The 56,002-nt window shown below is 70.6% G+C and carries 54 protein-coding genes; 32 read left to right on the forward strand and 22 right to left on the reverse strand.

The features are described from left to right. Positions 1-72 precede the first annotated feature (72 nt). Positions 73-2,145, reverse strand: a complete 2,073-nt coding sequence (locus tag ACFPZ3_RS31975) for a WD40 repeat domain-containing serine/threonine protein kinase (protein WP_379518012.1) — start codon at positions 2,143-2,145, stop codon at positions 73-75. Positions 2,146-2,239: 94 nt separating this feature from the next. Here ACFPZ3_RS31975 and ACFPZ3_RS31980 point away from each other — a divergent pair, with 94 nt between their 5' ends. Continuing rightward, the gene (locus ACFPZ3_RS31980) at positions 2,240-3,133 is read left to right on the forward strand and encodes a lytic transglycosylase domain-containing protein (protein ID WP_379518013.1); all 894 of its coding nucleotides are present in this window, start codon (positions 2,240-2,242) and stop codon (positions 3,131-3,133) included. 54 nt (positions 3,134-3,187) lie between these two features. On the opposite strand, the gene ACFPZ3_RS31985 is transcribed toward ACFPZ3_RS31980, so the two are convergent. The 7 genes from ACFPZ3_RS31985 to yczE form a co-directional block, all read right to left on the reverse strand. Continuing rightward, positions 3,188-3,403, reverse strand: coding sequence for a hypothetical protein (locus ACFPZ3_RS31985; protein ID WP_379518014.1), 216 nt, complete (start codon positions 3,401-3,403; stop codon positions 3,188-3,190). Positions 3,404-3,564: 161 nt separating this feature from the next. Continuing rightward, positions 3,565-4,656, reverse strand: a complete 1,092-nt coding sequence (gene rhaS, locus ACFPZ3_RS31990; RefSeq protein WP_379518015.1) for a rhamnose ABC transporter substrate-binding protein — start codon at positions 4,654-4,656, stop codon at positions 3,565-3,567. A gap of 39 nt (positions 4,657-4,695) precedes the next feature. Further along, positions 4,696-5,673, reverse strand: coding sequence for an ABC transporter permease (locus ACFPZ3_RS31995; protein WP_379518016.1), 978 nt, complete (start codon positions 5,671-5,673; stop codon positions 4,696-4,698). Next, a complete protein-coding gene (locus ACFPZ3_RS32000; protein ID WP_379518017.1) occupies positions 5,663-6,703 on the reverse strand; it encodes an ABC transporter permease in 1,041 nt (346 codons plus the stop codon). Before ACFPZ3_RS32000 ends, ACFPZ3_RS31995 begins: the two co-directional genes overlap by 11 nt. Continuing rightward, positions 6,700-8,208: a sugar ABC transporter ATP-binding protein gene (locus ACFPZ3_RS32005; protein ID WP_379518018.1), complete on the reverse strand. Its 1,509-nt coding sequence runs from the start codon at positions 8,206-8,208 to the stop codon at positions 6,700-6,702. The genes ACFPZ3_RS32000 and ACFPZ3_RS32005 overlap by 4 nt, the downstream gene beginning before the upstream one ends. 164 nt (positions 8,209-8,372) lie before the next feature. Next, entirely contained in the window at positions 8,373-10,127 is a 1,755-nt protein-coding gene (locus tag ACFPZ3_RS32010) for a glycoside hydrolase family 15 protein (RefSeq protein WP_379518019.1), read from the reverse strand. 78 nt (positions 10,128-10,205) lie between these two features. After that, positions 10,206-10,808, reverse strand: coding sequence for a membrane protein YczE (gene yczE, locus ACFPZ3_RS32015; RefSeq protein ID WP_379518020.1), 603 nt, complete (start codon positions 10,806-10,808; stop codon positions 10,206-10,208). Positions 10,809-10,870: 62 nt separating this feature from the next. On the opposite strand from yczE, the gene yczR reads away from it, so the two are divergent. Then, positions 10,871-12,301, forward strand: a complete 1,431-nt coding sequence (gene yczR / locus ACFPZ3_RS32020) for a MocR-like transcription factor YczR (RefSeq protein WP_379518021.1) — start codon at positions 10,871-10,873, stop codon at positions 12,299-12,301. Positions 12,302-12,306: 5 nt separating this feature from the next. On the opposite strand, the gene ACFPZ3_RS32025 is transcribed toward yczR, so the two are convergent. Together ACFPZ3_RS32025 and ACFPZ3_RS32030 are read right to left on the reverse strand one after the other, a co-directional pair. Beyond that, entirely contained in the window at positions 12,307-12,927 is a 621-nt protein-coding gene (locus ACFPZ3_RS32025; RefSeq protein WP_379518022.1) for a trimeric intracellular cation channel family protein, read from the reverse strand. Between the two features lie 10 nt (positions 12,928-12,937). After that, a complete protein-coding gene (locus ACFPZ3_RS32030; RefSeq protein WP_379518023.1) occupies positions 12,938-14,410 on the reverse strand; it encodes a peptide MFS transporter in 1,473 nt (490 codons plus the stop codon). Between the two features lie 152 nt (positions 14,411-14,562). Between ACFPZ3_RS32030 and ACFPZ3_RS32035 the strand changes: the two genes are divergently transcribed. The 3 genes from ACFPZ3_RS32035 (at position 14,563) to ACFPZ3_RS32045 (ending at position 18,403) form a co-directional block, all read left to right on the forward strand. Beyond that, entirely contained in the window at positions 14,563-16,398 is a 1,836-nt protein-coding gene (locus tag ACFPZ3_RS32035; protein ID WP_379518024.1) for an AMP-dependent synthetase/ligase, read from the forward strand. 96 nt (positions 16,399-16,494) lie between these two features. After that, entirely contained in the window at positions 16,495-17,751 is a 1,257-nt protein-coding gene (locus ACFPZ3_RS32040; protein WP_379518025.1) for a hypothetical protein, read from the forward strand. Between the two features lie 154 nt (positions 17,752-17,905). Then, complete coding sequence (locus ACFPZ3_RS32045; RefSeq protein WP_379518026.1) at positions 17,906-18,403, forward strand: hypothetical protein; 498 nt, start codon at positions 17,906-17,908, stop codon at positions 18,401-18,403. Positions 18,404-18,471: 68 nt separating this feature from the next. Here ACFPZ3_RS32045 and ACFPZ3_RS32050 read toward each other — a convergent pair whose 3' ends face one another. Further along, a complete protein-coding gene (locus ACFPZ3_RS32050) occupies positions 18,472-19,110 on the reverse strand; it encodes an NAD(P)-dependent oxidoreductase (RefSeq protein ID WP_379518027.1) in 639 nt (212 codons plus the stop codon). A gap of 105 nt (positions 19,111-19,215) precedes the next feature. Here ACFPZ3_RS32050 and ACFPZ3_RS32055 point away from each other — a divergent pair, with 105 nt between their 5' ends. The 3 genes from ACFPZ3_RS32055 to ACFPZ3_RS32065 all read left to right on the forward strand — a co-directional run bounded on the left by ACFPZ3_RS32055 (position 19,216) and on the right by ACFPZ3_RS32065 (position 21,575). Continuing rightward, positions 19,216-19,584, forward strand: a complete 369-nt coding sequence (locus ACFPZ3_RS32055; protein ID WP_379518028.1) for a winged helix-turn-helix transcriptional regulator — start codon at positions 19,216-19,218, stop codon at positions 19,582-19,584. A gap of 149 nt (positions 19,585-19,733) precedes the next feature. Further along, positions 19,734-20,723 carry a GTP 3',8-cyclase MoaA gene (moaA, locus tag ACFPZ3_RS32060; RefSeq protein ID WP_379518029.1) on the forward strand — a complete coding sequence of 330 codons (990 nt, stop codon included), beginning with the start codon at positions 19,734-19,736 and terminating at the stop codon, positions 20,721-20,723. Between the two features lie 15 nt (positions 20,724-20,738). Beyond that, a complete protein-coding gene (locus ACFPZ3_RS32065; RefSeq protein WP_379518030.1) occupies positions 20,739-21,575 on the forward strand; it encodes an NTP transferase domain-containing protein in 837 nt (278 codons plus the stop codon). 304 nt (positions 21,576-21,879) lie between these two features. On the opposite strand, the gene ACFPZ3_RS32070 is transcribed toward ACFPZ3_RS32065, so the two are convergent. Beyond that, the gene (locus ACFPZ3_RS32070; RefSeq protein ID WP_379518031.1) at positions 21,880-22,194 is read right to left on the reverse strand and encodes a DUF3099 domain-containing protein; all 315 of its coding nucleotides are present in this window, start codon (positions 22,192-22,194) and stop codon (positions 21,880-21,882) included. 99 nt (positions 22,195-22,293) lie between these two features. On the opposite strand from ACFPZ3_RS32070, the gene ACFPZ3_RS32075 reads away from it, so the two are divergent. Further along, on the forward strand, positions 22,294-22,506 hold the full coding sequence (locus tag ACFPZ3_RS32075; protein WP_379518032.1) for a dodecin: 213 nt from the start codon (positions 22,294-22,296) through the stop codon (positions 22,504-22,506). Positions 22,507-23,003: 497 nt separating this feature from the next. Then, positions 23,004-23,561, forward strand: coding sequence for an arsenate reductase/protein-tyrosine-phosphatase family protein (locus tag ACFPZ3_RS32080; RefSeq protein ID WP_379518033.1), 558 nt, complete (start codon positions 23,004-23,006; stop codon positions 23,559-23,561). 119 nt (positions 23,562-23,680) lie between these two features. On the opposite strand, the gene ACFPZ3_RS32085 is transcribed toward ACFPZ3_RS32080, so the two are convergent. Both ACFPZ3_RS32085 and ACFPZ3_RS32090 read right to left on the reverse strand, forming a co-directional pair. Further along, positions 23,681-25,036, reverse strand: coding sequence for a metallopeptidase TldD-related protein (locus ACFPZ3_RS32085; protein WP_379518126.1), 1,356 nt, complete (start codon positions 25,034-25,036; stop codon positions 23,681-23,683). A 14-nt stretch (positions 25,037-25,050) separates the two neighbouring features. Continuing rightward, on the reverse strand, positions 25,051-26,544 hold the full coding sequence (locus ACFPZ3_RS32090; protein WP_379518034.1) for a TldD/PmbA family protein: 1,494 nt from the start codon (positions 26,542-26,544) through the stop codon (positions 25,051-25,053). A gap of 77 nt (positions 26,545-26,621) precedes the next feature. On the opposite strand from ACFPZ3_RS32090, the gene ACFPZ3_RS32095 reads away from it, so the two are divergent. Both ACFPZ3_RS32095 and fabI read left to right on the forward strand, forming a co-directional pair. Continuing rightward, positions 26,622-27,317: a beta-ketoacyl-ACP reductase gene (locus ACFPZ3_RS32095; RefSeq protein WP_379518035.1), complete on the forward strand. Its 696-nt coding sequence runs from the start codon at positions 26,622-26,624 to the stop codon at positions 27,315-27,317. 1 nt (position 27,318) lies between these two features. After that, positions 27,319-28,083, forward strand: a complete 765-nt coding sequence (gene fabI, locus ACFPZ3_RS32100; protein WP_379518036.1) for an enoyl-ACP reductase FabI — start codon at positions 27,319-27,321, stop codon at positions 28,081-28,083. A 356-nt stretch (positions 28,084-28,439) separates the two neighbouring features. Here fabI and ACFPZ3_RS32105 read toward each other — a convergent pair whose 3' ends face one another. Beyond that, on the reverse strand, positions 28,440-29,249 hold the full coding sequence (locus ACFPZ3_RS32105; RefSeq protein ID WP_379518037.1) for a hypothetical protein: 810 nt from the start codon (positions 29,247-29,249) through the stop codon (positions 28,440-28,442). A gap of 202 nt (positions 29,250-29,451) precedes the next feature. Continuing rightward, a complete protein-coding gene (locus ACFPZ3_RS32110; RefSeq protein WP_379518038.1) occupies positions 29,452-30,399 on the reverse strand; it encodes an aldo/keto reductase in 948 nt (315 codons plus the stop codon). A gap of 64 nt (positions 30,400-30,463) precedes the next feature. Between ACFPZ3_RS32110 and ACFPZ3_RS32115 the strand changes: the two genes are divergently transcribed. From ACFPZ3_RS32115 to ACFPZ3_RS32150, 8 genes are all read left to right on the forward strand, one after another. Then, positions 30,464-31,150 carry an MSMEG_4193 family putative phosphomutase gene (locus ACFPZ3_RS32115; RefSeq protein ID WP_379518039.1) on the forward strand — a complete coding sequence of 229 codons (687 nt, stop codon included), beginning with the start codon at positions 30,464-30,466 and terminating at the stop codon, positions 31,148-31,150. 9 nt (positions 31,151-31,159) lie between these two features. After that, the gene (locus ACFPZ3_RS32120) at positions 31,160-31,708 is read left to right on the forward strand and encodes a DUF3090 domain-containing protein (protein ID WP_379518040.1); all 549 of its coding nucleotides are present in this window, start codon (positions 31,160-31,162) and stop codon (positions 31,706-31,708) included. After that, positions 31,705-32,472 (forward strand): SCO1664 family protein, encoded by a 768-nt coding sequence (locus ACFPZ3_RS32125; RefSeq protein ID WP_379518041.1) that lies wholly within the window; start codon positions 31,705-31,707, stop codon positions 32,470-32,472. Before ACFPZ3_RS32120 ends, ACFPZ3_RS32125 begins: the two co-directional genes overlap by 4 nt. Positions 32,473-32,504: 32 nt before the next feature. Continuing rightward, entirely contained in the window at positions 32,505-33,155 is a 651-nt protein-coding gene (locus ACFPZ3_RS32130; RefSeq protein WP_379518042.1) for an NRDE family protein, read from the forward strand. Between the two features lie 10 nt (positions 33,156-33,165). Further along, positions 33,166-34,389, forward strand: a complete 1,224-nt coding sequence (gene mshC / locus ACFPZ3_RS32135) for a cysteine--1-D-myo-inosityl 2-amino-2-deoxy-alpha-D-glucopyranoside ligase (RefSeq protein ID WP_379518043.1) — start codon at positions 33,166-33,168, stop codon at positions 34,387-34,389. A 129-nt stretch (positions 34,390-34,518) separates the two neighbouring features. Beyond that, positions 34,519-35,163 carry a TetR/AcrR family transcriptional regulator gene (locus tag ACFPZ3_RS32140; RefSeq protein ID WP_379518044.1) on the forward strand — a complete coding sequence of 215 codons (645 nt, stop codon included), beginning with the start codon at positions 34,519-34,521 and terminating at the stop codon, positions 35,161-35,163. A gap of 5 nt (positions 35,164-35,168) precedes the next feature. Beyond that, positions 35,169-35,981, forward strand: coding sequence for a class I SAM-dependent methyltransferase (locus tag ACFPZ3_RS32145; protein WP_379518045.1), 813 nt, complete (start codon positions 35,169-35,171; stop codon positions 35,979-35,981). Between the two features lie 48 nt (positions 35,982-36,029). Then, positions 36,030-36,980 (forward strand): NAD-dependent epimerase/dehydratase family protein, encoded by a 951-nt coding sequence (locus tag ACFPZ3_RS32150; RefSeq protein WP_379518046.1) that lies wholly within the window; start codon positions 36,030-36,032, stop codon positions 36,978-36,980. Here the strand turns inward: ACFPZ3_RS32150 and ACFPZ3_RS32155 are convergent. Both ACFPZ3_RS32155 and ACFPZ3_RS32160 read right to left on the reverse strand, forming a co-directional pair. Then, entirely contained in the window at positions 36,977-37,942 is a 966-nt protein-coding gene (locus ACFPZ3_RS32155; protein WP_379518047.1) for a UDP-glucuronic acid decarboxylase family protein, read from the reverse strand. The genes ACFPZ3_RS32150 and ACFPZ3_RS32155 overlap by 4 nt on opposite strands. A gap of 88 nt (positions 37,943-38,030) precedes the next feature. Continuing rightward, positions 38,031-39,218, reverse strand: a complete 1,188-nt coding sequence (locus tag ACFPZ3_RS32160) for a glycosyltransferase (RefSeq protein WP_379518048.1) — start codon at positions 39,216-39,218, stop codon at positions 38,031-38,033. Between the two features lie 661 nt (positions 39,219-39,879). On the opposite strand from ACFPZ3_RS32160, the gene ACFPZ3_RS32165 reads away from it, so the two are divergent. From ACFPZ3_RS32165 to ACFPZ3_RS32175, 3 genes are read left to right on the forward strand one after another with little or no spacing between them, the layout of a single operon-like run. After that, positions 39,880-40,470, forward strand: coding sequence for a D-glycero-alpha-D-manno-heptose-1,7-bisphosphate 7-phosphatase (locus ACFPZ3_RS32165; protein ID WP_379518049.1), 591 nt, complete (start codon positions 39,880-39,882; stop codon positions 40,468-40,470). Next, entirely contained in the window at positions 40,467-40,637 is a 171-nt protein-coding gene (locus ACFPZ3_RS32170) for a hypothetical protein (RefSeq protein ID WP_379518050.1), read from the forward strand. The genes ACFPZ3_RS32165 and ACFPZ3_RS32170 overlap by 4 nt, the downstream gene beginning before the upstream one ends. 52 nt (positions 40,638-40,689) lie before the next feature. Further along, positions 40,690-40,965 (forward strand): WhiB family transcriptional regulator, encoded by a 276-nt coding sequence (locus tag ACFPZ3_RS32175; RefSeq protein ID WP_379518051.1) that lies wholly within the window; start codon positions 40,690-40,692, stop codon positions 40,963-40,965. Here the strand turns inward: ACFPZ3_RS32175 and ACFPZ3_RS32180 are convergent. Next, positions 40,904-41,416 carry a peptide deformylase gene (locus ACFPZ3_RS32180; RefSeq protein ID WP_379518052.1) on the reverse strand — a complete coding sequence of 171 codons (513 nt, stop codon included), beginning with the start codon at positions 41,414-41,416 and terminating at the stop codon, positions 40,904-40,906. The two genes, ACFPZ3_RS32175 and ACFPZ3_RS32180, sit on opposite strands and share 62 nt — an antisense overlap. A 199-nt stretch (positions 41,417-41,615) precedes the next feature. Here ACFPZ3_RS32180 and ACFPZ3_RS32185 point away from each other — a divergent pair, with 199 nt between their 5' ends. After that, positions 41,616-42,782, forward strand: coding sequence for a uroporphyrinogen-III synthase (locus tag ACFPZ3_RS32185; RefSeq protein WP_379518053.1), 1,167 nt, complete (start codon positions 41,616-41,618; stop codon positions 42,780-42,782). Between the two features lie 82 nt (positions 42,783-42,864). Next, positions 42,865-43,587, forward strand: coding sequence for a sirohydrochlorin chelatase (locus ACFPZ3_RS32190; protein ID WP_379518054.1), 723 nt, complete (start codon positions 42,865-42,867; stop codon positions 43,585-43,587). A 66-nt stretch (positions 43,588-43,653) separates the two neighbouring features. On the opposite strand, the gene ACFPZ3_RS32195 is transcribed toward ACFPZ3_RS32190, so the two are convergent. The 3 genes from ACFPZ3_RS32195 to ACFPZ3_RS32205 form a co-directional block, all read right to left on the reverse strand. After that, positions 43,654-44,220 carry a hypothetical protein gene (locus tag ACFPZ3_RS32195; protein ID WP_379518055.1) on the reverse strand — a complete coding sequence of 189 codons (567 nt, stop codon included), beginning with the start codon at positions 44,218-44,220 and terminating at the stop codon, positions 43,654-43,656. Positions 44,221-44,374: 154 nt separating this feature from the next. Continuing rightward, entirely contained in the window at positions 44,375-45,229 is an 855-nt protein-coding gene (locus ACFPZ3_RS32200; protein WP_379518056.1) for a PAC2 family protein, read from the reverse strand. Between the two features lie 533 nt (positions 45,230-45,762). Further along, positions 45,763-46,221: a universal stress protein gene (locus ACFPZ3_RS32205; protein WP_379518057.1), complete on the reverse strand. Its 459-nt coding sequence runs from the start codon at positions 46,219-46,221 to the stop codon at positions 45,763-45,765. A 179-nt stretch (positions 46,222-46,400) separates the two neighbouring features. On the opposite strand from ACFPZ3_RS32205, the gene metH reads away from it, so the two are divergent. The 7 genes from metH to ACFPZ3_RS32240 all read left to right on the forward strand — a co-directional run. Further along, positions 46,401-49,865: a methionine synthase gene (metH, locus tag ACFPZ3_RS32210; protein ID WP_379518058.1), complete on the forward strand. Its 3,465-nt coding sequence runs from the start codon at positions 46,401-46,403 to the stop codon at positions 49,863-49,865. Further along, entirely contained in the window at positions 49,865-50,518 is a 654-nt protein-coding gene (locus tag ACFPZ3_RS32215) for an HAD family hydrolase (protein WP_379518059.1), read from the forward strand. Before metH ends, ACFPZ3_RS32215 begins: the two co-directional genes overlap by 1 nt. Positions 50,519-50,599: 81 nt before the next feature. Continuing rightward, entirely contained in the window at positions 50,600-51,112 is a 513-nt protein-coding gene (locus tag ACFPZ3_RS32220; RefSeq protein WP_379518060.1) for a cellulose synthase, read from the forward strand. 330 nt (positions 51,113-51,442) lie between these two features. Beyond that, positions 51,443-52,441: an ABC transporter permease gene (locus ACFPZ3_RS32225; protein WP_379518061.1), complete on the forward strand. Its 999-nt coding sequence runs from the start codon at positions 51,443-51,445 to the stop codon at positions 52,439-52,441. A gap of 55 nt (positions 52,442-52,496) precedes the next feature. After that, positions 52,497-54,269 (forward strand): ABC transporter substrate-binding protein, encoded by a 1,773-nt coding sequence (locus ACFPZ3_RS32230; protein ID WP_379518062.1) that lies wholly within the window; start codon positions 52,497-52,499, stop codon positions 54,267-54,269. Positions 54,270-54,361: 92 nt separating this feature from the next. Next, positions 54,362-55,375: an ABC transporter permease gene (locus ACFPZ3_RS32235; protein ID WP_379518063.1), complete on the forward strand. Its 1,014-nt coding sequence runs from the start codon at positions 54,362-54,364 to the stop codon at positions 55,373-55,375. Next, the coding region (locus ACFPZ3_RS32240; protein ID WP_379518064.1) for an ABC transporter ATP-binding protein at positions 55,372-56,002 on the forward strand (631 nt) is incomplete at its 3' end. The genes ACFPZ3_RS32235 and ACFPZ3_RS32240, both read left to right, overlap by 4 nt.

Consider the following 56,002-nt stretch of genomic DNA (forward strand, 5'->3'; position numbering starts at 1 on the left):
TCCCGCCTGAACGGGACGCCGGGCAGACGATCCCGGGTGATCGGGACGCCGGGCCGGGCGTGTCGTTCGTGATCATGTGGGGCCGAGGCTCCAGATCCGGAGCGTGCCGTCCTCGTCCGCTCCGGTGACGGCGGTCCGGCCGTCCCGTTCCGTCAGCGCCAGCGTGCGGATCTCGCCGCCCTCCCCGGGGCCGAGCACGCCGAGGATCTCGCCGTCGTCGAGGTTCCACACGCGGACGATGACCTGGCCGCCCGCCGGGGCGTGGGCCACGGCGGCGATGGGCACGTCGCCGAGCCGGCCCGCGGCCAGTGCGGTGGCGCCCCGATCGTCCGGGCTCTGGTCGCTGAACTTCCACTTCTTCCTGCGCTTGCCGCTCGCCAGGTCGTAGACGCGCAGGGTGGCGTCCAGGTGGGTGGAGACCAGGACCGGCTTGCCCTTCAGCTCGCCGCAGGCCAGCAGTTCGATGCCGCCGATCTCGCCGGTGGGGAACGAGTGCTTCAGCCTCCCGTCGGCCAGCCGCCACACCCGGACCCGCTCGCCGCCGTCCCCCGTGACGAGCACGTCGTCCCCGCCCAGGCGGCCGAACGCCAGCCCGCGGATGCCCTGGAAGTGCTCGGTGACAGGGGTGCCGATCTGCTTGCCGGTGGAGACGTCCCACAGCCGTACGACGCTGTGCAGGTCCTTCATGCCGTCGTACTTCTCCGACACCGCGATCGCCCGGCTCGCGACCGTCACGGCGATGATCGGGTCGCCCGCCCGGTGGTTCGCGACGCTCTGCCCGTCCAGACCCCACAGCCTCATCCGGCCGTCACCGTGCCCGGAGGCCGCCACCTGCCGTCCGCCCAGGCTCCCCGCCGCCACCGATGTCACCCGCCCGCCGCCGTCGCCGAGCCGTACGACGGGCGCGCGCGTGTCCCACCCGAACACCACCCCCTTGGCGGTGCCGCACACGACGACACCCGCCGCGGCGGCCACGGCCGTGGGCTCCCCGGCGCCGCCCCCCGGCAGCTTGGCGGGGTCGGTGAGCGGCGTCCCGAACGGCTCCTCGCCCGCGGTGTTCCCACCGGAAGGGGACGGCGACGGGGCAGGGGACGTGGGGCCGCCCCTCGTCTGCCGCGGCGAGGTGCCGCCGGTCGGCTGTCGCGGTGAGCTGCCGCCCGTCGGCTCCGCCGGCTGGAACAGGCCGTTTCCCGGGCGGACCACGAACGCCAGCACACCCACGGCCGCCACGGCGGCGCCCCCGCCGATCAGCGCCCGCCGCCCGACCGCCCGGCCCCGCCGCGCCGTCCTCTCCGCCCCCGGCCCCGCGTCGTCCGAGGGCGAGCCACCGTTCCGCGGGCCGCCCTGGCGGATCAAGGCGCGTAACAGGTCGGTGGGGGCGGGGCGGAGCGAGGGATCCTTGGCCAGGCAGGAGCCTATCGGCCCCACCAGGTGGCCGGGCACGCCGTCCAGGTCGGGGAGCCCGCTCAGGATCCGGTTCAGCAGGACGGCCATGGAGCCCCCGCCGAACGGCGCGCGGCCGGTGGCGGCGAACACCATCGTCCCCGCCCAGCTGAACACGTCGGAAGCGGGCCCCACCCGCTCACCCCTGAACTGCTCGGGCGACATGTACGCGGGAGTCCCCACCACGCCCGACGTCCGCGTGGTCGCGTCGAGGGCCTTGGCGATGCCGAAGTCGATGACGATCGGCCCGTCGGGGCCCATCAGGACGTTGCCCGGCTTGAAGTCCCTGTGCACGATCCCCGCCTGGTGGATCGCGGCCAGCGCCGTCAGGGTGGAGATCGCCAGCCGGTCGAGGGCCCCGCCCGTGCGCGGCCCCGAGGAGAGGACGAGCGCCTGCAGGGTGTCGCCTGGAACGTACTCGCTGACGATGTACGGCCGCTCCTCCAGCATCCCCACATCCAGCACGGCGGCCGTGCAGAACGCGGCCACCCGCCGCGCCGTCTCCACCTCCCGCAGGAACCCCCGCGTGACGGTGACGTCCTGGGTGAGATGGCTGTGCAGCAGCTTGATGGCGACCTCGCGCCCCGAGTCGCCGACCCCCCGGTAGACCACTCCCTGCCCGCCGGACCCGAGCACCCCGAGGAGACGGTATCCGCCGATCCGCTCCGGATCGTCCGGCCGGAGCGGGCGCGCGTCTGGCATCCCGCCCCTCTCCGCAGCAGCAGTCGGACAGCATGAAGGTCGAGTCCGGCCGACCGCGACCCCGACACCACCGTACCGGGTAGGTTGTCCCTCCATGGAGGCACCCAGGAAGCACCCAGGCCGCGCGCTGATCACGGCCGCCGCCCTCATCGGGGCGGTGGCCTGCGCGGCCCCCACGCAGAGCGGCCCGGTGGCCCGCCCGTCCACCGCCCTTTCCAGCACGACGGCGTCGGCGAAGGTGCTCCCCGCGCCCGACGAGAAGATCCCGGGCACCGCCGCCCCGCTGGCCACGGCGCTGAAGAAGACCAGCGCCGCGCTCGACGACGCCATCGACGCCTGGACGAAGAAGGGCGAGCCGCCCGAGGACGTCGTGCTGCTGGCCCTGCACCACCAGCGCCTCTACCGCTACGCCGCCCGCCACCCCAAGGTCGCCTCCCGGGCCTTCGCCCGCCTGCCCTCCGCCCTCGCCGCCCAGGCCAAGGACAACACCAGGGCGATCCGCGAGCTGCTCGCCCTGGCCCACCCCATCAAGCCCAGCGCCACGTTCAAGACCCAGCCCGCCCGCCCCGCCGCCGAACTGCTCGGATACTTCAAGAAGGCCGAGCGCCGGTTCGGGGTGGAGTGGGAGGTGCTGGCGGCGGTGATGCTCGCGGAGACGAAGTTCGGCCGGGTCAAGTCCGACAGCCATGTCGGGGCGCAGGGTCCCATGCAGTTCATGCCGGCCACCTGGAAGGCGTACGGGCTGGGCGGCGACGTCCAGGACCCGCGCGACGCGGTCATGGGGGCGGCCAACTACCTCAAGGCCAGCGGCGCCCCCCGCGACTACCGCCGCGCGCTGCACGCCTACAACCCTTCGCAGGCGTACGTGAACGCGATCCTGCTGCACGCCCGCCAGATCAAGCGGGACCCGCGCGCCTACTACACCTACTACAACTGGCAGGTCTTCGTGCTCACCACGGCGGGCGAGCGCCGCCTGACCGGCCCTTAGGCCGCGGCCTTCAGGTCACGGCCCGCAGGTCATGCTCAGGTCACGGCCCTCAGGTCACGGCCCGAAGGTCGCGATCCAGCTTCCGCCGAGCGAGCCGCCCACGCAGACGAACTCGGAGGGACCGTCCGGGCCCATCCCCAGCCGCCCGCCCGCCTCGACGCACTGCTGGAGGGTGACGGAGCCCTCCGGGGAGGCGGCGAAGGCCGCTCCTCCCAGGGGGAGGGCGGCCAGCGCGGCGCCGGCGAGGAGAGCGGTGGCGAGATGACGCATCACAATGGTCCAATCACGTAGAGCGACCGATACGCCACCCTTCGTTGCCGGATCCAGCCCTAGCGAAACGTCCGCGCCCGTAAACGGATCACGCGTGGTCGGCGCGGCAGAGGGTCGGGGAGGCCGTCCGGGCCGTCCTCGATGGACGGCCCGGACCGGGGTCAGAAGTCGTACTCGTCGATGTTGGACTTGTCGAAGGTGAACGGCGGGCCGAGGATGATCTCGCCCTTGGCGCCGATCGTCCGCTCGCCCAGCTTGCCCGCGGTGAACTTCTCGCCCTCAGCGCCGGTGATCTGCCCGGAGGACAGCGCGGCGGCGGCGTACGCGGCGAGGTAGCCCAGGTCCTTGGGGTTCCACAGCGCGAACTTCGCGACCGTGCCGTCCTTGACGAACTTGCGCATCTGGTTCGGCGTGCCCAGCCCGGTCAGCGTGACCTTGCCCTTGTACTTGGAGCTGGAGATGTAACGCGCGGCGGCCGAGATGCCAACCGTGGTGGGGGAGATGATGCCCTTCAGGTCCGGGTAGGCCTGCAGCAGGCCCTGCGTCTGCTGGAAGGACTTCTGGTCGTCGTCGTCACCATAGGCGATCTTGACCAGCTTCATCTTGGCGTACTCGGGCTTCTTCAGCTCGTCCTGCATGAACGTGATCCAGGTGTTCTGGTTCGTGGCGTTCGCCGTCGCCGACAGGATCGCGATCTCGCCCTCGCCGCCGATCAGCTCCGACAGCAGGCGCACCTGGCTGCGGCCGACCTCCTCGGAGCTGGCCTGGTTGATGAAGATGTCGCGGCAGTCCTGGCTCGTGTCGGAGTCGTAGGCGACGATCTTGATGCCCTTGTCGCGGGCCTGCTGCAGCGGTCCGCACACCGCGTTGGGGTCGTTGGCGGCGATGAGGATGGCGTCCTGGCCCTGCTGGGCGAGGGTGTTGATGTAGGAGACCTGCGAGGAGGCGGAGGCGTCGGACGGCCCGACCTCCTTGGCCTCGGCCTTGAACTCCTTGGCCGCCTCGATGCCGGCGTTGTCGACGATGGTCTCGTACGGGTTGTTGATCGCCTTGGGCAGGAAGGCGAGCTTGAGTCCCTCCTTGAGGGGGGCGCCCGGGTTGGCGGAGGCCGACGCGGAGGCGGAGGCCGAGGCGGCGGGCGCCTGGCTCTGGACCGACTCCTTGGTGGTGCCGCCGCAGGCGGTCAGGCCGAAGGCCAGCACGCACGCCGTGGCGGTGAGCCCGGCGCGCGCGAATCGGGATCTTCTGCTCACTGGGGGAACCTTTCCTGGCGGGGGATTCAGGGGGTGAGGTCAGGCGTGGGCGGCCTGTCTTCGTGCGCGGGCCCGGCGGACGATCGTGATCAGCCGGGGCGTGAGGACCGAGATGATCAGCAGCAGGCCGGTGACGACGGCCTGGATCTCGGTGGTGACGTCGTTGAGCATGAGCAGGTTGCGCAGCACCCCGATGAGCAGCACGCCGGCGATGACGCCGCCGAGCGTGCCCTTGCCGCCGTCGAAGTCCACGCCGCCGAGCAGCACGGCGGCGATGACGGTGAGTTCGAGCCCGGCGCCGTTGTCGGCCCTGGCACTGCCGTAGCGCAGCGTGAACACGATCCCGGCGAACGCCGCCACCAGCCCCGACACCGTGAACAGCCAGAGCTTGACCCGCTTGACCTGGATCCCGGCGAAGAACGCGGCGTCCTCGGAACTGCCGATCGCGAACAACGAACGCCCGAACCCGGTCGAGTGCAGCACCAGCGCCGTCACCACCGCCAGCACCGCGAAGAACGCCACGGGGATCGGGATCGGCGTGCCGGGCACGTCACCGGTCAGGGCGGTGTACGAGGGCGGGAACTGGGAGATCGCGCCGGTGCCGAGCACCACGTACGCCAGCCCCCGATAGAGCGTCAGCGTGCCGATGGTGACGGCCAGCGACGGCAGCCCAAGCCGGGTCACCAGCAGCCCGTTGACCAGCCCGCACACCACCCCGGTCACCAGCACCAGCGGGACGATGGTCTCGAACGGCATCCCGGCGTCCCACAGGTACCCGGTCAGCGCGCTGGCCAGCCCGAGCACCGACGCGACCGACAGATCGACCTGCCCGCACACGACCAGCAGCGTCATCGGCAGCGCGATCAACGCGATCTCGCTCAGGTCGTTCAGCGCGAAGGACAGGTTGCCGGCGTTGCCGAAGTTCGGGTCGGCGCCGAGGCCGCCGAAGAAGACCACGAGGAGCAGGGCGGTGACGACGACGTCCCACCGGACGAATCGGCCCAGATCAAGCTGCATGGCGGGCGCCCCTCCTGCGCAGGACCCTGGTCATCCGCAGCGCGAGCAGCCGGTCCACGCTGATCGCGAGCAGCAGCAGGAGGCCGATCAGCGCGTCCTGCCAGAACGAGTTGACCTTGAGGACGACCAGCACGCTGCCGATCGTGGTGAGCAGCAGCGCGCCGAGCGCGGCGCCGTACACGGTGCCGACGCCGCCGACGATGGCCACGCCGCCCACCACGACGGCACTGACCACCTTCAGCTCCCAGCCGTGCGCGTTGTCGGCGATCACGGTCCCGAACCTGGCCAGCCACAACACCCCGCCGACGCCGGCGAGCAGCCCGCTCACCACGTACGCGGTCAGCACCCTGCGCCGGATCGGCACCCCCGCCAGCCGGGCGGCCTCAGGGCTGGAGCCGATCGCGTAGAACTCCCGGCCCGACGGATAGGAGCGCAGGTAGTAGCCGACGGCCAGCATCACCAGAACCGCGATCATCGGCAGGTAGGGGACGCCGAGCACGTTGCCGCTGCCCAGGTCCAGCAGCGACTGGGGCACGTCGGCGGCGTTGATCTGCCGGCCGTGCGCGAGGTAGTGGTCCAGGCCCTGGATGACGTACAGGGTGCCCAGGGTGACGACCAGCGCCGGCACCCCGCACAGGCTCACCAGCAGGCCGTTGACCAGGCCGCACGCCACGCCGATGGCCAGCCCGGCCAGCATCGCGAGCGGCAGGCCTGCGCCCTGGCCCGAGACGAGGTCACCGGTGACGAACGCGACCAGCCCGACGACCGACCCGACCGACAGGTCGATGTTGCGGGTGATGACCACGAGCGTCTGCCCGATCGCCAGCAGCGCCAGGATCGAGGCGTTGAGGAAGATGTCCTCGACGCCCTGGACGGACAGGAAGCTCGGGTTGGCGATCGCGGTGGCGGCCACCAGCACGACGAGCACGCCCAGGATGCTCAGCTCCCTGGCCCGAAGCACCAGGTCGAGCAGCCCTCGCTCGCCTTCCGGTTTCGTCCGCGCCGAGGGGGCGGTGCTCAGCGCCGTCATGCGACTTCCTTCCCGCGCCGCCCGGTGGCGGCGGTCATCACCGACTCCTCGGTGGCCTCGCTCCCCGGCAGCTCGGCGGCCAGCCGGCCCTCGTGCATGACCAGGATCCGGTCGGCCATGGCCAGCACCTCCGGCAGGTCCGAGGAGATCATGAGCACGGCCAGGCCCTGCCCGGCCAGCTCCGACAACAACCGGTGCACCTCGGCCTTGGTGCCGACGTCGATGCCGCGGGTGGGCTCGTCCACGATCAGCACGGCCGGGTCGGTGGCCAGCCACTTGGCCAGCACGAGCTTCTGCTGGTTGCCGCCGGACAACACGCCCGCGGCGTCGTCGGTCCTGCCGTACTTGAGCTGGAAGCGCACCGCCCAGTCCCGGGCGTTGGCCCGTTCGAGCGCGCGCGAGATGAACGGCCCCCTGCGCAGCGCGCGCAGGCGGGTCAGCCCCAGGTTGCGCTCGATCGACATCTCCAAGATCAGTCCCTGCTGGCGGCGGTCCTCGGGGACGAGCGCCAGCCCCGCCCCCATCGCCGAGATGGGGCTGCCGGGCCGCAGCCGCCGCCCGTTCACCTCGGCCCAGCCCGCGTCGGGCCGGTCGACGCCGAAGATCGCCCTGGCCACCTCGGTGCGGCCCGCGCCGACCAGCCCGGCCAGCGCGACGATCTCGCCGCGCCGCACCTCGAACGACACGTCGGCGAACGCGCCCTCCCTGGTCAGCCGCGACACCTTCAGCGCCACCTCGCCGGGGGCGACCTGCTGCTTGGGGTAGAGGTCGAGCTCCCGGCCGACCATCCGGTTGACCAGGTCGCCGGCCGTCAGCCCCTCGACCGGCTCACTGGCCACCCACCGCCCGTCGCGCAAGGTGGTGACCCGCTGGCAGAGCTCGAAGATCTCCTCCAGCCGGTGCGAGATGAACAGCAGCGCGCAGCCCTGCTCCCGCAGCGCCCTGACCACCGAGAACAGCCGCGCGGTCTCCTGCGCGGTGAGCGCGGCGGTCGGCTCGTCCATGATCAGCACCTTGGCGTCGCGCGAGATGGCCTTGGCGATCTCCACGACCTGCTGGTCGGCGATGGACAGCCCGCGCGCGGGCCGGCGCGGGTCGAGTCCGACGCCCAGCCGCGCGAACAGCTCCGCGCCCCGGGCGTGCATGCTCTTCCTGTCGATCCTGCCCAGGCCGGCGCGTGGTTGCCGGCCCATGAAGATGTTCTCGGCCACCGACAGGTCGGGGAAGAGCGTCGGCTCCTGGTAGATGACCGCGATCCCGGCGTGCTGGGCGTCGGCGGGCCCGTGGAAGACCACCGGCTCGCCGTTCAGCAGGATCTGCCCGGAGTCGGGCCTGTGCACGCCGGCGAACGTCTTGACCAGGGTGGACTTGCCCGCCCCGTTCTCGCCCGCCAGGGCGTGCACCTCGCCCGCGTACAGCTCCAGGCTCACGCCCTCCAGAGCGCGCACCGCGCCGAACGCCTTGCTCACCTCGACCAGCGCCAGCACCGGCGCCGGGTCGCTCACCTGACAGTTCCTGCTTTCATGTCATATGCCCTTCACGTAAAAAACGTTTTACGTTTGGCCGCCTGCCCGGACCGTAGAATGCGCGCGCTCCGCTCGTCAAGGCTTCGGGGAGCGGCGAGTTCTTGGGCTTGACACGTTTTAAGGGCGTTGGCTCGGGAACCGCCTCACGACAGGGCCCGGGCGGCGTGCACGAGCGGCACGTGGCTGAACGCCTGGGGGAAGTTGCCGACCAGGCGGCCGTAGCGGGGGTCGTACTCTTCCGCCAGCAGCCCCACGTCGTTGCGCAGCGCCAGCAGGCGCTCGAACAGGTCCCGCGCCTCCTCCTTGCGGCCCTGCATCGCCATGACCTCCACCAGCCAGAAGCTGCACGCCAGGAACGCGCCCTCGCCGCCCGGCAGGCCGTCCACGTCGTTGTCGGCGGCGATGGGGTATCGCAGCACGAAGCCGTCCGCCATGAGCTCCTTCTCGATCGCCGCGATGGTGCCCGTCACCCTGGGGTCGTCCACGGGCAGGAAGCCCACGATGGGGAGCATCAGCAGCGACGCGTCCAGCTCCGAGGAGCCGTACGACTGGGTGAAGGTGTTGCGCTGCTGGTCGTAGCCCTTCTCGCAGATCTCCGCGTGCACGATGTCGCGCAGCGTGCGCCACTTCTCCACCGGCCCGGTACGCCCGAAGTTCTCCACGTACTTGACGGCCCGGTCGAGCGCCGCCCAGCACATCACCTTGGAGTGCACGAAGTGGCGGCGCGGGCCGCGCACCTCCCACAGGCCCTCGTCCGGCTCGTCCCAGTGGTCCTCCACGTAGTCGAGGAGCTGGCGCTGGATGGTCCACGCCCGGTCGTCGGCCGGCAGGCCGCGCCCGCGCGAGACGTAGAGGCAGTTCATCACCTCGCCGTACACGTCGAGCTGGAGCTGCCTGACCGCCTCGTTGCCGATCCGCACGGGACGGGAGTCCTCGTAGCCGTCCAGCCAGTCCAGGCGCAGCTCGGGCAGGCGGCGTTCGCCGGCGACGCCGTACATGATCTGCAGGTCCTGGGGCCGGCCGGCGATCGCGCGCAGCAGCCACGCCCGCCAGTCGGCCGCCTCCTCCAGGTAGCCGGAGCTGATCAGCGCGTCGAGCGTCATCGTCGCGTCGCGCAGCCAGCAGAAGCGGTAGTCCCAGTTGCGCACCCCGCCCAGGTCCTCCGGCAGGGACGTGGTCGGCGCGGCCACGATGCCGCCGGTCGGGGAGTACGTGAGGCCCTTCAGGGTGATCAGCGACCGGACCACGGCCTCCCGGTACGGCCCCTCGTAGGTGCACTTCGCCACCCACTCCGCCCAGAACGACTCCGTCTCGTGGAGCTGGTCCTCGCACTCGATCCGCGTCGGCATCGGCTCCTGCGAGGGATGCCAGGTGAACACGAACGGCAGCCGGTCGCCCTCCTTGACGGTGAAGGTCGCCCGGTGGGCGTAGTCACCGCCCTTGAGCGGCACGGGGGAGTGCAGCCAGACCGAGTCGGGCCCGCCGATGGCCTGCAGGTGCCCGTTGGTACGCCGCACCCACGGCACGATGCGCCCGTAGTCGAAGCGCACCCGTAGCTGCGTGGAGACCTCCACGGTCCCGGAGACGCCCTCGACGATGCGCACCACGTCGGGGTTGCGGTCACGCGGCGGCATGAAGTCGATCACGCGGACAGTGCCCGTGGGCGTGTCCCACTCGCTCTCCAGGATGAGCGTGTCAGGGCGGTAACGGCGTCGTGTGGCCGGCTTCCTGCCCGTCGGCCCGAGCCACCAGTGCCCGTTGCGCTCGCTGCCGAGCAGCGCCGCGAAACACGACGGCGAGTCGAACCTGGGCAGGCAGAGCCAGTCGATCGAACCGTCCCGCGCCACGAGCGCGGCCGACTGCATGTCTCCGATCAGGGCGTAATCCTCGATCCGCATGCCTAGACGCTACTCGGACGAGGGGTGATCCCGTGACCGGGTCGATCATGTCGCGTCATGCCGACCCGGTCTACGGGATCACGTCAGAGGGAACCAGCGGGTGAACAGCTGCGTCAACGGCCCGATGGCCAGCGCGAACACCAGCGTCCCCACGCCCACGGTGCCGCCCAGCAGCCAGCCGGCGATCAGCACGGTGACCTCGATGAGCAGGCGCGCGAGCCGTACCGAGAGGCCGAGCCTGACCAGGCCGGTCATGATGCCGTCGCGGGGTCCCGGGCCCATGCCGGCTCCGATGTAGAGCACGGTCGCCAGCGCGATGGCGGTGACGCCGAGCGCCACGTACAGGGACTGGACCGCCAGGTTGTGCGGGGTGGGCAGGAGGAAGATCGCGGCGTCGGCGAACAGGCCGAGGAACAGCACGTTGCTGACCGTCCCGAGGCCCGGTTTCTGCTTCAGCGGGATCCAGAGCAGCATCACCAGGGCGCCCACTGCGATGATGACCGTCCCGATGGACAGACCGGCCTTCAGGCCCAGGCCCTGGTGGAAGACGTCCCAGGGGTCGTTGCCCAGCCCCGACTCGACCTGCAGGCCGATGCCGCCGCCGTACACCGCCAGGCCGCCGTAGAGGCGGAGGAGGCGGGCGGGCATGGATCTCAGCCTCGGGGCGGTCGTTTCGCTCATAATGGCCCTAGAATGGACCTCGCCAACTTGCCAAACCAGGGCCAATCACGAAAAGTGGCCTTATGAGGCATATGTCGGCGATGCAGGTGGCCCGGCTGGTCAAGGCGGATCCGGCCGCGCGCCCGTACTACCGCGCGCTCGCCGACGGCGTACGTGACCTGATCATGGACGGCCAGCTCCCGGTACGCGTCCGCATGCCCGCCGAGCGCCACCTGGCCGAGACGCTCAAGGTCAGCCGCACCACCGTGACCTCCGCCTACGACCTGCTGCGCGAGCGCGGCTACCTGGAGAGCCGGCAGGGCTCAGGAAGCTGGACCGCCCTGCCCGACCCGGCCACCTCCGCCGACAACCCGTGGCTCAACTCCGACGGCGACGGCTTCCTCCAGCTCCAGGCCGCCGCCCCGCCCGCCTCCACGTCCCTGATCGCCGCCATGACGCGGGCGGTCGAGGACCTTCCCCGATACGGCATGGGCAACGGCTACGACCCCATGGGCCTGCCGGTGCTCAGGGAGCGGATCGCCGCCCGCTACACCGCCAGGGGAGTGGCCACCAGGCCCGAGCAGATCCTCGTCACCACCGGCTCCCAGCACGCCATCCAGCTCGTCATGGGCCTGCTCGTCGGGGCCGGGGACCCGGTGCTGGTGGAGTCGCCGACGTACCCGCACGCCCTCGACGTCGCCCGGCACCGCGGCGCGCGCATCGTCCCGGTCGGGATCTCCCGCGAGGGCTGGCAGCCGGACCTCGTCGCCGGCGCCATGCGCCAGTCCGGAGCCCGCCTGGCCTACCTCATGCCCGACTTCCAGAACCCGACCGGCGCCCTCATGCCGGACCCGGTCCGCGCCGCCGTCGTCAGGGCCGCCCGCCGGTCCGACACGCTGCTGCTGGTGGACGAGACCTGGTCGGAGCTGGCGCTGGAGGAGGTCCCCGAGACCGCCCCGATGGCGGCCTTCGACACCGACAGCCGCGTGATCAGCGTCGGCTCGGCGTCCAAACTGTGGTGGGGCGGGCTCCGCATCGGCTGGGTCCGCGCCACCGCCGCCCTGACCCGCCGCCTGGCCATGTTCCGCGCGTCTGTGGACATCGCCAGTCCGGTGCTGGAGCAACTCGCGGTGGCGCACCTGTTCGACCGCCTGGAGGAAACCCGCGCGGAACGCCGCCGCACCCTCCGCGCCTCCCGCGACGCCCTGGCCTCCGGCCTGCGCGAGCACCTGCCCGAGTGGACGTTCACCCCGCCCCGCGGCGGCGGCATGCTCTGGGTCCGCCTGAACGGCATCGGCTCGACCGCCCTCACGGAAGCGGCCCTGCACCACGGCGTACGCCTCGCGCCCGGCCCCTGGTTCGGCCTGGAAGGCACCCTGGAGGGCTACCTCCGCCTCCCGTTCACCCAGCCCCCCGCCGTCCTGACGGAAGCCGTCCCCCGCCTCCGCGCCGCCCACCACCACGGCCCCCTCGGCCCACCCCACCCCTCAGACTCGCTCATCGCGATGGTGTGAGGGGGCTATCCGCGTCCCTCACCCCCGAGCCCCCTGGCCAGGGGCGCGCGCCAGTTGCGGCGCATGGCCGCGATCCGGAGCCCGAAGGCCAGCACCGCCGCCGCCAGCGTCGCCGGCCACCCGTGCAGCGCGTACGCCCACAGCCCCGCCATCGCCCCCGACCCCAGCATGGCCGGCACCGCGTAGAGCTGCCGGTCGTACAGGAGTGTCGGGATCTCCCCGGCCAGCACGTCGCGCAACATGCCCCCGCCGATCCCCGTCGTGACCCCCAGGAGCGCCGCGTGCAGAGGGCTGAGCCCGTACTCCAGGGCCTTCTCGGTCCCGACCGCGCAGAACAGCCCGAGCCCGGCCGCGTCCAGCACCAGGATGGCCGGCATCACCCGCGCCACGTGCGGATGCCAGAAGAAGACGATCACCGTCGCCACCACCGGCACCAGCACGTAGCCCAGGCTCTGGAAGGCGGCGGGACGCACGTTCAGGATGAGGTCGCGGATGACGCCCCCGCCCAGCGCGGTCATCTCGGCCAGCATCCCCATCCCGACCACGTCGAGCCGCTTGCGCACACCCATGAGCGCGCCGGACAACGCGAAGACGAAGATGCCGGCCAGGTCGAGAAGTTCGGACACTCGCCCATGTCTATCGCATGGCCGGTTCGTGGTGCTCGGCCATCATCACCCGCAGCCGCCGCGTGAACATGAACAGCGCCACCCCGGCCACGACCGCCATCGCCGCCAGCACCAGGTAGTACATCGGCTCGGACAACACCCGGTTGAGCCGCCCCGTCTGCCCGCCCACCGCGTCGCCCACCGACAGCGCGATGAACCAGATCCCCAGCATCTGCCCCTTGAACGCCTCGGGCGCCAGCTTCGTCGTCACCGACAACCCGACCGGGCTCAGCGACAACTCCCCGAACACCTGGATCAGGTAGACCAGCACCAGCCACCACACCGACACCCGCCCGGCCCCGGCCAGCCACGCCGCCAGGGCCATGACCACGAAACTCAGACCCACCACGACCAGCGCGAACGCGAACTTCTGCGGCGTGCTCACCCGCGTGCCGAGCCGCATCCACAGGGCCGCGAACACCGGCACGAAGATCATGATGAACAGCGGGTTGAACGACTGCGTCGTCGCGGCCTGGATCGGGACGCCGAACAACGACAGGTCCGTGTGGTCGGCGGCGAAGAACAGCAGCTTGCTGGGCGCCAGGTCGTACAACATCCAGAAGACGGCCGCCGCCACGAACAACCAGATGTAGGCCTTCATCCGGATGCGCTCGTCCTCGGTCAGGTCGTGGCTGCCCAGCATGATGTAGGCGAAGTAGGCGATCGGCACGAGCAGGATGACCACGGTGATCGCCACGGTGAGCCGGTCGATCGTGAGCGTGCCGGTCGCCGCCCACACGCCCAGCGCGATCACGATCAGCGCCGCGCCGAGGGCGGCGAAGCGGCCGAAGCGGCGGCGTTCGCGCGGGGTCAGGCGCAGGCTGGGGTGCTCGCCGACGCCGCTCAGGTTGCGGCCGCCCCAGAGGTACTGGAGCAGGCCCAGCGCCATGCCGACCGCCGCCGCGCCGAACCCCAGGTGCCAGCGGTCGCCGGCGGCCAGCCAGCCCACCACGATGGGCGCGAAGAAGGCGCCCAGGTTGATGCCCAGGTAGAACAGTGAGAACCCGGCGTCCCTGCGCCCGTCGTCGCCTTCCGGGTAGAGGCGGCCGACCATGACGGCGATGTTCGGCTTGAGCAGGCCGGTGCCGGTGATGATCAGCGCCAGCCCCAGCCACACGAAGAACGGCGACGTCACCGGGATCGCCATGCTGATGTGCCCGAGCATGATGACGAACGCGCCCCAGGCCACCGACCTGCGCGCCCCGAGGATGCGGTCCGCGATCCACCCGCCGGGCAGCGCCACCAGGTAGATGAGCGCCCCGTAGACGCCGACGACCGCCTGGGACGTCTCCTGCGACAGGCCCAGGCCCTGGTGCGCCGGGGACGTCGCCATGAACGTGGCCAGGATCGCCCGCAGCCCGTACCAGGAGAACCGCTCCCACATCTCGGTGCCGAACAGGGTGGCCAGGCCCCAGGGGTGCCCGAAGAAGGTCCTGTCACTCATGCCCCGCCCCCCGACGACACGCTGCGCATCCGTCCGCATACTCTACGTCAATACGGATGCAGATCTTTCTTTCCCAGCACTTGCCGCTGCCCCGGGGGTGTGGTGCGATGCATGCCATTCATGCAAGTGAATACTGACTGGAGGCGGGCGCCATGGCCGAAGTCCTCGAAGTCCGGGCCGAGATCGCGCGTCAGATCACCGGCCGAACCGTCTGCGAGCAGCTCAAACGGGCGGCGGAAGAACACCACGACGCACCGGCCTACTCCGATCCGGAAGGCGACGGCTGGCGTACGCTCACCTACGGTCAGGCCCGCCGCCGGGTGCTCGAGATCGCGGCGGGGTTCGCCGCGCTCGGGCTCGAACCAGGCGAGGCCGTGGCCCTCATGATGGTCAACCGGAGCGAGCACGTCCTGGCCGACCTCGGCGCGGTGCACGCGGGCGGCGTCGGCTGCACGGTCTACTCGACGTTCGCCTCCGACCAGATCGCGTTCGTCGCCGCCGACGTCGGCGCGAGGTACGCCGTGCTCGGCGGCCCGGCCGAACTGGCCCGCTGGGAGCCGGTGCTCGACCGGCTGGACGGCCTGCGCAGGATCATCATGCTGGACGGCGCGCCCGCCGGCGACCGCTTCATGAGCTGGGCCGACTTCCTCGCCTTAGGCCGCGAACGCCTGGACGCCGACCCCGCCCCGGTCGAGGCCCGCTGCGCGGCCGTCGCCCCCGGCGACGTGGCCACCGTCCTCTACACCTCCGGCACCACCGGCGCACCCAAGGGCGTGCCGCTCACCCACGCCAACATCTTCTACGAGGTCGCCGCCACCGACCGCATCACCTCGCTGCCCATGCGGGGCACGCAGATCTCCTACCTCACCTACGCCCACATCGCCGAGCGCGTGCTCAGCCTCTACCTGCCGCTGGTCAAGGTCTCGCACGTGCACTTCTGCACCGACCTGGGCAACCTGGGCGCGACGCTGGGGCAGGTCAGGCCGATGATGTTCTTCGGCGTGCCGCGGGTGTGGGAGAAGATGATGGCCCGCCTGCTCGCCATCCTCGCCACTCAGTCGGAGGAGCAGCAGACCGCCGTACGCCAGGCCATGGACGCGGGCGTCGCCTACGTCGAGGCCGGCCAGTACGGCCACACCGTCACCCCCGACATCCAGACCGCCTACGAGAAGGCCGACGCCTCGCTCCTGTCGGTCATCCGCGGCATGATCGGCTTCGACCGCGCCGAATGGACCGCCACCGGCGCCGCGCCGCTGCCCGCCGAGGTCCAGCGCTTCTACGCCGGGCTCGGGCTCAAGGTCATCGACGTGTACGGCATGACGGAGACGACCGGCGCCTTCACCGGCAACAGCCCCGCCTGCTACCGCCTCGGCAGCGTCGGCAGGGCCGAGCCCGGCGTCGAGATCCGCATCGCGGAGGACGGCGAGATCCTCACCCGCAGCCCCCTCAACACCGGCGGCTACCTCAACCGTCCCGAGGCCACCGCCGAACTCCTCGACGACGGCGGCTGGCTGCACACCGGCGACATCGGCACGGTCGACGAGGACGGCTTCTACCGCGTCGTGGACCGCAAGAAGGAGCTGATCATCACCGCCGGCGGCGAGAACATCTCCCCGGCCGAGATCGAGGGCCACCTCAAGGAGCACACTCTCGTCGGCCAGGCCCTCGCCTACGGCGACAACCGCCCGCATCCGGTGGCCGTGCTGACGCTGGACGCGGACACGGCGCCCGGCTGGGCCTCGGCCCGCGGCATCGCCTTCGCCTCCCTGGCCGAGCTCGCCGAGCATCCCGAGATCCTCAAGGAGGTGGAGACGGCCGTGCAGGCCGCCAACGACAAGCTGGCCAGGGTGCAGCAGGTGAAGAGGTGGGCGCTGCTCGGCGTGGAGTGGACGGCCGAGACCGAGGAGCTCACGCCGAGCCTGAAGCTGAAGAGGCGGATCATCCACACGAAGTACGCCGACATCATCGAGGCGCTGTACATGAGGTGAGCCTGGCTGGGCCTGATATGAGCTGGGCCGGGTTTTGCCATTCGTGGCGTGTGTTGGGGTCCTGGCCATTACCGGACGGTTCCTACCGTCTCGATCATGACCAGAAGTCTTCTTCTCGTCTCGCTCGCGGCGGGGTCGCTCACGGTGCCCGCACCTGCTGCCTCCGCCGCGACCGAGCCCGCCATCCGCTCCATCACCGTACGCCCCGTGGATCCCGTGGTCGGGGCTGAGGGTTCCGTACGCCTGGTGATCGATGTGATCGCCAAGGGCGCACGAGGCAAGGACGGCGTCACCGTCAAGGTCGAACCCGGCGCTCCACCGGTTCAGCAACCGGCCCAGCAACCAGTCCAGCAACCAGTCCAGCACCCGGTCCGGCCGCCGGCCCACCCACAGTGGGCACCGCCGGTCGCCCAACCCGCAGAACCTCCGGCTCAGGCGCCGGTCCGGCCGCCGGCCAAGCCGCCCGCCCAGGCTCCGGCCAAGCCACCCGCCGAACCGGCCGCCCAGGCTCCGGGGCAGGCAGCCGCCCGGCCGCCCGTCCAGGGACAGGCGCCCGCCGAGCCTCTCGTCAAGCCGCCCGCCCAGCCACCGGTGCTGGCGCCGGGCCAGACCCCGGCCGAGGCCCCGGCCGAGGCCCCGGCTCTCACCGCGGCGCAGGCGGCGGCTCCAGAGCCGGATGTCGCCCCCGCCACGGTCCCGTCCCGGGCCACCGGCGCCGCGCCATCGGCTCCGGCGCCGGTCGGCGAGGTGGTGTCCCCTCTGAACCCGCAGGAGGACGCGTCGAACCCGCGGCAGGTCCCGGCCGCCGCGGACGCGACCGCTCCCAAGGTCAGCGTCCCCGAGGCGCTCCCACCGCGCCTGGTATGGCGCCAGGCGCCGGACCCGGCGTTCCGGATGACGGACGGCTGGCAGACCTGGCGCTTCCTGCCGGACAAACGACTGAACCGCTTCTACCCCGCGGGCACGTGGACGATCACCGCCACGGCCAAGGGCCTGAACGGGACGACCGTCACGCAGTACGCGTCCTTCGAGCTCAAGCGTGAGACCAAATTCTCGGAGGTGCGCGCGGAGAAGTCGGCCCGTGCCGACGGCGTACGAGTGCGGGGCTCGCTGACGCGCGTGGACCCGCGCGGCCTGACGGACTTCGGCCCGTTCGCCAAGCAGCGGCTGGAGATCCTCTGGCGCCGGGACGAGTCCTCGGCCTGGGAGCGAGTCGGGGAGACGCGTACGGACGCGGCCGGCGGCTTCGTCAGCACGATCGGGGGCCACCTGGACGGTCAGTGGCGCGTCCGCTACCCCGGAACCGGGCATTACGCACCAGAAGTATCTAAATCACAACAAATCACTCAATAGTCAGCCATAAAGGCCGCGTTAAACATCATCACTTCGGCTGTTGCGGAATCGTGATCGGCTTTACCGCAACTTTTCCATACCCTTACGCGTCATTGGCGTTGATGTGCCCCGGCTTGGGGTGCGTTTTCCAGACGGGGAAGGAATTGCGATTTTGATGATGCGACGTCTAGCCGCCGGCCTGGCGGCTGCGGCCCTGGGCGCGACGGTGCTGGCCAGCGCCGCTTCGCCCGCGTTCGCCGACGAGCCGAACGGCCTGGACCCGGATGTCGCGGGCGGCCACACGAGCCTCTCGTTCGACGCAAACCCGGAGCCCGCGTGGCGCGGCAGGCCCATCACCCTTGAGGGCAAGCTGTCCGTGGAGTGCGAAGAGGACTACATCAGCGGCTTCGTGTCGGTCCTCCACTCCGACCGCTGCAAGAAGCAGGAGACCTGGCACCGCCTGGCCTGGAAGCGGATCGTCATCCTCTTCCAGCCGGACGGCAGCGGCCGCTGGGAGCACGTGGACACGATCCGCACCAGCGGCAAGGGCTACTTCGGCCTGAAGGTGCCCGCCCGCTCGTCGGGTACGTGGCGCGCGGTGTTCGAGGGCAGCAAGTACCTGTCTCCCTCGGAGGGCAAGGACTACCTCAGGGTCGTCGGCCGCCGTCACTAGTCACATCCGAACGCCCGGCCACTCCAGGCCGGGCGTTCGCCCTGTCCGGATTGGCATGTCCGGACTATTTAGGAGGACACGGAGATCTGAACCCGGTGGTGCTCCGGACTCTCCGCCTCATCCACCAGCGCCACCGCCAGATCCGCGTAGGAGAAGGCCGGATCCCCCTGCGGCACCCGCCCGTCCCCGAAGCGATACCGCCCGGTCCTGGGAGCCTCGGTGTCCAGCATCACGGGCGGCGGCGCGACGACCACCCAGTCGAGCCCCGACTTCTCCAGCACTTCCAGCTCCACGGCATGCCCCAGCGAGAACGTACGCGCATCGTCGGGAAAGCCCGGGGTGTCCACGAGCCGCACTCCGGGTGAGACCTCCAGCAGGCTCCCGATGCCGAGCGCCACCAGCCGCGACACCCCGGCCCGCCCCAGCCCTTCCACGAGCGCGCGGGAGGCCGCCCCGTAGAACTCCGCCGACGACATGTCCAGCCGCGCCGCGACCTGCACCGCCACGTCGTGCCCCGCCGCCGTCTCCGCCACGCTGCCGCCGTCGGTGACGTCCCCTGCGACCACCCGCACCCGTTCCCCGCCCAGCCCCGCGTGCTTCGCCGGCTCGCGCACCACGGCCGTCACCTCATGCCCCCGCCCGGCTGCCTCGGCGACCACCTTCACCCCGGCCCGCCCACCGGCCCCGAACACCACGATCCTGCTCATGTCACACACTCCGTCCGCCCGGCGGGCCGGACCACCCGGCCGCCTCCGCAGACGGTAAAGGGCGACATATCGCTTTCCGCAACGATAGTTACCTACGATGACGGGATGGCCGAGCCCCTCGATCCGGACATGTTCACCGGGTGCCCCCCGGTCGCCGCGCCGATCCGCATAGGCGACAAATGGACCGCGAAGATCATCCGCTGCCTGGAGACGGGCCCCAGGCGCTTCACCGAACTGCAGTCGGTGCTACGCGGCATCACCCCGAAGGTCCTCACCGAGTCCCTGCGCGCCATGGAACGCGACGGATTCCTCACCCGCACCCCGTACGCCGAGATCCCGCCGCGCGTCGAGTACGAGCTCACCGGCCTCGGCCGTACCCTGCTGGAACCCATGAACGCCGGCTGCGAGTGGTCACGCAAACACCTGGCCGACCTGATCCACGCCCGCGACGCCTGGCAGGCCCCGGCTCCCTAGGTCGGACACGCCCCGGTCTCACATCTTGCGAACAAGGAATCGATCTAGGGAAGAATGTGTTGTCGTGCCATGAAGAGCCGGATTTTGGGGGCTGCCCGACAGCCGTCGTAGTCTGGCCCTCTGGCGAACGGAAGAGGAGGTGACGCCCCATGTTGCGAGACTCGTTCGGACGGGTGGCGACAGATCTTCGGGTGTCCCTCACGGACAAGTGCAACCTGCGCTGCACGTACTGCATGCCCCCCGAGGGCCTTGACTGGCTCCCGAACGCCCAGCTCCTCACCGCCGACGAGATCGTCCGCCTCGTGACGATCGGCGTCGAGCGCCTCGGCATCGACGAGGTCCGCTACACCGGCGGCGAACCCCTCCTCAGACGCGAACTGGTCGACATCGTCGGCCGCACCACGACCCTGACCCCGAAGCCCCAGGTCTCCCTCACCACGAACGGCATCGGCCTGGCCCGCCTGGCCGAGCCGCTGGCCGCCGCCGGGCTCGACCGGGTCAACGTCTCCCTCGACACGCTCGACCCTGGCACGTTCAAGCGGCTCGCCCACCGTGACAGGCACGCCGACGTGATCGACGGGCTCGCCGCCGCCGACGGCGCGGGCCTGCGCCCCGTCAAGGTGAACGCGGTGCTGATGCGCGGCGTCAACGACCACGAGGCCGCGTCGTTGTTGCGCTGGAGCCTCGACCAGGGCTACGAGCTGCGCTTCATCGAACAGATGCCGCTCGACGCCCAGCACGGCTGGAGCCGCGACAACATGGTCACCGCCGACGAGATCCTCCAGCTCCTGTCCGGCTCCTTCGACCTCACGCCCGACGACCGGGAGGAGCGCGGCAGCGCCCCGGCCGAGCGGTTCCTCGTGGACGGGGGGCCCGCCAGGGTCGGGGTGATCGGCTCGGTGACACGGCCGTTCTGCGGGGCGTGCGACCGGGTCAGGCTCACCGCCGACGGCCAGGTGCGCAACTGCCTGTTCGCCACCGAGGAGTCCGACCTGAAGACGCCGATGCGCGACGGGGCCTCCGACGAGGAACTGGCCGAGCGTTGGCTGGTCGCCGTGTCACGCAAACGCGCAGGACACGGCATCGACGACCCCTCATTCCTCCAGCCCGCCCGCCCCATGTCCGCCATCGGCGGCTGAGCGGGTCGGCGCGGCATGCCCGCCGGAGCCTCACCAGGGCAAGCACCGTCCTATGACGCGCCCTATGACGCCGTCATCCTGGCCGGTGGCCGGGCCCGCCGTCTGGGCGGGGCCGACAAGCCGGGTCTCACCGTGGGCGGCAGATCCCTGGTCGAGCACGTCCTGGCGGCCGTCGCGACCGCCCGCCGATCGATCGTGGCGGGCCCGGAACGTCCCATCCCCGGGGCGATGTTCGTCCGCGAGGACCCGCCGGGGAGCGGCCCCGTGCCGGCCCTGACCGCCGGGCTGACCCAGGTGACGGCCCCATGGCTGGTGCTGCTGGCGGGCGACCTGCCCTTCATGACGAAGGGACACGTCAGGGCCCTGCTCAACGCGGCGCGAGAGGCGGCGGGCGGCGTGGTGCTGCTCGACGACGGCGGGCGCGAGCAGTGGCTGGCCGGCGCGTGGCCGGCCGCCGAGCTGAAGGGGGCGCTGGCGGCTTACGACGGCCGCTCGCTCAAGGGCCTGCTCACTCCCTTGGTACGCGTCCGCCTGACGTTGCCAGGACGTCCCTGGTTCGACTGCGACACAATGGACGACCTAGAGGAGGCCCGCATGAACGTGCTCAACGAATGGACCATCCTGGCCTGCGAGGAGCTGGGCATCGACCCGGCCCGCGTGGACCGCGACCAGATCCTCGACCTGACCAAGGAGGTCGCCCACGGGGTCGCCAGGCCGGCCGCGCCGCTCACCGCGTACCTGCTGGGCCTCGCCCAGGGAGCGGGCACCGCGCCCGAGGACGCCGTCGCGAAACTGACCACATTGGCGAAAAACTGGGGGGAAACCGCCTCGGAGACGCTGACAGACGGCTGACACTCGAACGAACTCTTGAAGTCAAGCCCGGCCCCGCCTGAAGATTTCCTGGGAATAACGAGGCGGGGGCGAGTGTAAACGATTTCGGGAAAGCCGTCCTATCAGACTCCGGGGACGGCCCGAACTGATCAATGCGCCGGCTGAGAAAAGGGCGACGCCGGGTGGTTACGGGGGCAAACCACCCGGCGTCGCTTCATCGGCGTTCCGACGGGGGCCCGGAACGCCGGCACCAGCACTCCGACGGGGGACCGGAGCGCTTGGCTAAAGCGTACACCTACAACCCATGGGATGCGTCAAGACTTAGTCACGACCCGATCTCGCGTCGATGCAGCGGTATCTCGGTTTGGTTAGCTTCGGGGGACTGAAAGGTAGGTGGGGGGGCAGGTTTGCCCCTCTCATTGGCCCCGATTACCGCTATGTATGGCAAAAACACGGCCGCGGCGATGAACAGCAGCCGGTACGGCCACGGAACTGGTACGACGACCGCCAGGATCAGGCAGATCGTGCGGATCCCCATCTTGATGAGGTAGCTGATCTCGCGCTTGTGGATGTCGGCCGTCAGCGACGGCTTGGCGTCCGTGACCTGGTGGACGTCCGTTTTCTTGCGCCACCCCTTCATACCTCCCAAGGTAGACCTCGGATGCTCCGGGCGCGACGGCAGCCCCGTCGGCGGACGGGGGTCATGCGATCATGGCCTTCGAGTAAGGAGGATGTGGAGATGACGGATCGTACGTACCGGGTCACCGAGATAGTCGGCACGTCGGGAGAAAGCGTCGACCAAGCCATCCGCAACGGCCTCAAGAGGGCCTCGGAGACGCTGCGCCACCTCGACTGGTTCGAGGTGACGGAGATCCGCGGGCACATGGACACGGGGGAGGTCGCGCACTTCCAGGTCGGCATGAAGGTGGGCTTCCGCCTCGAAGACTCCTGACCGCTCCGCCGCGCCAGGGCGGTGACGAACACCTGCGCCACCGCCCTGACCGCCACGCTGACCACCAGGCTGACCACCAGGCTGACCGCCACGCTGAAGCGCACGCTGAACGCCACCGCGCCGCTGCGGTGACCATCGCACCGGCTGCTGCGCCACAGTCCTGACCGCTACGCCACCGCGCCACCGTCCTGGCCCCGGTGCCACGCCTGACCGCCTGATCGCTGTGTCGGCGCTCTGATCGCCCGGTTGGCCATATGAGCCCCGGCCGGCGTCACGACCCCGGAGCGCCCCCAGAACCGCCTCAGCGTCCATCTCAGCCCCGCCGCGACGGCGGCGGCAACGCGCCCGCCCATCCCGACGGCGGCGGCAACGCGCCCGCCCATCCCGACGGCGGCGGCAACGCGCCCGCCCATCCCGACGGGGGTGACAATGCACCCGCCCGTTCCGAGGGTCGGACCCCCTGACCCGGGAGACCGCGAGCGGTTAGATTGGCCGGTGTGAGCAGTGAGTTCCGCATCCTGCTGGTGTGCACGGCCAACATCTGCCGTTCCGCCATGGCAGAGGTGATCGCCCGGGCGATGCTCCACTCCTCGGCCCTCCCCGCGGCCACGGAGAGCGCAGGCGTGCGCGCGATGGTCGGCCACCCCATGGCACCACACGCCGTCACCGCCCTGGACAGGCTGGGACTCGACGGCCGCGCGCACCGCGCCCGCCTGCTCGACCCGGCCCTCGTCAGGTCATCGGACCTGCTGCTGACCATGGAGAACGAGCACAGCGCCCTGGCGGTCGGCCTCGACCCGGCGGCGCGGCGGAAGGCGTTCACGCTGCCGGAGTTCGCCGAGCTGGCGGCGGGCGCGAGCCAGCGCCGCTACCGCTCCGACACGGCGGAGCGGGCGCGCGCGATCGTCGAGTCCGCCGCCGGACGCCGCGCCGAGCGCCGGGCGACGGAGGTGTACGACCCGTACGGAGGCCCGCCGGAAGGCTACGAGAGGTGCGCCAAAACGCTGGGCGAGGCCCTCAGCCACGCCCTGGCCGCCCTCCTGGGCCCCCGCTGAACGGCAGACCGCGCGCGGATGATGACGGCGATCACATCACAAATGAGGCCGCCCGTGCGCACCGGGGGCCGGCCCTCCTGGCCCGAGGCCGAAGAGGGCCGGTGCCACCGCCTGGAGCGTCAGCTCGCCTGGCTGACCGTGGACATGTTGAAGTCGGGCACCCGTACCGCGGGCATGACCGTCCGCTGGAAGTAGTCGCCCCACTCGCGCGGCAGCGTCCGCTCGCTCGCCCCCACCTCGCTCAGCCGCCCTAGCAGGTCCACCGGGCTCTCGTTAAAGCGGAAGTTGTTCACCTCGCCCACGACCTCGCCGTGCTCGACCAGATAGACCCCGTCCCTGGTCAGCCCGGTCACCAGCAACGTCTGCGGATCGACCTCGCGGATGTACCACAGGCAGGTGACCAGCAGCCCGCGCCGCGTCGAGGCGATCATCTCCTCCAGCGACTTCCCGCCCTCGGGCCCTGACATGATCAGGTTGTCGATCCCCGGCGTCACCGGCAGCCCGCTCAGCTCCGCCGAGTAGCGGGTCTGCAGCAGCGCCTCAAGCCGCCCGTCCTTGACCCAGTCGGTCGGCCCCAGCGGCAGCCCGTTGTCGAACACCGAGCTCTCACGGCTGGAGGCGTGCGCCGTCACGAAGGGCGCGCACGCGATGCCCGCCGCCCCAGGATCGCCCGACAGCGAGACCGGCAGCCGGCCGAGCTGCTCGCCGACGCGGGTGCCCCCGCCGGGCTTGGCGAACACCGAACGCCCGTCGAGCGCGTCTCTGGCTCCCGACGACCAGAACAGGTAGATCATCAGGTCGGCCACCGCGCTCGGCGGCAGCAGCGTCTCGTAGCGGCCCGCGGGCAGGTCGACCCTGTTCTTGGCCCACTCCAGCCGCCGCGCCAGCGAGGAGTCGAGCGCGGCCACGTCCACGTCGGTGAAGTCCTGGGTGGACACGCCGGTCCACGCGGAACGCTTCAGGTCGGCGGACTTGGCGTTGAGCTCCAGCCGCCCGGTGGGCTGATCGTGCCGCAGCCGCACACCGGCGGACGTGCCGAGGAACGTCGAGGTCAGCGAGTGCTCGGCGAACCCGTACAACCGCCTGCCGCTCGCCTCCGCCGTCGAGAACGCCTCGCCCAGCGCGGGCGCGAACCTCTCGAACACCTCGATGTCGGTCGGCCGCACCGCCTCGTCCCAGTGCGGCGAGGCGGGCCCCGCCTCGACGAGCGCGCGGGCGTCCTCGGCGGGCTGGGCGTCGCGCGCCGAGGCGTCGGCCGCCGCCACCACGTCGGCGAGTTGATCATCGCGTACGGCCGCCCGCGACACCACGCCCACACCCTGCCCCGCGATCGAGATCACGGTCACCCGGGACGAGCGGGCGACGCCGTTCGTGGTCAGCGTGTTGCCCGCGAAGCGCAGGTTGGCCGTGGACCCCTCGTCCACCAGCACCACACAGCCGTCGTTACGGGAGAGCTCGAGCGCCCTCTCCACCATCTCCTGCGGGCTTGTCACTTGCCGCCCTCCTGCACCGTGTTGAGGATCCGCACGCCCCTGAACAAAGCCGACGGACATCCGTGGCTGACCGGCGCGACCTGCCCCGGCTGCCCCTTGCCGCAGTTGAAGGCGCCGCCCAGCACGTAGGTCTCCGGCCCTCCGACCGCCTCCATCGACTGCCAGAAGTCCGTCGTCGTCGCCTGATAGGCGAAGTCCTTGAGCTGCCCGTCCAGCCTGCCGTTAGTGATCTTGTACGCGCGCTGCCCCGTGAACTGGAAGTTGTAGCGCTGCATGTCGATCGACCAGCTCTTGTCACCGACGATGTAGATGCCCCGCTCGACCCCCGAGATCAGCTCCTCGGTCGAGGGTCCGCCGGGGGCGGGGGCCAGCGACACGTTCGCCATCCGCTGAATCGGCATGTGCCCCGGCGAGTCGGCGAACGCGCACCCGTTCGACCGCCCGAACCCCTTCATCAGCGCCATCCGCCGGTCGAGCTGGTAGCCCACCAGGATGCCGTCCTTGACGATGTCGAAGCTCTGCCCCGCCACGCCCTCGTCGTCGTAGCCGACCGTGGACAGGCCGTGGGCGACCGTCCTGTCGCCGGTCACGTTCATCACGGGCGAGCCGTAGACCAACTCGTTGAGCTGGTCGAACGTGGCGAAACTGGTGCCCGCGTACGCCGCCTCGTAGCCCAGCGCCCGGTCCAGCTCCGTGGCGTGGCCGATCGACTCGTGGATCGTCAGCCACAGGTTGGACGGATCGATCACCAGGTCGTAGTCGCCCGCCTCGACCGAGGGCGCGGCCAGCTTCTCCGCCAGCAGCTCGGGCAGCCTGGACAGCTCTGCCTGCCAGTCCCAGCCCGTGCCCGTCAGGTACTCGTACCCGCGTCCGACCGGCGGCGCGATCGTCGACATGTCGTCGAAGCCGCCCCCGGCCGCCTTCATCGCGTTCAGCCTCGGGAACACCCGCACCCGCTGCTGCGTCGTCACCGTGCCGGCCGTGTCGGCGTAGAACTTCTGCTCCTTGACCTGCAGCAGCCGCGCCGAGACGTGGTCGGCGCCCTTCAGCAGCCCGGCCGACCACTCCGCCAGCAGGCTCACCTTGTCGGCGGACGGCACCTCGAACGGGTCCTCGTCATAGTCCGACACCCACACGGCCTCGGCGTGCACCGGCTCGGGGGCCAGCTCGATGGGCTCTCTGTTGATCGGGGCGCTCACCTCCGCCACCCGCACCGCCTGCTCGGCCACCACGGCGGCCGCCTCGGGTGTTAGATGGATGCCGGCGGCGAACCCCCAGGTGCCGCCCTTGACCACGCGCACGGCGTAACCGAGGTCGTCGGCGTCCATGGCGCCTTCTAGGCGGGCGTCGTAGAGACTCAGGGTCTCGGCTCTGACACGTTCGAGGCGGAAGTCGGCGTGCTCGGCACCGAGCTCGCGAGCGCGTTGCAAGGCGGCGTCCGCGAGCCGGCGCAGCGGCAGTTCCAGGAAATCGGGGTCGATCTGGCGCATGTCCACGATCCTAACCCTGTGATCTTGTACCTCCCGGACAAGCCGATACGCGCCGTTACGAGATACCGTCAGATCTCATGGCACGCTCAGTACTCGTCACCGGAGGCAATCGCGGCATAGGCCTCGCGATCGCCCGTGAACTCGCCGCGTCGGGCGACGCCGTCGCGGTCACCTACCGATCGGGGGAGCCGCCCGAGGGCCTGTTCGGCGTGCGCTGCGACGTCACCAGCATGGCCGACGTCGAGTCCGCGTTCGACAAGGTCGAGGCGGAGCACGGCCCGGTAGAGGTCCTGGTCTCCAACGCGGGCGTCACCAAGGACACCCTGCTGGCGATGATGAAGGAAGAGACCTTCACCGACGTCATCGACGCCAACCTGACAGGCGCCTACCGCGTGGCCAAGCGGGCCATCAGGCCCATGATGCGGCTCAAGCGCGGGCGGGTCATCTTCATCTCCTCCGTCATCGGCCTGACCGGCCAGGCCGGCCAGACCAACTACGCCGCCTCCAAGGCCGGCCTGATCGGGTTCGCCCGCTCCATGGCCCGCGAGTACGGCTCGCGCAACATCACGGTCAACGTCGTGTCGCCCGGCTTCGTCGCCACCGACATGACGGCCGAGCTCGACCACGAGGCGATCGTGGCCAACATCCCCCTCGGGCGTCAGGCGACCCCCGAGGAGGTGGCGCGCGTCGTACGCTTCCTGGCCGGCGACGACGCCTCCTACATCACCGGGGCCGTGATCCCGGTGGACGGCGGACTTGGAATGGGGCACTGACATGGGCATTCTCGAAGGCAAACGGATCCTCGTCACCGGCGTACTCACCGACGCCTCGATCGCGTTCTCGGTGGCCAAACTGGCCCAGGAAGAGGGCGCCACGGTCGTCCTGACCGGTTTCGGCCGCCTGAGCCTGGTGGAGCGCATCGCCAAGCGCCTGCCCGCCCCGGTGCCGGTGCTGGAGCTCGACGTCCAGAACAACGACCACCTCGACACGCTCGCGGACCGGGTGGGGGAGCACGTCGACGGGCTCGACGGGGTCGTCCACTCCATCGGCTTCGCCCCGCAGACGGCGATGGGGGGCAACTTCCTCAACACCTCCTGGGAGGACGTCGCCACGGCGCTGCAGGTGTCCACATACTCCTACAAGTCGCTGGCCGTGGCCTGCCTGCCCCTCATGAAGGAGGGCGGCGCCGTGGTCGGCCTCGACTTCGACGCCTCCAAGGCGTGGCCCGTCTACGACTGGATGGGCGTCGCCAAGGCCGGCCTGGAGTCCTGCAACCGCTACCTGGCCCGCGACCTCGGCAAGCAGAACATCCGCGTCAACCTGGTGGCGGCCGGGCCGCTGCGCACGATGGCGGCCAAGTCCATCCCGGGCTTCAAGGAGTTCGAGGACAGCTGGCCGGCGAAGGCCCCGCTGGGCTGGGACCTCTCCGACACCCTCCCGGCGGCCCGGGCCTGCGTCGCCCTGATGTCCGACTGGTTCCCGGCGACCACGGGCGAAATCGTCCACGTGGACGGCGGCGTCCACGCCATCGGCTCCTGACACCACCCCTCGGAAACCTCAGCCCCCTCGCGATCGCTACTGATCACGCACTGCGGGCAGCGCGCCGCGACGATGTTCCGCAGGCGGCGCCTCCCCAGCCGCGGGCCGTGGGCTGAGGGCCGCGCGTTCGGCCGACGCCGGTCGTCCTTTGGGCGCCGACTGGGCTGGGACGCCGCAGTTACCCAAGGCGCGCTGGGTCGGGATGCCGCACTTGCTCAAGGCACGCCGGATCGGGACGCCGCGGGTACTCCTGGAGCGCCACGTCGGCGGGTCGGTGTGCGGTGAAGGCGCGCGGCGGTGAGGTGACAACGGCCCGGTGCGTGTGCGGTGGGGCCGGGCGGGTCGGGGTGGAGGGGTCAGGCCAGGCGGTGGCGGCCGTTGGAGGCGCGGCCGGGCTCGAAGGGGATCGACTCCGTGGGCTCCGTCCGGTGCCGGCGCTGCTGGACGATGCGGGTGGCCAAGACGGCCGACCCCAGCAGGGCGATCGTCAGCACCGTCCCCAGCACGTCGGAGGCCGGCGGGCTAGGGCGCACGACGCGCTGGTCCTGCATGGGCACAGCCAGCTCGTGTGCGAACGGGTTGGGCCACAGGAGGTCGACGCGGGGCTCCTCCGCGTGGGCCGTCTTCTTCTGGGCGACCGGCGGCGGCGTGCCCACCAGCTGAGGCCGGCTCTCAGGACGGCTGGGGAGCGGCGTCCTGGAGGACGTGGCGGTGGCCCCCTCCTCCCGTGTACGGGTGCGCTCGGCGGAAGGCGTGGGACGCGGGGAGAGCTTGTCGACCCCCTGGCCGTCGCAGGCCACGACCGGCGGGCAGGCGTCCCCGAGAGACTCCTGCTGCCCCGTCCTTCCCGGTTTGGGCGTCCGGGAAGTCGAGGGCGGGGCCTGAGTGGACTTGGTGGTCGGCACCGCCTCCCCGACGCGGCCCAGCACCTCGTCGGTGGTCTTGTCCACCCCGTTCGTCAGCGGATCGGCCACTCCGCCGGTCAGCGTGTCGACCGTGCCCGTGACCACCCCCACGACGTCGCACAGCGCGTTGGTCACCCCCGAGAGCAGACCGCCCTCGCGCGTACAGTCCTGTGCGCTTGCCGAGGCGGCGGGCGCCGCCACCGGGACGGCCGCCAGCGCCACCGCGAGGACTCCAGCCGAGATCGCGGTCCTGCTCCCCATCCGTCCCCTCCTGCGTTGCTTCCGGAGGAAATCTTTATGGACATCGCGCCTCAGACGCAGGCTTTTGCCGGGTAAAGTTGCGATTCGGTATCGACTAGTGACATGCGAAAGAGTCTCTTGTTCCCGGTCGGCCGGGGGGCGGTGGCAGATCACGTCCGGCGGAACGTGATCACGAGCACAGGCCGCGTGGTGGCAGGGCCGGTCAGTCGAGGGACGACACGTCATCGAGGGCCTCTCGGATCTCTATCGGCAGCACCACGTCTTCGGCGGGCAGTACGCCCTTGAGCTGCGCATGCGTACGGGCTCCGACGATCGCCGAGGCGACCCCCGGCTGGTCGCGCACCCAGGACAGGGCCACGGCCAGCGGCGACACGCCGAGCCCGTCGGCGGCGGTCATGACGGACTCCACCACGCGGCGGGACCGTTCGTCCAGGTAGGGGCGGACGAAGTCGGCGAAATGCGGGGTCGCCGCGCGCGAGTCGGCCGGGATGCCGGTGCGGTATTTACCCGTCAGCACCCCTCGCCCCAGCGGCGACCAGGCCAGCACGCCCACGCCCAGGTGGGCCGCGGCGGGCAGCAGCTCGCGCTCCGGCTCGCGGGCGAGCAGCGAGTATTCGGCCTGCGCGGAGGTGATCGGGATGCGGCCGGGGACCGTCTTCTGGGTGACGGCCGCGGCGGCGAGCTGCCAGCCGGCGTAGTCGCAGACGCCCGCGTAGACGGCCCGGCCCGAGGAGACGATCGCGTCGAGCGCCGCCAGGGTCTCCTCCAGGGGCACCTCGGCGTCGTAGGTGTGCAGCTGCCACAGATCGACGTAGTCGAGCCCGAGCCGGTTGAGCGAGTCGTCGACCGCGGCGATCAGGTGGCGCCTGGAGGCGTCGCGCGGCCGCCGGCCGGTCGGGGTGACCACGGCCTTGGTGGAGATGACCAGCTCCGAGCGCGGCACGGAGTCGCGGAGCATCCGCCCCAGCAGCCGCTCGGAGTCGCCGCCGGTGTAGACGTCGGCCGTGTCGACGAGGTTGCCGCCCGCGTCCAGGAACGTGCGGAGCTGGGCGGCGGCCTCGTCCGCGTCGGTGTCACGCCCCCAGGTCATCGTGCCGAGCCCCAGCCGGGACACCGACAGGCCGCTGTGGCCGACATAGCGCTGCTCCATGATCCCGCCAGGTTACCGTCCGGGTGGATGAAACGTCGTGATCGACGCCTGCGACACTTGCGGGATGACCACGCTGCTTCTGGCCCGGCACGGGCTGACGGACCTCACAGGACCGGTGCTGGCCGGCCGTACTCCGGGAGTGCATCTGAGCGAGGCGGGCCGTGCGCAGGCCGCCGCGCTCGCCGGTCGCGTCGCGGGCGTCAGGCTCGACGCCATTGTCTCCAGTCCGCTGGAGCGCTGCCGGGAAACGGCGCAAGCGGTTGCCCAAGGGCGCGAACTGGAGGTGCGGATCGAGGACCGCTTCATCGAGTGCGGCTACGGCGAGTGGACCGGCAAGCCGTTGAAGGAACTCGCCAAGGACCCGTTGTGGCAGGTCGTGCAGGCGCACCCCAGCGCGGTGACTTTCCCGGAAGGGGAGTCCCTGTCCGAAATGCAACATCGCGCCGTCTCGGCGGTCCGGGAGTGGAACCAACACCTGGGGGAGAAGGCTGTCTACCTGGTCTGCAGCCATGGCGACGTGATCAAGGCGATCGTCGCGGACGCGCTGGGCCTTCACCTCGATCAGTTTCAGCGGATAACAGCCGATCCCGCGGCCCTCACTGTCATTCGCTATACCCCCTTGCGCCCCTTTGTTCTCAGGGTTAACGACATGGGGGAATTGCGGCTTCCTGAGGATTCGGAGGAGAAAGACGGGGGAGAAAACATCACCGGGAGCGATGCCGCCGTCGGCGGCGGGCCCGGAACCACGTAAGGTCAGGCTATGCCGGTCTTCGACTACGACCCACCAGAAAGGTTCGTCGCCGGTGCCTTGGGGCAGCCGGGCGCACGGGTCTTTTTTCTGCAGGCCAGGGCCGAGGGCAGACTGACCACGGTGGCGCTGGAGAAGCTGCAGGTCGCCGCACTCGCGGGCAGGCTCGACGAGCTGCTCGACGAGGTGCTGCGGCTCAGCGGGGGCACCGCGCAGGTGCCCGCGCTGGCCCCGGCCGACCTGGCTGACGAGGCGCCTCTCGACGTGCCGCTGGCGGAGGACTTCCGCGTCGGCACCATGGCGCTGACCTGGGATGCCGAGAAATCGCAAGTGGTGATAGAAGCGCAGGAGGTCATCGACGAAGACGATCTCGACGGCCCCGACCCCGCTGTCCTGCGCGTGCGCATCAGCGCGGGCGCCGCGCGCGCCTTCACCCAGCGAGCCCTCCAGATCGTCGCGGCGGGCAGACCGCCGTGCCCCCTGTGCGGACAGCCGCTCGACGCCGCCGGACACGTCTGCGTCCGCCTCAACGGCTATCGCGGGGGTGAGGCGGCTTCATGACCGCTCCGGAGAGCGAACCGGCCGTCAAGCCTCCCTCCAAACCGCCGACCATGCATGACGAGGAGGCCCTCACGCTGCTGCGTGACGGCAGCCTGGAGGTCGCGGGCCGCCTCGTCGAGGCGACCAACATGACGCTCTACTGCTCGGTCAAGCTGGGTTCGCGCTCGGCCGCCTGCGTCTACAAGCCCGTACGCGGCGAGCGCCCCCTCTGGGACTTCCCCGACGGCACCCTCGCCGCCCGCGAGGTGGCCGCGTTCGAGGTCTCCCAGGCCACCGGCTGGCGCATCGTGCCGCCCACCGTCCACCGCGACGGGCCCTTCGGTCCCGGCATGTGCCAGCTCTGGATCGACACCGAGCGCGAGATCGACCTCATGCGGCTGGTCAAGAGCCGCAACCCGGTGGTGCGCCGGATGGCGGTGTTCGACGCGGTGGTCAACAACGCCGACCGCAAGGGGGGCCACCTGCTGCCGCTGCCCACCGGGCACGTCTACGGGGTGGATCACGGGGTCTGCTTCTCCGCCGAGGACAAACTGCGCACGGTGCTCTGGCAGTGGCGCGGCAAGCCGCTGGCCCGCGAGGCGGTGGCGGTGCTGGCCAAGCTCGAACGCGACATCGAGTCCGGATCGCTGGGGCGCAGGCTGCGTGAGCTGCTGACGCTGGCGGAGGTGGAGGCCACCTGGCAGCGGGTCAGGAAACTGCTGGACACCGGCGTGCACCCATACCCGTCGGAGGGGTGGCCCGCCATACCCTGGCCCCCCATCTGAGATACCCCAAACCCGTTTAATACCCTTTGCCCATGTGCACGCTGATCGTAAGAACCGGGCGGCGGCTGACGCTCATGGGCGTAAGGGACGAGTTCGCCGACCGGCCATGGGAAGGGCCGGGGGAGCACTGGCCGGAATATCCGGGCGTGATCGGCGGGCGCGACCTGAAGGCCGGGGGCACGTGGCTGGCCGTCAACCCGGCGGCCCGTCGCGCCGCGGCGCTGCTCAACGGCCACGGCAAGGCCGCAGCGGAGAAGACGAAGATCTCGCGGGGTGATCTGGCGCTGCGGGCGGCGTACACGGGGGAGATGCCCGACGCCGACCTGACCCGCTACGACCCCTTCCACCTCGTGCTCGCCGACCTGACGGGGGTGCGGCTGTTCAGCTGGGACGGCGGGCGCCTGGCCGTCTCCGGCTTCCCCGAGGGCACCAGCATGGTCGTCAACTCGGGCCTGGATCCCGAGAGCGAGCGGGTGGCGGCGTACCTGCCGCGGTTCCGGAGCACCGCCGACTGGCGGGAGCTGATCGCCGAGGAGCCGTCCGGCGATCGCGGCTCGCTCATCGTCCGGCACGAGCTGCCGGACGGCCGGATCTTCGCCTCCCTGTCGGTCATGGAGGTCGAGATCGCGCCGGACGCGGTGACGTTCGAATTCACCGACCTGACCGCCGACCGGGACGGATAGGCTCAAAGGCATGCGATCGTGGTCTGCCCAGAATGTTCCTAAGCTCCCAGGTGAGAGCATTCCGCTGCGTCTCTACGACACCTCCGCCAAGCAGGTACGGCAGACCGACCCCGGTCCCACCGCCAGGATGTACGTCTGCGGCATCACCCCCTACGACGCCACCCACCTCGGCCACGCCAACACCTACCACGCCTTCGACCTGGTGGGCCGGATGTGGCGCGACGCGGGCCACGAGGTGCACTACACGCAGAACGCCACCGACGTGGACGATCCGCTGCTCGAGCGGGCAGAGCAGACCGGCATCGGCTGGCAGGACCTGGCCGAGCGGGAGATCGAGCTGTTCCGCGGCGACATGGAGGCGCTGCGGATCATGCCGCCCCGCGAGTATGTGGGCGTCACCGAGGTCGTCGGCCGGGTGGCGGATCTGATCGCCAAGCTGTCGGCCAAGGGCGTCACCTACGTCCTGGACGGCGACGTCTACTTCAGCGTGGCCGACGCCCCCAAGTTCGGCCAGGTGTCCGGCTACGCCGAGAGCGAGATGCTGGCCCTGTTCGCCGAGCGCGGCGGCGACCCCGACAGGCCGGGCAAGCGAAACCCCCTCGACTGGCTGCTGTGGCGGGCCGAACGGCCCGGCGAGCCGGCCTGGGAGTCGCGGATGGGCCGGGGCAGGCCCGGCTGGCACATCGAGTGCACCGCGATCGCCCTCGACAACCTGGGCGCCGGCTACGACGTGGCCGGCGGCGGCTCGGACCTGATCTTCCCCCACCACGAGTGCGGGGCCTCCGAGGGACACGCCGCGACCGGCGAGTGGCCGTTCGCGAAGTTCTACACGCACGCCGGGATGGTGGCGCTCGACGGCGAGAAGATGTCGAAGTCCAAGGGCAACCTGGTCTTCGTCTCCAAGCTGCGCCGTCAGCACGACCCGATGGCGGTCAGGCTCGTGTTGCTGGCCCACCACTACCGGGCCGACTGGGAGTACACGCCGGAGCTGATCGCCGCCGCCGAGCGCAGGCTGGCGCGCTGGCGCTCGGCCATCGGGCTGGCCGCCGCGCCCCCTGCCGACGACCTGCTGGCCACCGTACGCGAGCGCCTCGCCGACGACCTCGACTCCCCGGGCGCGCTGGCCGCGATCGACGACTGGGTGGAGCGGGCACTGAAGGGTGGCGGCTCAGACCCCGGCGCCTCCGCCCTGGTCAAGGACCTGACCGACGCCCTGCTCGGGATAGCGCTTTAACCAGGCGGCGCTCCGGCCGGTCCGCGTGACCGGCCGCAGGCGCCGTCCCACGTGAGCTACACCCGCCGTGCCCGGTGACACGGCGCTCAGGCTTGCGCTCGTACTGAACATGTGTTTAGTCTACTGAACATGTGTTCAGCGCATTCGGACCTGACCGCTCAGGCCAAGATCCGCAACGCCGCCATCTCCCACTTCGCCCGCGACGGCTTCCAGAAGACGAACCTGCGCGCCGTCGCGGCCACGGCGGGGGTGAGCGCGGGCCTGGTCATCCACCACTTCGGCAGCAAGGAGAAGCTGCGTGCCGTCTGCGACGACCACGTTCTGGGGGCGCTGACCCACAGGGGGCGCGGCGCCGGCGCGGCCGGGTTGCAGGGCCTGGCCGGCGAATACCTGGCGGACCCTGAGGAGTACCACCTGCACGTGCGTTACATGGCGCGCGCCGTCGAGGACGACTCGCCGGCCGGCGCCGCGTTCGTGAACGCCATGGTGGAGGAGACGGAGGCGACTCTGCGGGCGGGGATCGCCGACGGCTCGATGCGCTCCTCCTCCGATGTGCGGGCGCTCGCCGTCTTCAGCGTGCTGACCAGCCTGGCCACGCTCACCATGCCGCCGTCCCTGGCGCGCGCGCTCGGTCACGACGAGTTCGGCCCCGACGTCCTGCGGCGGCTGGCGCTGCCCACACTCGAGCTCTACACCCACGGCCTCTACACCGACGACGCCGTGCTCAAGGCGGCCGGCGACGCGCTGGCCGAAACCTGGCGGAAAGAGGACTGACGACCATGGCCACCACGATTCCCTCGCTCACGCCGCTGCAGGACAGCCTGTGGCTGACCTTGTGCGGCAGGGCGCTCGACAACCGCTCGTCCCACCGGATCCTCGGCGACGCGACGGCCGACCGGATCGTCCGCGAGAGCGGCTACGACTACAGCAAACTGCACATCAGCCCCAGCGGCGCGCTCAACATCGCGCACCGGGCCAAGAAGCTCGACGAGGTGGCCCAGGGCTTCCTCGCCCGCAACCCCGACGGCATCGGCCTCGACCTCGGGGCCGGCCTCGACAGCCGGGCGCTGCGCATCGGCTCGGCCGACTGGTACGACATCGACTTCCCCGAGGTCATCGAGGCCCGGCGGCGGCTCCTGCCGAAGGAGGCCACCCCGCACGGGACAGGCGCCGACCTGACCGGCCCCGGCTGGCTGGAGGACCTGCCCGCCGACCGGCCGGCGGTGATCGTGGCCGACGGGCTGATCGCGTTCCTGTCGGAAGAGGAGATGGTCACGCTGGTGAACCGCCTCGTCGAGCACTTCCCCAGCGGGGAGATCGCCTTCAACGGCTACAGCAGGTTCGCCGTCTGGGCGCAGAAGCACTATCCGGGCGCGCGCTCGATCGCGGGCCTGACCAGGTTCCCCGGGTTCGAGGACCCCCGGGTGCCGGAGAGCTGGAATCCCCGGATCAGGCTCGTCAGGGAGATCCTGTGCACGCGAGAGCCCGAGGTCGCCCAGTTCCCGCCGGTGCTGCGCCTGTTCACCCGGCTCTGCGCGCCCGGCACCGCCCTGTCCAGGCGCGGCAACGTGGTGCTGCACTACCGCTTCTAAGTGTGTTAGCCTGATTATCAGTAAGGCTGACGATCGGGAGAGCTAACAATGATTCTCATCACGGGCGGGCTGGGCTTCATCGGCACGCACACCACCCGCGCGCTGCTCGACCTGGGCGAGTCCTGCGTGCTCGTCCAGCGCCGCCCCGCCCACGTCCCCGCCGCCTTCGCCGAGGAGGCCGGCGAGCGGCTCTTCGTCGAGCGGGCCGACCTGACCGACGAGCGCGCCCTGCTCGCCATCGGCGAGCGCCACGAGATCACCGGCATCGTGCACCTCGCCGGGTCGATGCCGTGGCCGCCGGGGGCGCACGAGCCGATCGACGGCGCGCGGCAGGCGATGGCGAGCCTGCTCAACGTGTTCAACGCGGCCCGCGAGTGGAAGGTGCGGCGGCTCGGTCTGGCCAGCACCATCGGCGTGTACGCCGGCGTCACCGCGACCGGCGCGCTCAGCGAGGACCTGCCGCTGCCGATGACCTCCCCCCACCCGATCCCCAGGTTCAAGAAGATCGGCGAGCTGATGGCCGACCACCTCACCGAGGTCACGGACGTCGAGACGGTGTCCTACCGCATCGGGGCCATCTGGGGCCCTCTGGGGCACGCCCCGGACCCGTTCTTCGCCGCCGCCCAGCTCGTCCACGCCGCCGCCCGCGGCACCGAGCCGGGCGCGTCCAGGTTCCACCTGGGCGACGGCCTCGACCTGTGCTACGCCAAGGACTGCGGGCGCGCCATCGCCCTGCTGCAGACGGCCGAGCGGCTGCGGCACCCCACGTACAACGTGGCCTCCGGCCGCCTGACCACCAACGGCGAGGTCGTCGCGGCGATCAGGAAGCTCGTCCCCGACGCCCGCGCCGACCTCCAGGAGGGCCGCGGCCCGGACACGATCGACATGTGGCTCGACACCACCCGGCTGCGCGAGGACACCGGCTTCGAGCCCGCCTACGACGTCGAGCGCGGCGTGGCCGACTACCTCGCCTGGCTTCGCGCGGGCAACGAACGCTAGCCCACCTGCAGGTCCTCGAACTGCACGACGGCGGCCAGCTCGGCCGAGAACCAGTCGATCGTGCGCCGGAGCCCGTCGGAGGCCGGGATCTCGGCCCGCCAGCCGAGCCGTTCGGCCGCCAGCGACGTGTCGGGCCGCCTGACCTTGGGGTCGTCGGCGGGCCTGTCGATGAACGTGATCTCCGACGAGGACCCGGTCAGGTCCCTGATCAGGGTGGCCAGCTCCAGCATGGTCAGCTCGTCCGGGTTGCCGATGTTGACGGGACCGGCGAAGTCGCTGCGGGCCATCGCCAGGATGCCCGACACCGTGTCCTCGACGAAGCAGATGGAGCGCGTCTGCGAGCCGTCACCCGTGATGGTGATCGGCTCGCCGGTCAGCGCCTGCCGGATGAACGTCGGGATCGCCCGGCCGTCGAACGGGCGCATGCGCGGGCCGTAGGTGTTGAAGATGCGCACGATCCCCGTGTCGGTGCCGCGCGACTGGCGGTAGGCGGTGGTCAGCGACTCGGCGAAGCGCTTGGCCTCGTCGTACACGCTGCGCGGGCCCACCGGGTTGACGTTGCCCCAGTACGTCTCGCTCTGCGGGTGCTCCAGCGGGTCGCCGTACACCTCGCTGGTGGAGGCGAGCACGAACCTGGCGCCCTTCTCCCTGGCCAGCCCCAGCGCGTGCAGGGTGCCGACGCTGCCCACCCGCAGCGTCTCGATCGGGTAGCGCAGGTAGTCGGCCGGCGAGGCGGCCGAGGCGAAGTGCAGCACGAGATCCAGCCGGTCCGGTACGTGCACGTACCCCGCCAGGTCGCACTCGATGAGCCGGAACTCCGGCCGCTCCAGCAGGTGCTCGACATTGCGCGGCCCGCCGGTGAGGAAGCTGTCCATGCAGACCACCTCGGCGCCCTCGTCCAGCAGTCGCTCGCACAGATAGGAGCCGAGAAACCCGGCGCCCCCGGTGACCAGAGCCCTCATGACATGACCTCCAAGGCAGCGTCGACGACTTCGGATACCTCTCTGGCGCGGGCGCGGCCGTGAGCGGGCCGCGCCCGCGCATCCATGATCAACCGCCCAGGGCCGCCAGCTGGCCGACCTTGCCATCGATGACCTGCGTGTACACGCCCTCGGTGAGTTCGGCCACGCGCGGCCAGCTGTATCGCTCGCGAGCCCTGCGGGCACCGGCCGCGCCGAGCACCGCCCGCCGCTCCGGGCTCCCGAGCACGTCTCTCAGCGCCCTGGCCAGGGCGCGCGGCCGGCGCGGCGGCACCAGCACGCCGCAGCCGGCGACCGTGTCCAGGTGGCCGCCGACCGCCGAGGCCACGACGGGCACCCCGCACGCCATGGCCTCCACCGGGACCAGGCCGAACGGTTCGTACCAGGGCACCGTCACCACCACGTCGGCCGAGCGCATCAGCGCGGGCACGTGCTCGCGCGGCACGCTGCCGATGACGTGGACGCGGTGCCCCATCCCGTACCCCTCGGCCAGCTCCCGCAGCCTGACCGCCTCCTCGTCGTCCTGCCTGCCGCCGGCGATCACCAGGTCGGCGCCGGGAAGCTGGCGCATCGCCCTGATCACCGTGTCCACGCCCTTGCGCGGCACCATCCGGCCGATGCTGAGCACCATGCCCCCGCTCGTACGCGGCGCCACCGGCCCGTCCGGGCGGAACGCCGACAGGTCCACCCCGCACGGCACGACCGCGATGCGCTGCTCGGGCACGCCCATCGCGCACAGCTCGCGCACCTCGTCGCCGCAGGTGGCCAGCACCGCGTCGGCCCGCTGGCCGATCTCACGCTCGGTCTCGATCCGGTGCGCGGGGCTGGTGTCGGCGTCGCCCTGCCAGTGCCGCTTGACGGTCCCGAGCGCGTGGTAGGTCAGGACCACCGGCAGCCCGCCGGCGGCCCGCAGCGCGGCCTGCCCGCTCATCCAGAAGTGCGCGTGCACGATGTCCGGCGGTCGCGCGGCCCAGCGCGCGGCCAGTCGCTCGGTGAACTCCGGCATGTACGGGGGCAAGTCGTCCTTGGGGACGGGGGCCGCGGGCCCGGCTTTGACGTACTCGACCGTGACGCCCGGCGCGAGGCTCACCGACTCCGGTTGCGCCTCGGAGGATCGCCGGGTGTGTACGACGACCGTGTGCCCGCGCTCGGCGAGGGCTACGGCCAGCGCGGCGACGTAGACGTTCTGGCCGCCGGAGTCCACGCCGCCGACCGCCGCCAGCGGGTCCGCGTGCTCCGAGATGAGATCGACCTTCACTGCCTCAGCTCCCTCACTGCCTTGACCACCTGCTCACTTGTCACTTGGGACAGGCGCGGGTGCCTCAGTGCCGCTCGCCCGGCAACTCCGAGGGCACCCCCGTACGACTGCCGGTTCCGCGAATGTGGTCACGCCGCCGAGGCCTGCGCCGACGTCGCCGGCCATGGCGGTGAGTTCACGTTCTGTACCGGTGACGACGACCTGATGCCCGTCGTCGGCCAACTCCCGTACGGTCTGGCGATGTCGTCAGCAGGCCAGGTACGGGCGGGAGCCGAGGTTCCTGGGTGCACCACGACATACGCGCCTTTGTCGGCATCGGCGCCGACGCCTAGCAAGTTCCCCGTAAATTTGCCTCTATCCGGCGATGGCCGCTGAGCTGCGCTTTTGCCGTTATCGTCCGTCGGCGGCCAGATTCCGCCCTCCTTCGCCGCGGCCACGATCTTCCCGCCGACCGCGTCGTGGAAGATCGTGTTGATGCCGGAAATTTCATGCTTCCTCCCCCTTGGGATGTCGAACCGCTACCGAGAGAAGCGGCTCTCAAACCTTCGGCAAGCTCGTGACGTGGGAAAACAGGCGCGACCTCTGGATATCGCTCACTCTGGGTAGTTGTTTGCCGGGCCGGGGGCCGGGTAGCTGCCCCGACACGCGACGGAGGTGAAGGGTGTTCGAAAAGCGACGTCCCGGGGCCGTGCTCTTCGACCGGGACGGAACCTTGATCAGGGACGTGCTGTACAACGGCGACCCGGACCTGGTGGAGCCCATGCCGGGTGCGATCGAGGCGCTGGGCAGGCTGAGGCGGGCCGACGTGCCGCTGGCCGTGGTCACCAACCAGTCGGGCGTCGCCAAGGGCCTGCTGTCCCCGGACGACATGGACCAGGTCAACGCCAAGGTGGAGGAGCTGCTCGGGCCGTTCGACGCGTGGGCGATCTGCGTACACGACGACGCCGACGGCTGCACCTGCCGCAAACCCGCGCCGGGACTCGTCATCAGAGCCGCTGCCGTGCTGGACGTCAGCCCCCGCGACTGCGTGGTCGTGGGCGACATCGGCCGCGACATGGAGGCCGCCAGGGCGGCCGGGGCCAGGGGCATCCTGGTGCCGACCCAGGAGACGCCGGCGGCGGAGATCAAGGAGGCCGCCGAGGTCGCGGACGACCTGGCCGACGTCGTGGAGCGTGTCCTGAGCGACGCGGAGGGCCCCGTGCCGGCCATCTCGGCGCCCTGGGCCCGCGCCATGGGCTGGAGCCGCTGGTGAGGATCCTCATCCGGCACGCGCACGGCTCGTTCGTCAGGGGAGCCCACGGATGTGTGCCGCCGCCCGTTCCCGGCCGTGGTCCCGATGGCCGGGAACGGGCGGTCACCTTCGACCGGCCCCGGCGCGCCCGCGAGGCGCCCTGGGGCCGGCTGCCCGCCTCGCTGTGACGATGAGGTATGACGCCGGAACCGATGGGTAGGCGCCAGGAGCATGATGATGATGCTCGACTGGACACGCAGGGCCGCCTGCCTCGACCTGGACCCGGAACTGTTCTTCCCGATCTCCATGGAAGGTCCGAGCCAGTCCCAGGTCGAGCGGGCCAAACAAGTGTGCGACGGCTGCCCCGTGCGCGAGCCGTGCCTGCAGTACGCGCTGAGCACCAGACAGGCGTACGGCGTCTGGGGTGGCACTGATCCCGGCCAGCGGCGCGAGCTCAGCCCGGCAGAGCCTCAGCGAGAAAACGTTCCCGCTCGGCAGCTTCGAGGTGGTCGCTGAACAGCACGCCGTCGAGGTGGTCGGCCTCGTGCTGCAGCACCCTGGCCAGCACGCCGAGCGCCCGCACGGTCACGGGCTTGCCGAACATGTCCCGGCCACGCGCGGTGACCATGTAGGAACGTTCCAGTGGCCACCACACTCCGGGCGCGGAAAGGCAGGCTTCGTCGGCGGTCACCCGCCGCTCCGACAACTCCAGCCGGGGGTTGACCAGATGGCCGGCCTTGCCGTCGTAGGAGTAGACCAGCACCCGCACCGGCTCCCCGAGCTGCGGGGCAGCCAGGCCCGCGCGGCCGGAACCGGCCCGCATGGTGGCGGTCAGCGACTTGACCAGTCGCCGCAACTCCCGATCGAAATCCTTGATCGGCGCCGCGACCGAGCGGAGCACCGGATCGTCGAACATACGAATAGGCCGGACCGTCACCCGAAGCTCCCCGATAGGCGGCGTCGTCATGACGAACGTTTCCCTGAAGCGCGCGCCGCCAATCCCTAAGGTCCTGCCTTGTAGCACAGCGGTAACAGAAGAGACCCAGGTGTGAAACCACCCGAAAGGAGTATCGGAGGGTGATCTCACTTGCGTCACACGCGCCTGTGATGCCTGGCCGGGTGCTCGGGGCCCGGCCAGGCATTCGCGACTACCTGGAGGTTCACCCATGAGCGCGCTTCCCCTAGAGAGCGGCTCCTCCCCGGAGACGGCGCCGGACGCCCTGTCGGGCTTCACCATCGGTGTCACCGCGACGAGGCGGCGCGAGGAGTTCGGGGCGCTGCTGGAGCGCCGCGGCGCGCGCGTCGTCAGCGCCCCCGCGATCCGGCTCGTCCCCCTGGCCGAGGACGCCGACCTGCTCGCCGCCACCCGGCAGAGCCTGGAGGCGCCCGTCGACGACGTGGTCGTCACCACCGGCGTCGGCTTCCGCGGCTGGATGGCCGCCGCCGAGGGCTGGGGCCTGTCCGGCGACCTGAGCGAGCACCTGTCCAAGTCCCGCCTGCTGACCCGCGGCCCCAAGGCCAGGGGAGCGGTGCGCGCGGCCGGCCTCAACGACCACTGGACCCCCGCCACCGAATCGTGCTCGGAGGTCAAGGAGTACCTCCTGGCCCAGGACCTGCGCGGGCGGCGCATCGCGGTGCAGCAGCACGGCGAGCCGCTCCGCGAGTTCGTGGCCGACCTGCGGCAGGCCGGGGCCGAGGTGATCGAGATCCCGGTCTACCGGTGGCTGCCGTACCGCGACATCTCACCCCTGCGCCGCCTGATCAGCCAGACGATCTCCGGCTCGGTGGACGCGGTCGCCTTCACCAGCGCCCCCGCCGTGCACGCCATGCTCGGCGCCGCCCGGGCCGAGGGGCTGGAGGAGTCGCTGCTGGCCGCGTTCAGCGGATCGGTCGTGGCCGCCTGCGTCGGGCCCGTCACCGCCGACCCGCTGGCCTCGCGCGGCGTGTCCACGCTCCAGCCCGACCGCTCACGGCTCGGCGCGCTGGCCCGTGCCCTGGCCCGCCACCTGCCCGAGCATGGCGTCACCCGCCTCACGGCCGGCGAGCACCGGCTGGAGATCCGCGGTCACGCCGTGGTCGTGGACGGCGAACTGCGGCCCCTGCCGCCCGCCCCGATGGCGGTGCTCAAGCGTCTGGCCGACAAGCCGGGGCACGTGGTGTCGCGGGCAGATCTCCGTACGGTGCTGCCGGGCAGCGTCGCCCGCGACTCGGCCGAGCACGCCGTGGAGATGGCCATCACCCGCCTGCGCCGCGCCCTGGGGCCCAGCGGGATCGTCGAGACGGTCGTCAAGCGCGGCTACCGCCTCGCCTGCCTGTACGAGGTCGGCTTTTGACCCGCCTTCCCGGGGAGCCCCCCATCACCCCTCTCTCCGCGGCCCTCGCGGCCCTCGCGGCCAAGCCCAACGAAGGAAATCCGTGACACCCGCACTCGTCCTGGCCGCGCACGGCACCCGCAGCGCCGCGGGGGAGCAGACCCTGTCGGCGCTGGCGGAGACGGTCAGAAGGGCCCGGCCGGGGCAACGCGTGGAGCTGAGCTACCTGGAGATCAGCTCACCGCTCCTGCGCGAGGTGCTTCCCGTGGTGCGCGGGCCGGTGGTCGTGGTCCCGCTGCTGCTGGCCGGCGGCTACCACGCGCACATCGACCTGCCCGAGATCATCGCCGAACACCGCCCGGACGCGGTGGTGGCCGGCTGGCTGGGGCCGCACCGGCTGCTGACCACGGCGCTGGCCCGCAAGCTGGCGCGCGCGGGCCTGCGCGGCACGGACGCCGTCCTGCTCGGCGCGGCCGGCTCCTCCGACCCGGCGGCACTGGCCGACGTCCGCGCCGCCGCCCACCAGCTCGCCGTACGCCTGTCCCGCCCGGTCACGGCAGCCTTCGCCTCGGCGGGCACGCCATCGCTGGAGGAGGCCATGGAACGTCTCGGCTCCACCCCGGCCGCGCGGGTGGCGATCGCCTCGTACGTGCTGGCCCCCGGCTTCTTCCACGAGCGCCTGGCCTCGGCCGGGGCGGGCCTGGTGAGCGACCCGCTGGGCGCGGACCCGGACGTGGCGGCCCTGATCTGGCACCGCTACGAGGAGGCCCTGCGCCACCGGCACACCGCCGCCGACCCCCAGCCCTTCCACCGCCAGCACGCCTGACCGCCCCGCCGCGCGCCGAAGGCACGCGTGCCCGCCGCACTGCACCGGCGGGCACGCCTGGTGAGGTCAGGCGGGCTGGGTGGTGACGGAGGGTTCGAGTCGCAGCTCTCGTACGATCTCGCGGGCGCTGGCCTCCCGCGTCGGCTCCCTGTCGGCCCCGACGAACATCTCGATGTAGGCCCGGTGGAAGCAGCCCGCCACCATCAGCCGCGCGCTCGCATCCGGGTCCACGTCGGCCCGCACCCGCCCCAGCCGCTGCTCCGCCGCCAGGTACGCGGCGAGCGGCGCGGTCTCCGTCTGCGGCCCGAGGCCCGTGTCGCGAATGGCCTGGCGGAAACGGACCGTCACGGCCGGGGAGGTGAAGGCGGGAAGAGCGGCGCTCTGTACGTCGATGTAGTAGTCGATGCCCGATCGCGCGACCGGAAGAAGGTTTTCCGACACGGTGCCTTTCCCGGCGCGATGGGAGAGATCATGGAGAATGCTCAACCAGAGCGGGAGCCGGTCCTGTAACAGGGCGAGGAAATAATCCACCGAGCCACCGGTGCGGTCCTCCCTGAGGGAGACGGCCATCTCAAGGATGCGCCGCCTGGTGTCCTGGCTCCTCTGGTGGGGATCTACGTGGGATGTCGCCATGACGTGCCTAACGTGCGCGGTGAGTTGAGTAGGCATCACATGCGAAGCCGGGCCCGGCCTGACTGAATCTGGGGTCCCAACTTGGTGGAATCTTGTACGGGTCCCCGATTATTACCCAGAACCAAGAAAAGATGTCGGATCGGACTGCTGAAGATTAGCTGTCCGTGTCGCGATCACGCCGCCGCAGGTAGCGCTCGAACTCGGCCGCGATCGCATCGCCGCTGGCCTCGGGCAGTTCGGCGGCGTCCTTGCGCTCCTCGAGCTCCTTGACGTATTCGGCGACCTCGCTGTCCTGCGAGGCCAGCTCGTCCACGCCGCGCTCCCATGCCCGGGCCTCCTCGTCGAGGTCGCCCAGCGGCATCGGGATCTCCAGCACGTCCTCCATCCGGCGCAGCAGCGCCAGGGTCGCCTTCGGGTTGGGCGGCTGGGCGACGTAGTGCGGCACCGACGCCCACAGCGAGATCGCGTCGAGCCCCGCCTGCCCGAACGCGTGCTGCAGCACCCCCACGATCCCCGTGGGACCCTCGTAGCGGCTCAGCTCCAGGTTCGTCGAACGCGCCAGCCCCTCGTCGGTCGCGCCGCCGAGAATGGGCACGGGCCGGGTGTGGGGCGAGTCGTTGAGCAGCGCGCCCAGCATGACCGCCAGCTCGACGCCCAGCTCGCGGCAGATGTAGATGATGTCGGCGCAGAAGGAGCGCCAGCGCATGTTGGGCTCGATGCCGCGCAGCAGCACCACGTCACGTTCCAGCCCCGGCGGCCGGGCGCGCAGCAGGCGCGTCGTCGGCCACACGATCGACTGGGCCAGCCCGTCGTTCATCTCCACCACGGGCCGGGTGACCTGGAAGTCGTAGTAGTCGTCCGGGTCGAGCGCGATGAGCGGCTCGGCCTTCCAGACGGACTCGAGATGGGCGACCACGCCGCTGGAGGCCTCACCCGCGTCGTTCCACCCCTCGAACGCGGCAATGAGCACCGGGTCAACGAGCTCGGGGAGCCCTTCGAGCTCTATCACGTGTCGCCTCCTCTCTCCACCGTCCCGCTTAGCCTATGCGGTAAGCCAGTGTCGGCGTCACCGATCTCCCCCCGATCACCGCCCCGCACGCCTTCCCCGCATCATGGGTTTCACGCGGGGCGGCTGTCCGCCTGGTCACGCGGGATCGCCGGGGGAAAGGCCGGCTCCGGGCGTACGCGGCGCGCGGCCTCTCGCCGCCGCCCTGCTCGGCGCGGGGTCACGGGGCCGGGGAGCCCGTAAGCGGGCGTGTCGCCCGCGAACGATCCGCCCCACGCCACGACGCCCGGCGGACGTCGCGCCGCCGTGCGGTCCGTTCGCGACGCGCGAACTCCCTGCGCCCGCTCCCTCACCCCCACCCCCTATGCCCGCGACCCCTCAGGCACTCACGCCCGCCCCCTTCAGGCCCGCCACCACACGGCGTGATCGACGGTTATGGATCGCGCGCGCGTGTGAAGAGGGCGGAGTGGTGCGTGCGGGGTGTGGCGCGCGTGGTTGGGGCGTGCGTGTGAGGTGTACGGGGTGTGTGTGGGGTGTCAGCGTCCGCCATCTGTCGTGTGCACGACGAGCACGTCGCAGGCCGCCCGACGCGTGACCTCCGACGGCACCGACCCGAGCAGCCGCCCCGCCAGGCTGTTGAGCCCCCGGTTGCCCACCACCAGCAGATCGGCCCCGTGCCGGGAGGCCAGCGAGACGAGCACGTCCACCGCCTCTCCCTGCTCGGCCGCCAGCACCACCTCCGTGGCCCCCGCCGCCACGGCGCGCCGGCGCGCCGCGCGCAAGGCGTCGTCCGCCGGGGTGGACCCGCTCACCTTGTACGCCAGTTCGCCCAGCCGATCGGCCGCCGCGGCCCGCTCGCTCTCCCGCATCGGCAGGTACGCGCACGCCAGCACGAGCACGGCCCCGGTCGCCGTCGCCAGGGACGCGGCCGCCGTGACGGCGCGGAAGGAGGAGGCCGAGCCGTCGGTGCCGACGAGGACGGTGCTGTAGGCCATCGAGCCCCCAGGGACGTCGTCAATTGACGAAAAGTACAATAGCGCTCGGGTCCACCCGGCGCGGAGGCCTCGTACAAAACGCCTGTACGGAGGCTATGGGGAGATATCGGGGATCTCGCGGAATGCGCTGTGAACCGCAGTCGACCGGTGCTCCAAGAGCACCCGATAAGCTCTATCTCATGAGCATCTCCCCGTCATTCCGAGAAGTGTTGTCCCAGCGCGTCATCGTGGCCGACGGGGCGATGGGCACGATGCTGCAGGCTCAGGAGCCCACGCTCGACGACTTCCACGGCCACGAGGGCTGCAACGAAGTGCTCAACGTCACCCGGCCCGACATCGTGCGCGGCGTCCACGACGCCTACTTCGCCGTCGGCGTCGACTGCGTGGAGACCAACACGTTCGGCGCCAACATGGCCGCGCTCGGCGAATACGACATCTCCGACCGCGTGTTCGAATACTCCGAGGCCGGCGCCAGGATCGCCCGCGAGTCAGCCGACCACTGGGCCACGCCCGAGCAGCCCCGCTTCGTCCTCGGCTCCATGGGCCCCGGCACCAAGCTCCCGACCCTGGGCCATCTGCCCTACGCCAGCCTGCGCGACGCCTACCGCGACAACGCGGCGGGCCTGATCGCGGGCGGCGCCGACGCGCTGATCATCGAAACCTGTCAGGACCTGCTCCAGGTCAAGGCCGCCGTCGTCGGCGCCAGGCGGGCCATCGACGACTCGGGCCGCGACGTGCCGATCATCGCGCAGGTGACGATCGAGACCAACGGCGCGATGTTGCTGGGCTCCGAGATCGGCGCCGCGCTGACCGCGATCGAGCCGCTCGGCATCGACGTCGTCGGCCTCAACTGCGCCACGGGTCCCGCCGAGATGAGCGAGCACCTGCGCTACCTCGCCCGCCACTCGCGGCTCAAGCTGTCCTGCATGCCCAACGCCGGCCTGCCCGTCCTGACCGCCGACGGCGCCTACTACCCGCTCTCCGCGGAAGAGCTGGCCGGAGCCCACAGGAACTTCACCCGCGACTACGGCCTGTCGCTGGTCGGCGGCTGCTGCGGCACCACGCCCGAGCACCTGCGCCAGGTCGTCGAGAGCGTGCGCGGCAACGAGGTCGCGCATCGGCGGCCGCACCCGGAGCCTGGCGCGTCCTCGCTCTACCAGACCGTCCCGTTCCGCCAGGACACCTCTTACCTGGCCATCGGCGAGCGCTGCAACACCAACGGCTCCAAGGCCTTCCGCGAGGCCATGCTGGAAGGCCACTGGGACGACTGCGTCGAGATGGCCCGCGACCAGGCCCGCGGCGGCGCCCACATGCTCGACCTGTGCGTCGACTACGTCGGCCGCGACGGCGTGGCCGACATGAAGGAGCTGGCCTTCCGCTTCGCCACCGCCTCCACGCTGCCGATCATGCTCGACTCGACCGAGCCCGCGGTGCTGCGGGCCGGGCTCGAGATGCTGGGCGGGCGCGCCGCGGTCAACTCCGTCAACTACGAGGACGGCGCGGGCCCCGACTCGCGCTTCCAGAAGATCATGCGCCTGGTGAGCGAGCACGGCTCGGCCGTGGTCGCCCTGACCATCGACGAGGAGGGCCAGGCCCGCACCGCCGACTGGAAGGTGCGCGTGGCCGGCCGCCTCGTGGAGGACCTGACCACCAACTGGGGCATGCGCGTCGAGGACATCATCGTCGACTGCCTCACCTTCCCCATCGCCACCGGCCAGGAGGAGACCAGGCGCGACGGCCTGGAGACCATCGAGGCCATCCGCGAGCTCAAGCGCCGCTACCCGACGGTGCAGACCACGCTGGGCCTGTCCAACATCAGCTTCGGCCTCAACCCGGCCGCCCGCATGGTGCTCAACTCGGTCTTCCTCAACGAATGCGTCAACGCGGGGCTCGACTCGGCCATCGTGCACGCCTCCAAGATCCTGCCGATGGCCCGCATCCCCGACGAGCAGCGCCAGGTCGCGCTCGACATGGTCTACGACCGCCGCCGCGAGGGCTACGACCCGCTGCAGAAGTTCATGGACCTGTTCGAGGGCGTGGACGCCGCCGCGGTGCGCGCGGGCAGGGCCGAGGAGCTGGCCGCGCTGCCGCTGTGGGAGCGGCTCAAGCGGCGCATCATCGACGGTGAGAAGAAGGGCCTGGAGGCCGACCTCGACACCGCGCTCGACCAGCGGCCCGCCCTGGAGATCATCAACGAGGTGCTGCTCGACGGCATGAAGACGGTCGGCGAGCTGTTCGGCTCCGGGCAGATGCAGCTGCCGTTCGTGCTGCAGTCGGCCGAGGTGATGAAGACCGCCGTCGCCTACCTCGAACCGCACATGGACCGCGTCGAGGGCGAGACCAAGGGCCGCATCGTGCTGGCCACCGTCAAGGGCGACGTGCACGACATCGGCAAGAACCTCGTGGACATCATCCTGTCCAACAACGGCTACCAGGTGGTCAACCTCGGCATCAAGCAGCCGGTCTCGGCCATCCTTGAGGCCGCCGACGAGCAGAAGGCCGACGTCATCGGCATGTCGGGGCTGCTGGTGAAGTCGACGGTCATCATGAGGGAGAACCTGGAGGAGATGGACTCCAGGGGCCTGTCGGAGCGCTACCCGGTGTTGCTCGGCGGCGCCGCCCTGACCCGCGCCTACGTCGAGCAGGACCTGGCGGAGCTGTTCTCCGGCGAGGTGCGTTACGCGCGCGACGCGTTCGAGGGGCTGCGGCTGATGGACGCGTTCATGGCCGTCAAGCGCGGCGTGGCGGGCGCGACGCTGCCGCCGCTGCGCGAGCGGCGGGTCAAGACCGGCGCGGTGCTCACCCGCACCCCCGTGGAGGAGCTGCCGTCCCGCTCCGACGTGGTCGCCGACAACCCGCTGCCGCAGGCGCCCTTCAACGGCGACCGTGTCGTCAAGGGCATCTCGCTGGCCGAATACTCGGCCTTCCTGGACGAGCGGGCGCTCTTCCTCGGCCAGTGGGGGCTCAAGCCCACCAGGGGCGGCGACGGGCCCGGCTACGACGAGCTGATCGAGACGGAGGGCCGGCCGCGGCTGCGCATGTGGCTCGAGCGCATGCAGACCGAGGGCCTGCTGGAGGCGGCCGTCGTCTACGGCTACTTCCCGTGCGTCGCAGACGGCGACTCGCTGATCATCCTCGACGAGGACGGCGACGAGCGCACCCGGTTCACCTTCCCGCGCCAGCGCCGCGACCGGCACCTGTGCCTGTCCGACTTCTTCCGCGCCAAGGACTCGGGCGAGGTCGACGTGGTCGGGTTCCAGGTGGCCACCATGGGGTCGAAGATCTCCGACGCCACGGCCGAGCTGTTCGCCAAGGACGCCTACCGCGACTACCTGGAGCTGCACGGCCTGTCGGTGCAGCTCACCGAGGCGCTGGCCGAATACTGGCACGCCCGGGTCCGCGCCGAGTGGGGGATCGGCGGCGAGGAGACGCTCGACGACATGCTCAAGGTCAACATCCAGGGCTGCCGCTACTCCTTCGGCTACCCGGCCTGCCCCAACCTGGAGGACCAGAAGCAGCTGTTCGAGCTGCTGGCGCCCGAGCGCATCGGGGTGACGCTGTCGGAGGAGTTCCAGCTCCACCCCGAGCAGGCCACCTCCGCGCTGGTCGCCCACCACCCCGAGGCGAAATACTTCAACGTCTGATGCGGGGCGTGGAAGCGGTCTTCTTCGACATGGACGGGCTGCTGGTCGACAGCGAGCGCGTCTGGCTGGAGATCGAGACCGAGGTGATGGCGCGGCTCGGCGCCGAGTGGACTCCCGAGCACCAGGTGCACCTGGTGGGCGGGTCCATGGAGCGCACGGTCGACTACATGCTGGCCGTGTCAGGGGCCGGGGTGCCGCCCGGGGAGGTGCGGGAGTGGATGGTCACCGGCATGGTGCGGCGGCTGTCCGGCGGGGTGCACGTCATGCCGGGCGCCTCCGAGCTGCTCGACGCCCTGCGGGCCGAGGGGGTGCCGGTGGCGCTGGTCACCTCCTCGCTCAGGGAGATCGCCGACGCGGTGCTCAAGAGCGTCGGCAGGGATCGTTTCGACGCCGTCGTGACGGCCGACGACGTCACCCGTACCAAGCCGGACCCTGAGCCGTACCTGACGGCCGCCCGCCTGCTCGGGGTGGAGCCGGTCCGCTGCGTGGTCCTGGAGGACTCGCCGAACGGCGTGGCCGCCGCGACGGCGGCGGGCTGCGCCGTCGTGGCCGTCCCGAGCCTGCTGCCCATCGAGCCGGCGCCGGGGCGTCTGGTGATCTCGTCCCTGACGGAGATCAGGGTCGCGGACCTGAGAACTCTCCTGGCCTCCTGAGCGTTCCCCTAAGGGAAAAGTGGTTCTCACGGAGGAGGCGACCGGGCCTCCGCGTGCCAGGATGGAAATCCAGGAGCCACGATGAGGGGCGGCGACATGGACACCTTTAACGCGATCGCCTGGCTGCCGCTGTGCGCCGGAGCGAGCATCGCAGGGCTTGTACTGGCCTTTCTGGCCTTCAGGCGCAGGGGAGCGGCCTCAGGGCTACGTGTGACGGCCTGGGCACTGCTGCCGCTGGCCGCTTATCTGACCGGCGCGCTGCAGGCGCTGTGGACCATCGGCAGCACCGTGGTGGGCTTCGTGACGAGCCTGGTGCTCAACCCGACGGTGTGGATCGGCGTGGCCGTCGCGGGACTGTCAGCGGTGCTGTTCGTGGTGTCAGGGTTCATGCGGGGCAGGAAGTTGTCCCTGGGGCGGAAGAAGAAGGTCCAGGCGCCCGCGGGGCAGGAGCCGGTTCAGCCCTCAGCTGAAAAGCCGGCCGTCGCGAGCAGGCCGCAACCGGCCGCGAAACCGCAGAAGGCAGCACAGAAGCCCAAGGCCGATGACGACTTCTCCGACATCGAGGATCTGCTCAAACGCCGTGGAATCAGCTGAGTCCTGGCTGTGTCACGATTCCGAGACGCAAACGGGACGGGCCGTAGACAATCTCTTCAAGATCGATACGAATGAGTTTCGCGTCAATCACAGTTGAGCCACAGGGAGCTCGGAAGGGCTAGTCATAGCAGTTCAGCGCATACATTCTGCGTCCTGGGGCCGCGACATGCGGTTCCGATGAGCACGGGCGTCATACCCTGACCGGGCAGTCGTTCGGCTGGCAGACGTCGTCTGGAATCCAGGGGGCCTGGAAAGTATGCGCACTACCTTGGTCGCGCGGGCGCACAACGCGGGGCGGCCGCGGAAGGTGACAGAGGCGGAGGAGGTCGCGTGACCGCTCCGCTGGACGTCCCCGAGTCCGCCGCCACCGCGCCTTCCGATGAGATGCTCGCGGGCGCGGACCGCAAGGCCATCGAGGGCCGCTCCCTCGGCCAGATCGCCTGGCGTCGGCTGAGACGCGACAAGGTGGCGATCGCCGGGGCCTGCGTGATCATCTTCCTCATCCTGGTGGCCGTGTTCGCCCCACTCATCGTCAAGTGGTTCGGTCACGACCCGCTCGAATACCACGAGGACCTGACCGACAGCAGGTCGATGGCGCCCAAGGCGGCCTTCGGCGGCATCAGCCTCGACTTCCTGTTCGGTGTCGAGCCGCAGAACGGCCGCGACATCTTCAGCCGGGTGGTGTACGGCGCGCGGGTCTCGCTGCTGATCGCCTTCCTCGCCACGCTGCTGTCGGTCGTGATCGGCACCCTCCTCGGCGTGATCGCCGGTTACTTCGGCGGCTGGGTCGACACCCTGATCGGCCGGGCGATGGACGTCTTCCTCGCCTTCCCGCTCCTGGTGTTCGCCATCGCGCTGGCCGGCGTCGTGCCCGACCAGGCGTTCGGCCTGACGGGCGACACGCTGAGAGTGGCGTTGCTGATCTTCATCATCGGGTTCTTCAACTGGCCCTATCTGGGGCGGATCATCCGAGGGCAGACGCTGTCGCTGCGCGAGCGCGAGTTCGTCGACGCGGCCAGGAGCCTCGGGGCGCGCGGGCCGTACATCATCTTCCGCGAGCTCCTGCCGAACCTGATCGCGCCGATCCTCATCTACTCGACGCTGCTGATCCCGTCGAACATCCTGTTCGAGGCGGCGCTGTCCTTCCTCGGCGTCGGCGTGCGCCCGCCGACCCCCACGTGGGGCGGCATGCTCGCCGACGCGGCCCGGTACTACACGATCCCGCACTTCATGGTCTTCCCCGGGCTGGCCATCTTCGTCACCGTGCTGGCCTTCAACCTCTTCGGTGACGGCCTGCGCGACGCGCTCGACCCGCGCGGCAAGCGCTGAGCGGTCCCCTTCTCCCTTCCTCAGCTTCCATATCCAAAAGGGGTGCGACACCTTGATGAGAAGAAGACCCACCATCATCACCGCCGCCATAGGCGCGGCGCTGGCGCTGGCCCTGTCGGCCTGCGGTGGCAACGCCACCCAGAGCCCCGGCCAGGGTGGCAGCACGCAGGCCGCGGGCTCCGGCGCCAAGGATGTGGCGGACGCCGCGATCGGCAAGATCTGGAACCCTTCTGACAAGAAGGGCGGCACGCTGAAGATGGCGAACACCGCCGACTGGGACAGCCTCGACCCGGGCAACACCTACTACGGCTACGCGCTCAACTTCGCCCGTCTCTACGGCCGCGCGCTGCTGATGTTCAAGTCCGCCCCCGGCGCCGACGGCAACACGCTCGTCCCCGACCTGGCCGAGAGCCTGGGCAAGTCCAGCGACGACGCCAAGACCTGGACCTACACCCTGCGCAAGGGCGTCAAGTTCGAGGACGGCACCGCGGTCACCTCCAAGGACGTCGCCTACGCCGTGGCGCGCTCCTTCGACAAGGAGGTCTTCCCGAACGGGCCGACCTACCTGATGGCGCTGCTCGACTGGCCCAAGGGCTACAAGGGCGCGCTGAAGGACAAGGACGCCGACTTCTCCTCGGCGATCGAGACGCCGGACGACCAGACGATCGTCTTCCACCTGAACCAGCCGTTCGGCCTGTTCGACTACATCATGCAGATGCCGATGACGATGCCGGTCCCGAAGGCCAAGGACACCGGTACGAAGTACCAGGAGCACGTCATCTCGACCGGCCCGTACAAGTTCGAGACGAACGAGATCGGCAAGGGCTTCACCCTGGTCCGCAACGACCAGTGGGACGCGGCGACCGACCCGAACAGGCCGGCGCTGCCCGACCGCATCGAGGTCCAGACCAAGGTCAACGCCGACGACCTGGACAACCGGATCATCTCCGGTGACGTGCACGTCGCCGTGGACGGCCTGGGCGTCAGCGCCGCCGCGCTGCCCAAGGTGCTCGGCGACCCCGCGCTGCAGGCCCGCACGGACAACGCGCTGCAGCAGCGCACCTGGTACACCTCGATCATCCCGGACGTGCCGCCGTTCGACAACATCGAGTGCCGCAAGGCCGTGCAGTTCGCCGCGGACCGTACGAGCCTCGCGCGCGCCTGGGGCGGCGACACCGGCGGCATCATCGCCACCGGCATGATCCCGCCGAGCATGGCCGGTCACAAGGACATCGCGCTGTACAAGACGCCCGACGACAAGGGCGACGTGGAGAAGGCCAAGACGGCGCTGACCGCGTGCGGCCAGCCCAGCGGCTTCGAGACCAACATCTCCTACCGCACCGAGCGTCCCAAGGAGAAGGCCGCGGCCGAGTCGCTGCAGCAGTCGCTCGCCAAGGTCGGCATCAAGCTGACGCTCAAGCCGTTCCCGCAGGACGACTACTTCGCCCTCTACGCGGGCAAGCCGGCCTACGTCAAGGAGAACAAGATCGGCCTGGCCGTCAACGGCTGGGGCTCCGACTACCCCGACACGTACGGCTTCCTGCAGGCCATCGTCGACAGCCGGGACATCAGGGCGGCCGGTAACTACAACCTGAGCGTCAAGATCCCCGAGGTCGACAAGATGATCGACCAGATCAAGGCCGAGCCCGACGCCGCCAAGCGCGGCGAGATGTGGTCCCAGGTCGACCAGCGCGTCATGGAAGAGGGCACCGTCCTGCCCAACGTGTACGGCAAGGCCCTCTACCTGCGCGGCAAGGGCCTGACGAACGTGTTCATCAGCGACTCCCAGCAGATGTACGACTACGTCGGCATGGGCGTCCAGCAGTAATTCGAACACCCGAGATTGGCAGGTGAAGGCAGCGGGTCGCCGGCCCGGCGCGGGAGAACCCCGTACCGGGCCGGTGACCGGAGCCGGTCACAGTGGTCACATACATCATCAGGCGCGTGATCGGCGCCGTGGCGATGCTGCTCATCGTCAGCATGGTCACCTTCGCGATCTTTTTCCTGGTGCCTCGCCTGGCGGGCGCCACCCCTGAGGGGTTCGCGGCCCGGTACGTCGGCAGGACCGCCAGCGACGAGACCATCAAGCTCGTCGCGCAGCGGCTCGGCTTCTACGACCCGATCGCCGTCCAGTACGGCCGCTTCGTCAAGGGCATCGTGGCCGGGGCCGAGTACGACACCGGCGCGTCGGTGGAGCCCTGCCCCGCGCCCTGCATGGGTTATTCCTTCATCACCCAGCAGCCCGTCTGGCCCAACCTGCTCGACCGCACCAGGATCACCCTGTCGCTCGGCATCGGGGCGGCCATCCTGTGGGCGCTCGGCGGCGTGGCGACCGGCGTGTTGTCGGCGCTGAGACGCGGCAGCTTCTTCGACAGATCGGCCATGGGCGTCGCCCTGGCCGGAGTGTCACTGCCGATCTTCTTCACCGGCATGATCGCGCTGTCGGTCTTCAGCTACGGATTGGGCTGGACCGCGCCCGGCGGCGCGTGGGTCGACATCACCATCAATCCCGCGCAATGGGCCTACAACCTGATCCTGCCCTGGATCACGCTGGCGCTGCTGTTCGCCGCCACGTACGCGCGGCTCACCAGAGCGGGCATGCTGGAGACCATGGGTGAGGACTACATCCGCACCGCCAGGGCCAAGGGCCTGGGCGAGCGCAAGGTCGTCGTCAAACACGGCCTGCGCGCCGCGCTGACACCGCTGCTCACCGTCTTCGGCCTCGACTTCGGCCTGCTGATGGGCGGCGCCGTGCTGACCGAGACCACGTTCTCGCTCAACGGGCTGGGCAAATACGCGGTGGACGCGATCTCCAACAACGACCTGCCAGCGGTCATGGGCGTGACGCTGCTCGCGGCCCTGTTCGTGGTCGTGGCCAACCTGATCGTGGACCTCCTGTACGCGGTGGTCGACCCGAGGGTGAGGCTGGCATGAACGAGTTCCTCGACGTCAAGGACCTGCGCATCCACTTCCCGACCGAGGACGGCGTGGTCAAGTCGGTCGACGGCCTGTCGTTCGCGCTGGAGCGCGGCAAGACGCTCGGCATCGTCGGCGAGTCCGGCTCCGGCAAGAGCGTCACCAGCCTCGGCATCCTCGGCCTGCACAAGGGCGGCAACGCCCGCATCTCGGGCGAGATCTGGCTCGACGGCACCGAACTGGTCGGCGCGAGCAACGACTACGTGCGCCAGCTCCGCGGCAAGAAGATGGCGATGATCTTCCAGGATCCGCTGTCGTCCATGCACCCGTACTACACGGTCGGCGACCAGATCATCGAGGCCTACCGCATCCACCACAACGTCAGCAAGAAGGTCGCCCGCAAGCACGCCGTCGACATGCTGGGCCGCGTCGGCATCCCCGAGCCCGCCCGCCGCGTCGACGACTACCCCCACCAGTTCTCCGGCGGCATGCGGCAGCGCGCCATGATCGCCATGGCGCTGTCGAACGACCCCGAGCTGCTCATCGCCGACGAGCCGACCACCGCGCTCGACGTGACCGTGCAGGCGCAGATCCTCGACCTCATGCGCGACCTGCAGCAACGTGGTCTTTCCCGCACCGTTGGGA

It is taken from the genome of Nonomuraea insulae, from assembly GCF_042656245.1.

Coding starts and splice junctions, on each gene's coding strand:
- ACFPZ3_RS31975 (WP_379518012.1), bottom strand. CDS start 2,145: ATGCCAGACGCGCGCCCGCTCCGGCCGGACGATCCGGAGCGGATCGGC.
- ACFPZ3_RS31980 (WP_379518013.1), top strand. CDS start 2,240: ATGGAGGCACCCAGGAAGCACCCAGGCCGCGCGCTGATCACGGCCGCC.
- ACFPZ3_RS31985 (WP_379518014.1), bottom strand. CDS start 3,403: ATGCGTCATCTCGCCACCGCTCTCCTCGCCGGCGCCGCGCTGGCCGCC.
- ACFPZ3_RS31995 (WP_379518016.1), bottom strand. CDS start 5,673: ATGCAGCTTGATCTGGGCCGATTCGTCCGGTGGGACGTCGTCGTCACC.
- ACFPZ3_RS32000 (WP_379518017.1), bottom strand. CDS start 6,703: ATGACGGCGCTGAGCACCGCCCCCTCGGCGCGGACGAAACCGGAAGGC.
- ACFPZ3_RS32010 (WP_379518019.1), bottom strand. CDS start 10,127: ATGCGGATCGAGGATTACGCCCTGATCGGAGACATGCAGTCGGCCGCG.
- yczE (WP_379518020.1), bottom strand. CDS start 10,808: ATGAGCGAAACGACCGCCCCGAGGCTGAGATCCATGCCCGCCCGCCTC.
- yczR (WP_379518021.1), top strand. CDS start 10,871: ATGAGGCATATGTCGGCGATGCAGGTGGCCCGGCTGGTCAAGGCGGAT.
- ACFPZ3_RS32030 (WP_379518023.1), bottom strand. CDS start 14,410: ATGAGTGACAGGACCTTCTTCGGGCACCCCTGGGGCCTGGCCACCCTG.
- ACFPZ3_RS32035 (WP_379518024.1), top strand. CDS start 14,563: ATGGCCGAAGTCCTCGAAGTCCGGGCCGAGATCGCGCGTCAGATCACC.
- ACFPZ3_RS32040 (WP_379518025.1), top strand. CDS start 16,495: ATGACCAGAAGTCTTCTTCTCGTCTCGCTCGCGGCGGGGTCGCTCACG.
- ACFPZ3_RS32045 (WP_379518026.1), top strand. CDS start 17,906: ATGATGCGACGTCTAGCCGCCGGCCTGGCGGCTGCGGCCCTGGGCGCG.
- ACFPZ3_RS32050 (WP_379518027.1), bottom strand. CDS start 19,110: ATGAGCAGGATCGTGGTGTTCGGGGCCGGTGGGCGGGCCGGGGTGAAG.
- ACFPZ3_RS32055 (WP_379518028.1), top strand. CDS start 19,216: ATGGCCGAGCCCCTCGATCCGGACATGTTCACCGGGTGCCCCCCGGTC.
- moaA (WP_379518029.1), top strand. CDS start 19,734: ATGTTGCGAGACTCGTTCGGACGGGTGGCGACAGATCTTCGGGTGTCC.
- ACFPZ3_RS32065 (WP_379518030.1), top strand. CDS start 20,739: ATGCCCGCCGGAGCCTCACCAGGGCAAGCACCGTCCTATGACGCGCCC.
- ACFPZ3_RS32070 (WP_379518031.1), bottom strand. CDS start 22,194: ATGAAGGGGTGGCGCAAGAAAACGGACGTCCACCAGGTCACGGACGCC.
- ACFPZ3_RS32075 (WP_379518032.1), top strand. CDS start 22,294: ATGACGGATCGTACGTACCGGGTCACCGAGATAGTCGGCACGTCGGGA.
- ACFPZ3_RS32085 (WP_379518126.1), bottom strand. CDS start 25,036: ATGGTGGAGAGGGCGCTCGAGCTCTCCCGTAACGACGGCTGTGTGGTG.
- ACFPZ3_RS32090 (WP_379518034.1), bottom strand. CDS start 26,544: ATGCGCCAGATCGACCCCGATTTCCTGGAACTGCCGCTGCGCCGGCTC.
- ACFPZ3_RS32095 (WP_379518035.1), top strand. CDS start 26,622: ATGGCACGCTCAGTACTCGTCACCGGAGGCAATCGCGGCATAGGCCTC.
- fabI (WP_379518036.1), top strand. CDS start 27,319: ATGGGCATTCTCGAAGGCAAACGGATCCTCGTCACCGGCGTACTCACC.
- ACFPZ3_RS32105 (WP_379518037.1), bottom strand. CDS start 29,249: ATGGGGAGCAGGACCGCGATCTCGGCTGGAGTCCTCGCGGTGGCGCTG.
- ACFPZ3_RS32110 (WP_379518038.1), bottom strand. CDS start 30,399: ATGGAGCAGCGCTATGTCGGCCACAGCGGCCTGTCGGTGTCCCGGCTG.
- ACFPZ3_RS32115 (WP_379518039.1), top strand. CDS start 30,464: ATGACCACGCTGCTTCTGGCCCGGCACGGGCTGACGGACCTCACAGGA.
- ACFPZ3_RS32120 (WP_379518040.1), top strand. CDS start 31,160: ATGCCGGTCTTCGACTACGACCCACCAGAAAGGTTCGTCGCCGGTGCC.
- ACFPZ3_RS32125 (WP_379518041.1), top strand. CDS start 31,705: ATGACCGCTCCGGAGAGCGAACCGGCCGTCAAGCCTCCCTCCAAACCG.
- ACFPZ3_RS32130 (WP_379518042.1), top strand. CDS start 32,505: ATGTGCACGCTGATCGTAAGAACCGGGCGGCGGCTGACGCTCATGGGC.
- mshC (WP_379518043.1), top strand. CDS start 33,166: ATGCGATCGTGGTCTGCCCAGAATGTTCCTAAGCTCCCAGGTGAGAGC.
- ACFPZ3_RS32140 (WP_379518044.1), top strand. CDS start 34,519: ATGTGTTCAGCGCATTCGGACCTGACCGCTCAGGCCAAGATCCGCAAC.
- ACFPZ3_RS32145 (WP_379518045.1), top strand. CDS start 35,169: ATGGCCACCACGATTCCCTCGCTCACGCCGCTGCAGGACAGCCTGTGG.
- ACFPZ3_RS32150 (WP_379518046.1), top strand. CDS start 36,030: ATGATTCTCATCACGGGCGGGCTGGGCTTCATCGGCACGCACACCACC.
- ACFPZ3_RS32155 (WP_379518047.1), bottom strand. CDS start 37,942: ATGAGGGCTCTGGTCACCGGGGGCGCCGGGTTTCTCGGCTCCTATCTG.
- ACFPZ3_RS32175 (WP_379518051.1), top strand. CDS start 40,690: ATGCTCGACTGGACACGCAGGGCCGCCTGCCTCGACCTGGACCCGGAA.
- ACFPZ3_RS32180 (WP_379518052.1), bottom strand. CDS start 41,416: ATGACGACGCCGCCTATCGGGGAGCTTCGGGTGACGGTCCGGCCTATT.
- ACFPZ3_RS32185 (WP_379518053.1), top strand. CDS start 41,616: ATGAGCGCGCTTCCCCTAGAGAGCGGCTCCTCCCCGGAGACGGCGCCG.
- ACFPZ3_RS32195 (WP_379518055.1), bottom strand. CDS start 44,220: ATGGCGACATCCCACGTAGATCCCCACCAGAGGAGCCAGGACACCAGG.
- ACFPZ3_RS32205 (WP_379518057.1), bottom strand. CDS start 46,221: ATGGCCTACAGCACCGTCCTCGTCGGCACCGACGGCTCGGCCTCCTCC.
- metH (WP_379518058.1), top strand. CDS start 46,401: ATGAGCATCTCCCCGTCATTCCGAGAAGTGTTGTCCCAGCGCGTCATC.
- ACFPZ3_RS32215 (WP_379518059.1), top strand. CDS start 49,865: ATGCGGGGCGTGGAAGCGGTCTTCTTCGACATGGACGGGCTGCTGGTC.
- ACFPZ3_RS32220 (WP_379518060.1), top strand. CDS start 50,600: ATGAGGGGCGGCGACATGGACACCTTTAACGCGATCGCCTGGCTGCCG.
- ACFPZ3_RS32230 (WP_379518062.1), top strand. CDS start 52,497: ATGAGAAGAAGACCCACCATCATCACCGCCGCCATAGGCGCGGCGCTG.